General features: G+C 50.5%; 71 protein-coding genes and 3 pseudogenes. 58 read left to right on the top strand and 16 right to left on the bottom strand.

The genetic code is table 11. From position 1 onward, the window contains the following. Positions 1-29: 29 nt before the first annotated feature. The 10 genes from CKK19_RS10755 to CKK19_RS10710 all read right to left on the bottom strand — a co-directional run bounded on the left by CKK19_RS10755 (position 30) and on the right by CKK19_RS10710 (position 5,699). Complete coding sequence (locus CKK19_RS10755; RefSeq protein WP_058662518.1) at positions 30-1,343, bottom strand: tyrosine-type recombinase/integrase; 1,314 nt, start codon at positions 1,341-1,343, stop codon at positions 30-32. 55 nt (positions 1,344-1,398) lie between these two features. Beyond that, a complete protein-coding gene (locus CKK19_RS10750; protein WP_006811088.1) occupies positions 1,399-1,635 on the bottom strand; it encodes an excisionase family protein in 237 nt (78 codons plus the stop codon). 7 nt (positions 1,636-1,642) lie between these two features. Next, positions 1,643-2,221 (bottom strand): hypothetical protein, encoded by a 579-nt coding sequence (locus CKK19_RS10745; protein ID WP_017384400.1) that lies wholly within the window; start codon positions 2,219-2,221, stop codon positions 1,643-1,645. Further along, the gene (locus CKK19_RS10740) at positions 2,221-2,634 is read right to left on the bottom strand and encodes a hypothetical protein (protein WP_032667381.1); all 414 of its coding nucleotides are present in this window, start codon (positions 2,632-2,634) and stop codon (positions 2,221-2,223) included. Before CKK19_RS10740 ends, CKK19_RS10745 begins: the two co-directional genes overlap by 1 nt. Then, entirely contained in the window at positions 2,624-3,217 is a 594-nt protein-coding gene (locus CKK19_RS10735; protein ID WP_071886803.1) for an HNH endonuclease, read from the bottom strand. The genes CKK19_RS10740 and CKK19_RS10735 overlap by 11 nt, the downstream gene beginning before the upstream one ends. Beyond that, entirely contained in the window at positions 3,189-3,596 is a 408-nt protein-coding gene (locus tag CKK19_RS10730; RefSeq protein WP_225455137.1) for a hypothetical protein, read from the bottom strand. Before CKK19_RS10730 ends, CKK19_RS10735 begins: the two co-directional genes overlap by 29 nt. After that, positions 3,589-3,777: a hypothetical protein gene (locus tag CKK19_RS10725; protein ID WP_223259305.1), complete on the bottom strand. Its 189-nt coding sequence runs from the start codon at positions 3,775-3,777 to the stop codon at positions 3,589-3,591. Before CKK19_RS10725 ends, CKK19_RS10730 begins: the two co-directional genes overlap by 8 nt. A gap of 152 nt (positions 3,778-3,929) precedes the next feature. Then, positions 3,930-4,301 (bottom strand): helix-turn-helix transcriptional regulator, encoded by a 372-nt coding sequence (locus CKK19_RS10720; RefSeq protein ID WP_225455136.1) that lies wholly within the window; start codon positions 4,299-4,301, stop codon positions 3,930-3,932. Positions 4,302-4,367: 66 nt separating this feature from the next. Continuing rightward, the gene (locus tag CKK19_RS10715; protein ID WP_006811077.1) at positions 4,368-4,799 is read right to left on the bottom strand and encodes a helix-turn-helix domain-containing protein; all 432 of its coding nucleotides are present in this window, start codon (positions 4,797-4,799) and stop codon (positions 4,368-4,370) included. A gap of 201 nt (positions 4,800-5,000) precedes the next feature. Next, on the bottom strand, positions 5,001-5,699 hold the full coding sequence (locus CKK19_RS10710) for an XRE family transcriptional regulator (RefSeq protein WP_023150198.1): 699 nt from the start codon (positions 5,697-5,699) through the stop codon (positions 5,001-5,003). On the opposite strand from CKK19_RS10710, the gene CKK19_RS10705 reads away from it, so the two are divergent. From CKK19_RS10705 to CKK19_RS10625, 17 genes are all read left to right on the top strand, one after another. Then, the gene (locus CKK19_RS10705) at positions 5,692-6,036 is read left to right on the top strand and encodes a transcriptional regulator (protein ID WP_023150197.1); all 345 of its coding nucleotides are present in this window, start codon (positions 5,692-5,694) and stop codon (positions 6,034-6,036) included. The genes CKK19_RS10710 and CKK19_RS10705 overlap by 8 nt on opposite strands. A gap of 1 nt (position 6,037) precedes the next feature. After that, a complete protein-coding gene (locus CKK19_RS10700) occupies positions 6,038-6,235 on the top strand; it encodes a DUF4222 domain-containing protein (RefSeq protein WP_000019788.1) in 198 nt (65 codons plus the stop codon). After that, positions 6,232-7,164 (top strand): hypothetical protein, encoded by a 933-nt coding sequence (locus CKK19_RS10695; RefSeq protein ID WP_000064516.1) that lies wholly within the window; start codon positions 6,232-6,234, stop codon positions 7,162-7,164. Before CKK19_RS10700 ends, CKK19_RS10695 begins: the two co-directional genes overlap by 4 nt. A gap of 107 nt (positions 7,165-7,271) precedes the next feature. Next, positions 7,272-9,143 carry a toprim domain-containing protein gene (locus CKK19_RS10690; protein WP_047051618.1) on the top strand — a complete coding sequence of 624 codons (1,872 nt, stop codon included), beginning with the start codon at positions 7,272-7,274 and terminating at the stop codon, positions 9,141-9,143. 3 nt (positions 9,144-9,146) lie between these two features. Next, positions 9,147-9,962: an antitermination protein gene (locus CKK19_RS10685; protein ID WP_047051617.1), complete on the top strand. Its 816-nt coding sequence runs from the start codon at positions 9,147-9,149 to the stop codon at positions 9,960-9,962. Between the two features lie 294 nt (positions 9,963-10,256). After that, on the top strand, positions 10,257-10,742 hold the full coding sequence (locus CKK19_RS10680; RefSeq protein WP_213320052.1) for an HNH endonuclease: 486 nt from the start codon (positions 10,257-10,259) through the stop codon (positions 10,740-10,742). 184 nt (positions 10,743-10,926) lie between these two features. Next, positions 10,927-11,352, top strand: a complete 426-nt coding sequence (locus CKK19_RS10675) for a tellurite resistance TerB family protein (RefSeq protein ID WP_015570939.1) — start codon at positions 10,927-10,929, stop codon at positions 11,350-11,352. After that, entirely contained in the window at positions 11,349-11,504 is a 156-nt protein-coding gene (locus tag CKK19_RS10670) for a DUF3927 family protein (protein WP_150320238.1), read from the top strand. The genes CKK19_RS10675 and CKK19_RS10670 overlap by 4 nt, the downstream gene beginning before the upstream one ends. A 110-nt stretch (positions 11,505-11,614) precedes the next feature. Then, entirely contained in the window at positions 11,615-12,001 is a 387-nt protein-coding gene (locus tag CKK19_RS10665) for a phage holin family protein (RefSeq protein WP_150320237.1), read from the top strand. After that, positions 11,988-12,269, top strand: coding sequence for a phage holin family protein (locus CKK19_RS10660; RefSeq protein WP_048240575.1), 282 nt, complete (start codon positions 11,988-11,990; stop codon positions 12,267-12,269). The genes CKK19_RS10665 and CKK19_RS10660 overlap by 14 nt, the downstream gene beginning before the upstream one ends. After that, a complete protein-coding gene (locus CKK19_RS10655) occupies positions 12,269-12,898 on the top strand; it encodes a glycoside hydrolase family 19 protein (RefSeq protein WP_150320236.1) in 630 nt (209 codons plus the stop codon). The genes CKK19_RS10660 and CKK19_RS10655 overlap by 1 nt, the downstream gene beginning before the upstream one ends. Before the next feature lie 7 nt (positions 12,899-12,905). Then, positions 12,906-13,175, top strand: a complete 270-nt coding sequence (locus CKK19_RS10650; protein WP_225455138.1) for a hypothetical protein — start codon at positions 12,906-12,908, stop codon at positions 13,173-13,175. Beyond that, a complete protein-coding gene (locus CKK19_RS10645) occupies positions 13,132-13,326 on the top strand; it encodes a hypothetical protein (RefSeq protein WP_058652403.1) in 195 nt (64 codons plus the stop codon). Before CKK19_RS10650 ends, CKK19_RS10645 begins: the two co-directional genes overlap by 44 nt. Before the next feature lie 137 nt (positions 13,327-13,463). Then, complete coding sequence (locus CKK19_RS10640; protein WP_058652402.1) at positions 13,464-13,646, top strand: hypothetical protein; 183 nt, start codon at positions 13,464-13,466, stop codon at positions 13,644-13,646. A 221-nt stretch (positions 13,647-13,867) separates the two neighbouring features. Continuing rightward, positions 13,868-14,689 carry a DUF1983 domain-containing protein gene (locus CKK19_RS10635; RefSeq protein ID WP_225455135.1) on the top strand — a complete coding sequence of 274 codons (822 nt, stop codon included), beginning with the start codon at positions 13,868-13,870 and terminating at the stop codon, positions 14,687-14,689. Between the two features lie 11 nt (positions 14,690-14,700). Continuing rightward, on the top strand, positions 14,701-16,158 hold the full coding sequence (locus CKK19_RS10630; protein WP_225455134.1) for a glycosyltransferase family 2 protein: 1,458 nt from the start codon (positions 14,701-14,703) through the stop codon (positions 16,156-16,158). Between the two features lie 11 nt (positions 16,159-16,169). After that, positions 16,170-16,505 (top strand): hypothetical protein, encoded by a 336-nt coding sequence (locus CKK19_RS10625; RefSeq protein ID WP_059509684.1) that lies wholly within the window; start codon positions 16,170-16,172, stop codon positions 16,503-16,505. On the opposite strand, the gene CKK19_RS10620 is transcribed toward CKK19_RS10625, so the two are convergent. Beyond that, on the bottom strand, positions 16,459-16,716 hold the full coding sequence (locus tag CKK19_RS10620) for a hypothetical protein (protein WP_040117529.1): 258 nt from the start codon (positions 16,714-16,716) through the stop codon (positions 16,459-16,461). The two genes, CKK19_RS10625 and CKK19_RS10620, sit on opposite strands and share 47 nt — an antisense overlap. A 165-nt stretch (positions 16,717-16,881) precedes the next feature. On the opposite strand from CKK19_RS10620, the gene CKK19_RS25415 reads away from it, so the two are divergent. The 8 genes and pseudogenes from CKK19_RS25415 to CKK19_RS10580 all read left to right on the top strand — a co-directional run bounded on the left by CKK19_RS25415 (position 16,882) and on the right by CKK19_RS10580 (position 22,932). After that, complete coding sequence (locus CKK19_RS25415; RefSeq protein WP_080400674.1) at positions 16,882-17,460, top strand: HNH endonuclease; 579 nt, start codon at positions 16,882-16,884, stop codon at positions 17,458-17,460. Positions 17,461-17,534: 74 nt separating this feature from the next. Next, complete coding sequence (locus CKK19_RS10610) at positions 17,535-18,038, top strand: hypothetical protein (protein WP_225455133.1); 504 nt, start codon at positions 17,535-17,537, stop codon at positions 18,036-18,038. Next, the gene (locus tag CKK19_RS10605) at positions 18,031-18,399 is read left to right on the top strand and encodes an HNH endonuclease (protein WP_225455132.1); all 369 of its coding nucleotides are present in this window, start codon (positions 18,031-18,033) and stop codon (positions 18,397-18,399) included. The genes CKK19_RS10610 and CKK19_RS10605 overlap by 8 nt, the downstream gene beginning before the upstream one ends. 106 nt (positions 18,400-18,505) lie before the next feature. Next, positions 18,506-19,000 carry a terminase small subunit gene (locus tag CKK19_RS10600; RefSeq protein WP_000954404.1) on the top strand — a complete coding sequence of 165 codons (495 nt, stop codon included), beginning with the start codon at positions 18,506-18,508 and terminating at the stop codon, positions 18,998-19,000. Continuing rightward, positions 18,997-20,658 carry a terminase large subunit gene (locus CKK19_RS10595; RefSeq protein WP_087654008.1) on the top strand — a complete coding sequence of 554 codons (1,662 nt, stop codon included), beginning with the start codon at positions 18,997-18,999 and terminating at the stop codon, positions 20,656-20,658. Before CKK19_RS10600 ends, CKK19_RS10595 begins: the two co-directional genes overlap by 4 nt. 58 nt (positions 20,659-20,716) lie before the next feature. Further along, positions 20,717-21,319 (top strand): annotated as a pseudogene (locus tag CKK19_RS10590) (HK97 family phage prohead protease); the annotation flags it as partial. A 160-nt stretch (positions 21,320-21,479) separates the two neighbouring features. Next, the gene (locus CKK19_RS10585) at positions 21,480-22,715 is read left to right on the top strand and encodes a tyrosine-type recombinase/integrase (protein WP_225455131.1); all 1,236 of its coding nucleotides are present in this window, start codon (positions 21,480-21,482) and stop codon (positions 22,713-22,715) included. A 7-nt stretch (positions 22,716-22,722) separates the two neighbouring features. Next, positions 22,723-22,932 (top strand): helix-turn-helix transcriptional regulator, encoded by a 210-nt coding sequence (locus CKK19_RS10580; RefSeq protein WP_225455130.1) that lies wholly within the window; start codon positions 22,723-22,725, stop codon positions 22,930-22,932. 123 nt (positions 22,933-23,055) lie between these two features. Here the strand turns inward: CKK19_RS10580 and CKK19_RS10575 are convergent, their stop codons facing one another. Continuing rightward, complete coding sequence (locus tag CKK19_RS10575; protein WP_225455129.1) at positions 23,056-23,259, bottom strand: YlcI/YnfO family protein; 204 nt, start codon at positions 23,257-23,259, stop codon at positions 23,056-23,058. A gap of 190 nt (positions 23,260-23,449) precedes the next feature. Between CKK19_RS10575 and CKK19_RS10570 the strand changes: the two genes are divergently transcribed. From CKK19_RS10570 to CKK19_RS10435, 28 genes and pseudogenes are all read left to right on the top strand, one after another. Then, complete coding sequence (locus CKK19_RS10570) at positions 23,450-23,635, top strand: host cell division inhibitor Icd-like protein (protein WP_196317701.1); 186 nt, start codon at positions 23,450-23,452, stop codon at positions 23,633-23,635. Continuing rightward, positions 23,628-23,822, top strand: coding sequence for a hypothetical protein (locus CKK19_RS10565; protein ID WP_225455128.1), 195 nt, complete (start codon positions 23,628-23,630; stop codon positions 23,820-23,822). Before CKK19_RS10570 ends, CKK19_RS10565 begins: the two co-directional genes overlap by 8 nt. 62 nt (positions 23,823-23,884) lie before the next feature. Next, a complete protein-coding gene (locus CKK19_RS10560; protein ID WP_225455127.1) occupies positions 23,885-24,031 on the top strand; it encodes a hypothetical protein in 147 nt (48 codons plus the stop codon). Next, positions 24,021-26,369: a toprim domain-containing protein gene (locus tag CKK19_RS10555; protein ID WP_225455126.1), complete on the top strand. Its 2,349-nt coding sequence runs from the start codon at positions 24,021-24,023 to the stop codon at positions 26,367-26,369. Before CKK19_RS10560 ends, CKK19_RS10555 begins: the two co-directional genes overlap by 11 nt. A 467-nt stretch (positions 26,370-26,836) precedes the next feature. Next, the gene (locus CKK19_RS10550) at positions 26,837-27,052 is read left to right on the top strand and encodes a hypothetical protein (RefSeq protein WP_225455125.1); all 216 of its coding nucleotides are present in this window, start codon (positions 26,837-26,839) and stop codon (positions 27,050-27,052) included. A gap of 14 nt (positions 27,053-27,066) precedes the next feature. Further along, complete coding sequence (locus CKK19_RS10545) at positions 27,067-27,240, top strand: hypothetical protein (protein WP_225455124.1); 174 nt, start codon at positions 27,067-27,069, stop codon at positions 27,238-27,240. 239 nt (positions 27,241-27,479) lie between these two features. Next, the gene (locus CKK19_RS10540) at positions 27,480-28,412 is read left to right on the top strand and encodes a phage major capsid protein (RefSeq protein WP_225455123.1); all 933 of its coding nucleotides are present in this window, start codon (positions 27,480-27,482) and stop codon (positions 28,410-28,412) included. Positions 28,413-28,459: 47 nt separating this feature from the next. Further along, a complete protein-coding gene (locus CKK19_RS10535; protein ID WP_225455122.1) occupies positions 28,460-28,612 on the top strand; it encodes a hypothetical protein in 153 nt (50 codons plus the stop codon). Between the two features lie 13 nt (positions 28,613-28,625). Beyond that, the gene (locus CKK19_RS10530; protein ID WP_225455121.1) at positions 28,626-29,240 is read left to right on the top strand and encodes a tail assembly protein; all 615 of its coding nucleotides are present in this window, start codon (positions 28,626-28,628) and stop codon (positions 29,238-29,240) included. Next, positions 29,237-29,587 (top strand): hypothetical protein, encoded by a 351-nt coding sequence (locus CKK19_RS10525; protein ID WP_225455120.1) that lies wholly within the window; start codon positions 29,237-29,239, stop codon positions 29,585-29,587. The genes CKK19_RS10530 and CKK19_RS10525 overlap by 4 nt, the downstream gene beginning before the upstream one ends. 50 nt (positions 29,588-29,637) lie before the next feature. Beyond that, entirely contained in the window at positions 29,638-29,973 is a 336-nt protein-coding gene (locus CKK19_RS10520; protein ID WP_225455119.1) for a lipoprotein, read from the top strand. Positions 29,974-30,158: 185 nt separating this feature from the next. Then, positions 30,159-31,520 (top strand): annotated as a pseudogene (locus tag CKK19_RS10515) (phage major capsid protein); the annotation flags it as partial. A gap of 36 nt (positions 31,521-31,556) precedes the next feature. Beyond that, positions 31,557-31,724: a hypothetical protein gene (locus tag CKK19_RS10510; RefSeq protein ID WP_086623572.1), complete on the top strand. Its 168-nt coding sequence runs from the start codon at positions 31,557-31,559 to the stop codon at positions 31,722-31,724. After that, positions 31,724-33,079 carry a phage portal protein gene (locus CKK19_RS10505; protein ID WP_032668515.1) on the top strand — a complete coding sequence of 452 codons (1,356 nt, stop codon included), beginning with the start codon at positions 31,724-31,726 and terminating at the stop codon, positions 33,077-33,079. Before CKK19_RS10510 ends, CKK19_RS10505 begins: the two co-directional genes overlap by 1 nt. Beyond that, positions 33,076-33,990, top strand: a complete 915-nt coding sequence (locus CKK19_RS10500) for a phage portal protein (RefSeq protein ID WP_032648723.1) — start codon at positions 33,076-33,078, stop codon at positions 33,988-33,990. The genes CKK19_RS10505 and CKK19_RS10500 overlap by 4 nt, the downstream gene beginning before the upstream one ends. Continuing rightward, entirely contained in the window at positions 33,987-34,313 is a 327-nt protein-coding gene (locus CKK19_RS10495) for a head-tail connector protein (RefSeq protein ID WP_032648721.1), read from the top strand. Before CKK19_RS10500 ends, CKK19_RS10495 begins: the two co-directional genes overlap by 4 nt. 8 nt (positions 34,314-34,321) lie before the next feature. Then, on the top strand, positions 34,322-34,672 hold the full coding sequence (locus CKK19_RS10490) for a phage head closure protein (protein ID WP_032648717.1): 351 nt from the start codon (positions 34,322-34,324) through the stop codon (positions 34,670-34,672). After that, on the top strand, positions 34,669-35,118 hold the full coding sequence (locus CKK19_RS10485; protein ID WP_022648887.1) for an HK97-gp10 family putative phage morphogenesis protein: 450 nt from the start codon (positions 34,669-34,671) through the stop codon (positions 35,116-35,118). Before CKK19_RS10490 ends, CKK19_RS10485 begins: the two co-directional genes overlap by 4 nt. Then, a complete protein-coding gene (locus tag CKK19_RS10480; protein ID WP_063922089.1) occupies positions 35,115-35,462 on the top strand; it encodes a DUF3168 domain-containing protein in 348 nt (115 codons plus the stop codon). The genes CKK19_RS10485 and CKK19_RS10480 overlap by 4 nt, the downstream gene beginning before the upstream one ends. A gap of 59 nt (positions 35,463-35,521) precedes the next feature. After that, positions 35,522-35,941: pseudogene (locus CKK19_RS10475) on the top strand (phage tail tube protein); the annotation flags it as partial. 32 nt (positions 35,942-35,973) lie between these two features. Next, positions 35,974-36,357: a phage tail assembly chaperone gene (locus CKK19_RS10470; protein ID WP_001549114.1), complete on the top strand. Its 384-nt coding sequence runs from the start codon at positions 35,974-35,976 to the stop codon at positions 36,355-36,357. A gap of 8 nt (positions 36,358-36,365) precedes the next feature. Beyond that, a complete protein-coding gene (locus CKK19_RS10465; protein ID WP_058691912.1) occupies positions 36,366-36,644 on the top strand; it encodes a DUF4035 domain-containing protein in 279 nt (92 codons plus the stop codon). 121 nt (positions 36,645-36,765) lie between these two features. After that, complete coding sequence (locus CKK19_RS10460) at positions 36,766-37,002, top strand: cor protein (RefSeq protein ID WP_042863304.1); 237 nt, start codon at positions 36,766-36,768, stop codon at positions 37,000-37,002. A gap of 206 nt (positions 37,003-37,208) precedes the next feature. Next, complete coding sequence (locus tag CKK19_RS10455) at positions 37,209-40,673, top strand: phage tail tape measure protein (protein WP_058691911.1); 3,465 nt, start codon at positions 37,209-37,211, stop codon at positions 40,671-40,673. A 2-nt stretch (positions 40,674-40,675) separates the two neighbouring features. Further along, positions 40,676-41,014, top strand: a complete 339-nt coding sequence (locus CKK19_RS10450) for a phage tail protein (RefSeq protein ID WP_022648882.1) — start codon at positions 40,676-40,678, stop codon at positions 41,012-41,014. Continuing rightward, positions 41,011-41,769 (top strand): phage minor tail protein L, encoded by a 759-nt coding sequence (locus tag CKK19_RS10445; protein WP_006809150.1) that lies wholly within the window; start codon positions 41,011-41,013, stop codon positions 41,767-41,769. Before CKK19_RS10450 ends, CKK19_RS10445 begins: the two co-directional genes overlap by 4 nt. A 2-nt stretch (positions 41,770-41,771) precedes the next feature. Further along, positions 41,772-42,482 (top strand): C40 family peptidase, encoded by a 711-nt coding sequence (locus CKK19_RS10440; RefSeq protein ID WP_049019483.1) that lies wholly within the window; start codon positions 41,772-41,774, stop codon positions 42,480-42,482. Further along, a complete protein-coding gene (locus CKK19_RS10435; RefSeq protein WP_045357639.1) occupies positions 42,482-43,066 on the top strand; it encodes a tail assembly protein in 585 nt (194 codons plus the stop codon). Before CKK19_RS10440 ends, CKK19_RS10435 begins: the two co-directional genes overlap by 1 nt. A gap of 46 nt (positions 43,067-43,112) precedes the next feature. Here CKK19_RS10435 and CKK19_RS10430 read toward each other — a convergent pair whose 3' ends face one another. After that, positions 43,113-43,745, bottom strand: coding sequence for a hypothetical protein (locus tag CKK19_RS10430; protein ID WP_044703935.1), 633 nt, complete (start codon positions 43,743-43,745; stop codon positions 43,113-43,115). Between the two features lie 144 nt (positions 43,746-43,889). Here CKK19_RS10430 and CKK19_RS10425 point away from each other — a divergent pair, with 144 nt between their 5' ends. Genes CKK19_RS10425 through CKK19_RS10415 form a run of 3 tightly spaced genes read left to right on the top strand, consistent with a single transcriptional unit; the run spans position 43,890 to position 50,061 of the window. After that, on the top strand, positions 43,890-47,768 hold the full coding sequence (locus tag CKK19_RS10425; protein WP_225455118.1) for a phage tail protein: 3,879 nt from the start codon (positions 43,890-43,892) through the stop codon (positions 47,766-47,768). Beyond that, positions 47,768-48,715, top strand: coding sequence for a DUF6453 family protein (locus CKK19_RS10420; protein WP_054829852.1), 948 nt, complete (start codon positions 47,768-47,770; stop codon positions 48,713-48,715). The genes CKK19_RS10425 and CKK19_RS10420 overlap by 1 nt, the downstream gene beginning before the upstream one ends. A 56-nt stretch (positions 48,716-48,771) precedes the next feature. Continuing rightward, entirely contained in the window at positions 48,772-50,061 is a 1,290-nt protein-coding gene (locus tag CKK19_RS10415; RefSeq protein WP_225455117.1) for a phage tail protein, read from the top strand. Here CKK19_RS10415 and CKK19_RS10410 read toward each other — a convergent pair. Continuing rightward, a complete protein-coding gene (locus tag CKK19_RS10410) occupies positions 50,039-50,770 on the bottom strand; it encodes a hypothetical protein (RefSeq protein ID WP_225455116.1) in 732 nt (243 codons plus the stop codon). The two genes, CKK19_RS10415 and CKK19_RS10410, sit on opposite strands and share 23 nt — an antisense overlap. Before the next feature lie 126 nt (positions 50,771-50,896). Between CKK19_RS10410 and CKK19_RS10405 the strand changes: the two genes are divergently transcribed. Then, the gene (locus tag CKK19_RS10405; RefSeq protein ID WP_213388285.1) at positions 50,897-51,472 is read left to right on the top strand and encodes a recombinase family protein; all 576 of its coding nucleotides are present in this window, start codon (positions 50,897-50,899) and stop codon (positions 51,470-51,472) included. Here CKK19_RS10405 and CKK19_RS25410 read toward each other — a convergent pair. Next, on the bottom strand, positions 51,469-51,576 hold the full coding sequence (locus CKK19_RS25410; RefSeq protein WP_350223618.1) for a YnaM/YnfT family protein: 108 nt from the start codon (positions 51,574-51,576) through the stop codon (positions 51,469-51,471). The genes CKK19_RS10405 and CKK19_RS25410 overlap by 4 nt on opposite strands. A 226-nt stretch (positions 51,577-51,802) precedes the next feature. Between CKK19_RS25410 and CKK19_RS10400 the strand changes: the two genes are divergently transcribed. After that, a complete protein-coding gene (locus CKK19_RS10400) occupies positions 51,803-52,228 on the top strand; it encodes a hypothetical protein (protein WP_123921704.1) in 426 nt (141 codons plus the stop codon). Between the two features lie 86 nt (positions 52,229-52,314). On the opposite strand, the gene CKK19_RS10395 is transcribed toward CKK19_RS10400, so the two are convergent. Then, complete coding sequence (locus tag CKK19_RS10395) at positions 52,315-52,554, bottom strand: DinI family protein (RefSeq protein WP_045338776.1); 240 nt, start codon at positions 52,552-52,554, stop codon at positions 52,315-52,317. Positions 52,555-52,838 lie beyond the last annotated feature (284 nt).

The raw sequence follows: 52,838 nt of genomic DNA, 5'->3' as shown, positions 1-52,838 counted from the left end.
CACGCAGTTAACATGTCGGGCGTTATTAACTAACTTACTGATTTCAATAATGCTCTGGCGCTGCTATGTATGCTTTGGGGCATCTGTGGGGCAAAATCCGCGAGCCTCTGATTCAGCATTGCGATCTGCTCACTACTGCTGTCTGCCATCCACGCACCGTATACGTTGAAGACCATCTGGGCGCTCGCATGGCCCATCTGACTGGCAATGAAGCTGGGGTTAGCGCCAGCTGACAGTGACCAGCACGCATACGTGTGACGCGACTGATATGCTTTCCTGTGCCTTATCCCTGCTCGCTTCATCGCTGCGTCCCATAAATCACCTATCGAGTCGACTTTGTAGATGATCCCCACCTGCTGACATTTTCTGACCAGTTGAGGGTTGAAAACAAATGTACACTCGTGGCTCTCAGTTCTGCCATATTCGCGCAGCTGAACATCGATCTGATGCTTTTTTCCAAGCCTGGTCATTTCCGCCTGATTCCTCAGGACGCTGATCGCAGGCTGAATGAGGTGTATCACTCTGTTGGTACTGGCCTCAGTTTTCGGTAGAGTGAATTCACCCAGTTTTGTATAATTACGCCTGATTGTTATTGTTCCAGCTTCAAGATCGATATCCTCCCAGGCCAGGGAGGTCAGCTCCCCATGACGCACCCCTGTGTATACTGCAAGTGACCACAGGTTTTTCGTCTGCTGATGCCGGCATGCATCAATCAGGCGAATAAATTCGTCACGAGTTAGCGGATCTGGCTCTGCCCTGGCTTTTTTAAGAGGCTTGATCCCGTCGAATGGGTTCGCCTCTAAGTAACCGTGATCTGCGGCAAACTGAAACATTCCGGCAATCGTTGTCATGTAATAATTTACGGTGACAACACTTCGTCCCTTTGCCGGGACCTTCCCCTTCATTGGCATCTGGTGACGGGTCAGTAAATCTTTCCTGATATACAGTAATTCCTCTTTAGTCACCGCCGACACCAGCCGATTACCCCCGATCCTTGGCACCATATTCCTTGCGACTGACTCATAACGGTTGAGTGCGTTCGCGCAGATTTCCATTCTCTTCAGATCCAGCCACTTTTCGGCAAGCTCTGACACTGTAATTTCTTTCTTACCCACCCCAAAAGTCTTGAGGTTAGGGGAGTCCGGAAACTGTGCCGCGTACTCAAATGTGCCTGTTCTGATGGCAAAGCATACCGATGTCCGCAGTTCCCCGGCGATCTTCCTGTTCTTAGCGGTGTCAGGGACACCGAGGCTCTCCCTGACACGCTTACCTTTGAAATTAAACCAGATGCGCAATGTGCCACCGTGGTTTTCGACGCCTGTTGGATATATAACTTTATCCATTGATTCCTCCAGACGCCCAAGAGCGATATGAGATTACCTTTTTCATGGCCTCAGATCACCCAGGCTGTTTGTTTTTCATTGAGGCCACCCACGCATCGACCGCTTTACGGTTATACATGCACTCGCTGGAAGGTTTCGGATTTCCGTCAGGTGAAACATGCACATATTCCCGCCCAACCAGCCAGCATTCTTTTCTGGCCCGGAGGATGGTTCCGGGCTTGAGCCCGGTAACCGCAATCAGAACCTTTTCGCTAACCCAGTCATTCGGTACCAGAAGAACAACGTCGCTCATAATCACCTCAGTGCATAACTGGCATGTCAGGCATGCCTTCTTTCTGAATCTGTTCGATGAAACTGTCGTGCAGCAAATTAAAACCCTCCCGGCCAAATTGTGACAGCTGAAGCCCCTGCACTTCGTCTTCCGCTAACATGCCCTTGTACATGCGCAGAGCCATCTGCTGACCAAGCTCCTGGCCGTATTTCTCAATGGCAATACCTTCCACATGATTAGCAAGTGCGAATCGCTCTGGCGCAGGATAAATACTGATTGAACCGTGCTGGCCGGAGTAGATAACTGCTTTGTCGAAACCTCCTGAATCGTTGGCCACCTCACTGGTCCCGTTCTTTTCCTGCTCTTCCGTAATAAAGACGGCAACCAGCATCCAGCGCCAAAGAATGATTTCTTTCTCGATGCCCGGGTTAAACCAGCCGCTTTCAATCCCTTCCATAATGCAAGCCAACAGTTCAAGTCCATCCGGAATTCGTTTGTCATAATTACCGTTGTCGAGCTGGCGAACCGCAACTGAATAACCAATAACTCGGTTACCAAAACGGATGCCGGATGATGTAGGCTCTGGGGTAAAGCTTGAATCAACCATTAATGCACTCCTTCTGGTTTGATGGCTTGCAATGCATCTACTTCTTTGACGTAACGCTCGTGCATCGCGTCCCATTTTTCACACCATTTTTCCATTTCTCGCTTGCGCGCCAGGATACGACGCAGACGGCGAACACAACGCTGGTGGGCGGCCAGATACTCAGCCTTTGTTTCCCCGTCTCGCCATACCTCCATATCATCGCGATCAATACGCACTCGCGGGTGATGCTGCGGAAAACCTGAACGCTCAAAAGCCTCGGTGGTCATGAAGAAAGCCAGATAGCGGATCGCCGTATCTCGCGTGAAGCATTTTTTGATACGACCGTGACGTACTGCTACGAACAGTGGGCCAACTGGCGTATCGTGTTTCTGTAATGCCAGGTCAATCATGCTTACGGTGCGTTTATCTTTCATTTCCGGTCTCTCCCGTGAATCGTGTTCTGTTTTTTCCGTGGTTATCATGAAATCCATATTTAATTTCTGCGTTTCGTCTTGCCTCGACTGCTTTATTGAAATCCGTGAAAGATCCCAGATATATTTGCTTCGCGTTTATAACAATATTTGCCCACCATTTTTTCTTGTGATGTGACCAGCTCACCCCTGTATGGCCGGATGTGTTGGTTTTAGATAAGCGCGCATTCTTACTATTGTCTTGGTTTGTACATGAACGCAGGTTTTCTATTCTGTTATTAGTGGTGTTCCCATCAATGTGATCGACTACTTCGGGCTCAACACCATTAACCATTTTAAATATCAGGCGATGGGCATAGTAAATGACACCATCTAACCGCACGATACGATATGCTCCTGTTTTTGTTTTAATAAACGCGCCAGCAGGTTTACCTGCAAATCTTGTATTTAATTGTTTTTGTATACTTGATGATGAAAAGTGTTTTAAGGGACGATGTTTCCAGAACAACTCTCCAGTTTTTTGTTCGTAATAAAAGCACTCGTTGAGATAATCTGATTCAGGAATTCGTATCGCTGTAAGTGCCATCAGATCCCCCCATTTCATTACCCTCCGTTTTCGGAGCCTCCACTTTTTGTTTTTTGACGAACTCGACCAGCTCAGAAATGAGCTCGTCGATTAATGCCTTTCCGCTTTCTGTCAGGAACTCACCGCTGCCATTCACATCTACGGCGTTGCTGTAAATTCCTCTGATGGCTTTTACGCCGTCAATATTCCCGTATTCACTGAGAGCCAGCTTTTCGAATCGTCTCAACAGACCATCAAGCAGTATTTCTGTTAATTCGACGTTGTTTATTCCCCCCTTAGGCATATTAATAATGATGCAGGTGCTTCCGGTTTTACGCTGGTGGCGTAATAACGAGGCTTTAAGTATTCGGCGTCGATATGTTTCTATTAATTTATCCATTGCGCTGTTCTTCCTCCAAACTCATAACTATTTCTTCCTCCTTTTCGGTCCATCCGTGAATCTCAGCGGCCAGGTCATAAACCAGAGCACATAGAGTTTTAAGTTGAAATCGGTCGAGCTTGTCGTGATATTCATATAATGTTTGCGACAAACCAGATAACTGTTCTGCTTTGATATTCACACCCTGAATATCCTGCCTTTTAAAATGCTCATAATTACCGTCCATATGCTTTTTTAAGGTAAAGTCGAGCGATTACCTCGTAACCGCAGGCCGCATAAAGGCATGCTGTTCTATATGCCGATTTATCAATGATGAAAGTCATACGAAGCGCCTCACAGCCAAAGAAGCACCACCCGACCGTAAATTTTGATTTCTTTCTGTTCATCGGTATTAAGGGTGAAAGTTTCGTAATGATGGTTATCAGAAATGATTTTTAATGAGCCATCAGCTAATGGCTCAATTCTCTTAATGAAAAGACATGGGCGACCAAAAGCATCCATTGTGTAAACATAAATGCCAGAGGTAAGCGCACGTCCACCGCAATCAACGAAAGCCACAACCTCACATGGTTCGATGGTCGGCTGCATTGAATCACCTTCCATCCGGCAGCTTTGTACGCGGTTGCCAAAGTAATTGATGTTGTCAGATCCGAACAGCATTTGAGGCGTTTTAACTGGCTGATTAACTGCGACGGAATTTTGCATTTTCATTTCCTCAGGGTGAGTTTGGCCCCACCAAGAAAGGTGTTAATTAAATAATGTTAATTAATTTTAAATCTTGTCGGCTTGCTTGCAGATGGTTTCTTGCAAGTCGTCTAATTTTTCATAAACGATAGTTAGCGTACCGATAGCCGACAATTCCGGAGGCATACAATCCATAGCGTTGGATAAAGCCATTCTGCAATTGCCAATATCCGCAGACCATGAATTAAGTTGATTGGAAGTTATAATGCTTGTTGGCTCTGTAAATTCACCACACTGCTCGTTTCCTGAAATGAGCCACAGAACATCAGAATGAAGAATGTTAGCCAATTGGATTAACTGGTCAGCAAACGGAACAGTTTTTTCCGTTTCCCAGTTGTTAATGGTTTCGGTTGTTAAACCAAGATGATCAGCCAAAAAATCCTGAGACAGTCGAAGCGAAGATCTTTGATTTAATATTCTTTTGCCGATGGTTTTGGCTACGGTGATTTGAGTATTCATTTCATTGGCTCCGTTGTTTGCCGATGAATGAACTCTAAGTCATGCAATAACTTATTGCAATAACAAAACTTATTTTTCTTTTGCGATTTAGTTTAATGCATTGATTTTTTTGATTAAATTTTGTTATTAAACTGCATGCTTACAGCTACAGACAAAGAAAAAGCCGCTTAAAAGCGGCTTCAAAAGGTGGGGTGTTGAAGGTTAGAGCCTATTGTAATTGATTGATTCATGCATTATGGCTTTACCCATCACGTAAAGGTCATCTTGGTTTTCTTCCGTGATATACCATTTCTCATATGCCGGATTATCCGATAAGACTGCCAGCCTGTTTCCCTGCATCTGGAGACGTTTTAGGTGAAATGTTTTACCAAAAACAAACACATACACACCATCCGTTAGAAAGTGTCGGACGGAAATGTCTACGAAGACACGATCACCGGAATTGAACGTGCTGGCCATGCTGTCGCCATTGACGGTCATTACTTTTACGACATCTTCACTACGATTCCCGAAGAGGGATTTTGCATGTTGAGTCGTGAACTCAATAGCGTGTAAAACCTCCACATATTCTGAAAGCATGAACGTGCCAGGTCCTGCACTCACTGAAAGGTCAAGAACCTCGACCCTGAATATGCCAGCGTTATCCTTTACCTCCCTTTCGGGCATGGTCTCTATCACATAGCCCTGTCTATGAGGCACATGATTTTTTCCAGTTGATAGCCATTCAGGGCTCACACCCAGCGCATTAGCAATCTCAACCAACTTACGTGTTGTGTTGGTTTTGCCTGCAACAAGACGCCAGATAGCTGGTTGCGAAACCCCAACTTTCATCGCTAATTCTGCCTGTGTAAGGCCTGCGTCAACCATCGCTTTTTGAAGACGATCTGAGAATGTGTTCATACCAATAAGCCTATACAAAAAGTTATTAAGTGGCAAATACGATAAGTTATTGCATAAAGTTATTCAAGGCTATACTCTTTCCCTATGTTCAATAACTTTTGGTATTTTTATGATCAATCAACATGTCAAGAGAGCTATCGATATTCTCGGCGGCCAAGCTGCATTAGCAAGGGCGTGCGGGGTTACTCAACCGGCTGTATTTCGCTGGCTTAATGGTAGCCGGGTTAAGGCTGATCATGTCATGTCCATTGTTAAAGCTACTGGTGGCGAAGTTAAAGCCTACCAGATCCGCCCAGACCTTCCAGATACATTCCCTCACCCGGGCAATGAGGTGTGATATGTCGCACTCGATCACTACCGAAAACCAAGTTAAGCCATTGGATATCGATTATCGCGATCCGCGCGGTGTGATTGTGCATGTCACCGGCTGGAATCGGGATAAACAGCAGGTGTACTTCACCAGGCAGAATTATCCGCATGAATGCATGCAGCCTGTCTGGAAGTTTCAAAATTATTTCAGGAGGGTTGTGGAGTGAGCAATTTCTTACAGCTCGTTGATCGTCCAATAGCCTTTCAACGGTCCTTCGTTCGCCTTGGCGTGGGTATTACAGGTGCATTGCTATTGTCACAGATTGTCTATTGGCAGAACCGCATGGAAGGGAATTGGTTCTACAAAACCCAGACAGATCTCGAAGAAGAGACTGGATTAACGCGTTACGAACAAGAGGGAGCGCGTAAAAAGCTGGTTTCCTGTGGCGTACTGGAAGAAGCAAAACGTGGCATCCCAGCAAAATTATATTTCAGAGTAAACCAGGAGCGCTTGGAAGAACTTCTACTTGGCGAAAACCAGCATGCAGGTATGGGGAAAACCAACAAACAAGGATGCGGAATTTCCGCAAACAGTGATGCGGAAAACCAGCATGCAGGTATGGGGAAAACCAACGAGCAGTCATGTGGAAATTCCGCATCCATTCATACAGTAGATTACCAGGAGACTACACAGAAGATTAATACAGAGAATAAATATCTTGGTGCATCGGCTGAAGCCGACACACCGAAAGTGAAATCTTCAACTGATTATTCTCCTGCATTTGAAGAAGCCTGGCAGGCATACCCAAAACGTAGCGGTGGAAATAACAAGCTAAGCGCATTCAAAGCCTGGAACGCACGTATTAAACAGGGCGTAAAACCAGAGACGATGCTGGAAGGGGTTAAGCGCTACGCAGCTTTCATGGCCTCTGAGGGAAAGATCGGTACTTCGTTCGTCAAGCAGGCGGCGACGTTCTTCGGGCCGGATAAACATTTCGATGAACCGTGGCTGGTAGAGACCCAGGAAAACAAAGTCCCTACCCGACAAGACCAGTCTCGCTACGAGTGGTACGCAAAGTCTGATGACGGCTCTGCCGAGGTGTTTATCAATCAGTCAGCGATCGATCGCATGAACCGTGGCGGGTATCGCCCATGAAAATACTCCTCAAGCGTGTGCTGGTGGCCGGATATAACCACGGCGTTCTGTGCGAGGGATTTGTGAGATGGTTTTTTGTTAAATTCGATTTACGGAGTTTGTGAGTTATGAGCCCAGCTGAACTATCAGAAAAACTATGGGATAACGCTGAACGCGTCGCTAAGTTTCTTCTTCCGAAAGGACATCTGGAGGGGAAGGAGTGGTGTGCTGGCAATACGAACGGTGACTCAGGCAAAAGCCTCAAGGTCAATATCGGCGGTAAAAAATCATGGGCTGACTTTGCCAGCGGTGACAGCGGTGACCTGCTGGATCTCTGGGTGTTGGTTCGTAACTGCCAGCTGCATGATGCAATGCGAGAGGCGAAAGAGTTTCTTGGCCTGAAAGATGACGACCACCACTTCGAAGCGAAGAAAAAACTGTTCTCTCGTCCGACGAAAAAGGGCGTTAAATCGGCCAGCAAATGCTATGACTACCTTGCTTCACGTGGAATTACCCGTGAAACAGCCGATCGCTTTAAGGTAACAGACGCGGTGGTCTGGTATCACGACGAAAGCCGCGAGGTACCAGCAGTGGCATTCCCGTACATCCGGAATGGTGAACTGCTACAGGTAAAACGTATTGGAACCGAAAGGCCAAACGGCAAAAAACTGATTATGGCTGAAGCTGATTGCGAACCATGTCTGTTTGGCTGGCAGGCTCTGGATAAAAACACCCGCCTGGTAGTTCTGTGCGAAGGTGAGATTGATTGCATGACCTTTACGCAGCTTGGCTATGATGCCCTGTCTGTTCCCTTTGGCGGTGGCAAAGGGGCCAAACAGCAGTGGATTGAATATGAATACCATAACCTCGATCGCTTCCAGGAAATTTGGCTGTGCCTGGACAACGACAATGTAGGCCGTGAAGCTGCAAAAGAAATCGCCAGACGTCTTGGGGAACATCGTTGCCGCATGGTTGAACTTCCCCACAAAGATATCAACGATTGCCTGATGAACGGCATGGACAGCGACTCCATTCTGGAATACATGGAGCGCGCCAAATTCTTCGATCCCGATGAGCTTTGCTCAGCAGGGGACTTGCTTCAGGAAACTATCGAGGCATTCGAACATCGGGATACCGGTCTGTTTACAAGCCCATGGGCTTCGCTGAACAACAACTTTAAGTTCCGTGCCGGTGAACTGACCCTCGTTAATGGCGTTAATGGGCATGGAAAAACAGAGCTCGTTGGACATATCGCGATTGATGCGATGAGTCAGGGCGTCAGGACGTGTATTGCTTCTCTGGAGCTTAAACCAGGCAAAATGCTTGCCCGACTCACGCGGCAAACCATCTGCACTTCCTCACCGAAACGTGAAGAAATCATTATGACCAACGAATGGTTTTCTGACCGCCTTTGGGTATTCAAACTTACCGGAACTGCCAAAGCAGACCGGCTTCTTGAGATTTTTGCCTATGCCCGGCGTCGCTATGGCATTGAGCTGTTCGTCATAGATAACCTGGCTAAATGTGGCTTAGACGAAGAAGACTACACAGGTCAGAAGGACTTCATCGATACGCTGTGCGACTTCAAGAACGAGCATAACTGTCACGTCCTGCTGGTTACCCACGCCAGAAAAACAAACGACTCCGCTCCAACAGGAAAGATGGACGTAAAAGGCACTGGCGCCTTAACCGACATGCCCGACAACGTTATGGCCGTCTGGCGCAACATTCCCCGTGAGCTGGCGCAGAGAAAAGCGGATCGTATGGGTTATGAGAGCCTCGACAAAGACGAACAGGCCGCGATCAATCTCCCCGCTTCAATGATTCGTTTGTTGAAGCAACGAGAAGGGGAAGGGTGGATCGGTGACATCGGAGCTAATTTCGACTCTCGCTCTCACCAGTTCCTGGAAGGCGAGAAAAAACCATTTAACTACCTGGTCGGTAAGCCGCAAAGCGAGCTTGATCTCGAGTGGGAAGCCAGCAACGTAACGAGGGTTTGAGATATGGAACTTGAAGCATCACTAAAACACTTTAGCCCTCAGGGAATGCAGATCAGCGACGACGTGAAGGGAACTTCTCCGGACCGCCTTACAGGAACAGACGTAATGGCGGCGATTGGTACCACCAGCAGCCGTGCGCGCTTCGGCCTGGCGGCGTTCTTCGGTAAAGCGGGAATCAGCAAAACGGATGAACAGCTCGCAGTTCAGGCGCTGGCGCGATATGCGATGGATGTCGCACCGAAGAATGTTCGCAAAGCAGCTGGTGGGCAGTTCGGATGGTGCATGCAGATGCTGGCGCAGTTTGCCTTTGCTGATTACTCCCGTTCGGCCGCCACCAGCGCGACGTGTCACAGCTGTTGCGGTACCGGGCGAACAACCCGCGAGCAGATTACCCGCAAAGTTTCTTACCCATGGGGTAAAGCGCCATACTGGGCCTGCCGCTCTCGTGCTGTTCGACCATCTGACTGGGAGCAGTGGACGGAGGTAACAGAGGTTGTACCGGCGGTCTGTGATGTTTGCGAAGGCAAGGGAACGATCAGCGCCCGGTGCAGGTGCGGCGGTAAAGGTGAAGTGCTGGATCGCAAAGCGACCAAAGAACGTGGCGCACCGGTTTTCAAAACGTGTGAACGTTGCTCTGGTAATGGCTTCTCTGCTATCTCCTCGGCGACGGTACACCGTGCCATTCTGAAGCGTCTCCCGGACCTCCATCAGTCCTCATGGTCACGCAACTGGAAACCCTTTTATGAAATGCTGGTGGACACGCTGCGCCAGGGGGAGCGTCACGCGGCAGTAGAATTTGAGAAGGCGACAACTTATTAATATTATCGGAACAAATGGCGACACTTTTTTGCACGTTAGTGTTGACTTTGCATAAAACTGTCCTGTATGCTTTTGATTATGGAGTATAACGCCTGTAGATAATTAACCTCGAAAAGCCCGCCACGTTGCGGGTTTTTTTGTACCCGTATTTCCTGCGCACCGCCCGCGCATTCATCACGTCGAACCAATCCATTTGAAATGAGCCTTTGAGGAAATCAGTTAGCGCTGGCGAGCCTCGACGGGCTGGTTTCCTGTGCGGCAAAGGTTCATTTCAAAGTAAGGCATACGCATATCATGAGCATCACCCAAGAACGGCTGAAAGAGGTTCTGAAGTACGACCCTTTGACTGGTTTATTCGTTTGGATCAAGCGAACAAACTCACGGTCTACGCCTGGCAAAATAGCCGGGAACGCAGATACGTACGGCTATATCCAGATAATGATCGATAAGAAATTAATTTTCGCTCATCGGTTGGCTTTTTTGTATATGGACGGTGCGCTGCCGCCGGCTGATAAGTGTGTCGATCATATCAATGGCAATCCCAAAGATAACCGATGGGACAACTTACGCATCGTTACCCAGTTTGTTAATCAGCAGAACAGACACAAAGTCCGAAAAGGGGCGAAGTCCGAGCTGATTGGAGCAAACTGGTGCAAAGCTCGCGGCGTATGGCGCTCCGCTATTCGCATCAACGGGCAACGTAAAGAGCTTGGTAGTTTCCAAACTGCGGAGTTGGCTCACGAGGCTTACATGAAAGCTAAAGCTGAAATGTGCCGTTAACGCCCACACGACACCAAACCCGCCTCAGTGCGGGTTTTTTTATGTCCGAAATTCTTCGCGCCACGCTCGGCGCAATTCAACCACAGAGCCTTTCAGGGGTGAGCCATAGGGAACGGTCGGTGTGACTGTCTCTGTGGGCTGATCATTCCTGAGCGCTGGCTCACCCGCTAAAAGGAAAGTCACTATGTTCGGTATCTTCAAAAAGAAAGCACGTAAAGCTGTTGTCGAAGTTAAGAAAATGGAAAACCGCGACGCGGTTGAAGCTACGGTGTGGGGTGCTTACTCCATTGCGTATGCCGACGGCACATGCGACGCGAAAGAAATCGCCACTCTGGAAAAAACCATTTCAGCATTGCCTGCTTTCGCACCGTTTGCTGGTGAGATCGCACAGATGAGTAGCAATATCCGTGCTCGCTATGAAGCTTCGCCGCGATCTGCTAATGCTCAGGCGCTGCGCGAACTGGCTGACGTTGCCGGTACAAACGATGCTGTTGATGTTCTTTGTCTGTGCCTTGATGTCGCTGACAACGACGGCATCGGGGAAGAAGAAGAGAAGCAGCTCAAGAAAATTGCTCAGGCGCTGCAACTTCCACTGGACCAGTACCTGTGATCGGGAAATTGCGCTGGGTAGCCGCCGGGGTATTGATGTTCCTGGTGGTTGCCATCGACTTCACCAGCAAAATGATGTCCATCCTTGCTGATGGCGTGCTGGTAGCCGGGGTGATTACTTTACTCTGGCCCGTGTTTAAATCCAGTAAATAACACTGTGCAAAAGGTCATTTCTGATGGCCTTTGACAGAGTGACAAATTATGCCGCATTGCGGTTTTCTTTCCCCTCATTTTGAGAGGATTCACAGCATTGAGGGGGACCGATGTCCGATCCGATTTCCGGCTCTGGGTTAGCCGGTATTGCTTTGACCGGGGCCAGTGTTTACGGGCTTCTAACCGGAACTGATTACGGTGTTGTTTTTGGTGCATTCGCAGGCGCCGTATTCTACATAGCGACCGCGGCTGAACTGAGTGTGTTGCGTCGGCTGGCTTACTTCGTCGTGTCCTATATTGTCGGCATTCTTGGCTCTGGTCTGGTTGGATCTAAGCTCGCATCATGGACGGAATATAGCGATAAACCGCTGGATGCCATCGGTGCCGTGATTGTCTCTGCGCTGGCCGTTCAAATCCTTACGTTCCTGAATAAGCAGGATATCGGCTCGCTGGTGGCGCTGATAACGCGCCGGGGAGGTTCAGGTGGTACTAAATGACCCATCAGCAACGATCAACGCGTTACTCTGCGCTGGAGTTGTGATCACCCTGATGTTTTATCGCCGTGGTGATTCGCGGCATCGGCCATGGATTTCGCGTTTGGCCTGGCTGATTACCGTCACGTATAGCGCTGTGCCGCTGGCGTACCTTTGTGGGATTTACCCGCATTCATCATGGGCCACAATTGCGGCAAACATCATATTCCTTTCCGTGCTGGTGGCCGTCAAAGGCAACGTTGCACGCCTGGTTGATCATCTGAGGCACTAATGAACCAATCACAATTTCAGAAGGCGGCTGGTATCAGCGCCGGGTTAGCTGCGCGCTGGTTTCCGCATATCGACGCCGCCATGAAGGAATACGGCATCACCGCACCGCTTGATCAGGCGATGTTTATTGCCCAGATGGGGCATGAAAGCACCAGATTTACCCGGCTGGTGGAAAACCTGAATTACGCGGCTGAAAACCTGGTGCCGACGTTCGGCAGCCACCGCATCACGCAACAGCAGGCCGCCGCACTTGGCAGGACGGCAACGCAACCGGCAAACCAGAAAGCGATCGCCAATCTGGTATACGGTGGTGAGTGGGGAAAAGAACACCTTGGCAATCAGGTCGCTGGTGATGGCTGGAAATATCGCGGTCGCGGGCTGAAACAAGTTACCGGCCTGAGTAACTATCGCAGTTGTGGCCAGGCGTTGAAACTGGACCTTGTTACCCACCCGGAGCTGCTTGAACAGGATGAATACGCCGCGCGCTCAGCCGCATGGTTCTATGCCTCCCGCGGTTGCCTGCTTCATTCCGGCGACGTGGAGCGCGTGACGCTTCTTATCAATGGTGGCAGAAACGGGCTGGATAAACGCCGCGCGCTGTTTAACCTGGCGAAATCTGTTCTGGTGTGAGGTGAGTGTGGGTATCGAAACGATAATCGGGCTGGCCGCACTGGTGATTTCCGCTATCGCCGGTGCCTTTGGCCTGGGCCATATTCGCGGCACCAGCAAAGCGGAAGCGAAAGCGGACCAGCAGCGCACCGAAGATAACGCAGCTGCAACGGTCGCAGCAGCCGAACGCCGGGTAGATGCAACGAAAGAGGCCAGCGATGTACAGCAGACTGTTAACCATATGCCTGGCGACGATGTTGATCGTGAGCTGCGCGCAAACTGGACCCGCAAGGGTTGAGGTAGTCGATACAGCGTGTGACTGGGTAAATCCAATCTACGCTACAGATCATGACTGGGATGTGCTGGACCGCCAGACGAAGAAAGACATCCTGGCGCATAACAAAGCGTGGCAGGCGAACTGCCAGAAGCCAATCGAGAAAAAAAATTAGCAGCAAGGATATCGAGTTGATAATTTGCGAAAAATAGCTCCGGCGTGTGCCATAAACAGTTCAAGCATGAGCTGCCTTCTTTTTGCCTGTTGATTACCTAAAGGGTATTATCGTGATCCACACAGCAAGGAGGTTACATGACTGAACAGGCTTATGATTTAACTAAAATCAAAGAGATAGAACAGACCGATGATGCCATGAAAGCTAATCGGCTTTTAGCTAGTGGCTGGGTATTATTGAAAGTAACTGAAACCCAATCACACGATGAATACGGTGCCTTGTACTCCACAGTTTGGTTCACAGTTGGAAACCCCCAGTAAGCAGAATAGCCCGCCAAACCGCGGGCATTTTTTTATCCCCACCAGCGGATAAAACAACCATTATCCCCTATACGGTATAAATCGGCCTCGCACCTGCGGGGCTTTTTAATGCGCATCGCACGCGCACATCAAAGAAAGTCTTTCAGCTGTGAGCCTGGGCAAACCGTTAACTTTCGGCGGCTTCGCCGTGCGACAGGCTCACGTCTAAAAGGGTAGTAAACATGAAAAAAACTCTAAGCCTAAAAGATGCAATGCGTAGCCTTCACGTTATCGAAACCGATGAAGGAATCGAACTACAAAGCGCAGCTGGCACGGCAAAATATGATGCATGGGGCGCACGCCGTGAGGTGAATGGTATCCCAGAGTACTTTCCCTCTTCTGTCACGGTAAATAAGCGTCAGCCTGCGCCAGTGGGCGATAAAGCCCCATCTGTAACTGATGAATCATGCGCACCATTAGTACGCACAATGAAGCTTCGTGTTGAGTTGGACACCTCAGACGCACAAAAGGCTATTGATGATCTGGACGACAAAATCCGTAATAGCCATGCATTCAAAGTCCTGAAAGATGGCTTGTCATTCGAAAAGAACGGGGCGCTGGTGATTAATGACGGGCAGGTGTTCATTACCGATGCGAAGATTAGCGATGGCGTATTGTCTACAAACTATAACGTAAAGTTGAACGACTCCGATAAAGGCAAGCCGCACGAAGCTGGCATGACCCTCGGTATTGAAGGTGACCAGAGCAAGGTAGTGTTTAAAGCTGATCGCTTTCATGTGCATGAAGCCGATCCATCCATCATCGGAAACGCCGTTGTATCAGCCACGAAGACGAAGATTGGGTTTGGCGATGAAACGAAGCAGGCCGTCATTGATGCCGTGCGTGAAAGCGATTTGTTCGCAGCCCTCCAGGCAAGTATTAATGCGCAGGCAGCTTCAGTAGCTAGCCTGCAACAGGCGATGCACGATGCGGTGAACGGTGCTATCCGCAATGCGCTCAAGCCTGGCGGTATCCTCTGGAATGCACGGTCGCGTGGATTCTGACGGGAGGTAATATGCAGGTCACTATTGATGGTGTCCCGTTTGTGCCTGCCTGCGCTTCAGCGTCACGGATTGGCATTGCCATTACTACCCACAACCGGCCAGACGTTTTAAACCGCGCCATTGAGCAGCACATTAAACATCTGCCCGCCGGGGCGCTGGTGGTGGTTATCGACGACGGCTCTAAACCTGTCGCAGTAGTGCCTGACGGCGTGCAGCTGCTTCGCCATGAAACATCACTCGGCATTGTTGCTTCGAAGAACGCCAGCCTGTCAGCCCTGATGGATGCCGGGTGCGAGCATCTTTTTCTGTGGGATGATGATGCCTGGCCCATCGCCGATAACTGGCATCTTCCCTACATTGAATCACCCGAGCCACACCTGGCTTACCAGTTTCTCGATCTTGCTGGCACGAACAAGCTGAATGACCTTTCGGTGCTTTACCGTGACGATCAGCATGTGTCGTACACCGGACAGCGCGGCGTAATGCTTTACTACCACCGCAGTGCCATCGAGAAGGTGGGCGGATTCGACCCGGTATACGGTCGCGGTATGTATGAACACAGCGACCTTGCCCTGCGCATCCATAACGCAGGAATGACTACGTGGGCTTACGCTGATGTGGTCGGTTCAGAAAAGCTTATCTATTCACTCGATGAGCATGAGGCCGTAGAGCGTTCAGTGACGAGGCCTGACCGCCAGGCGCTGGTGGAACGTAACGTGAAGATTCACAACGAACGGCGTGATGCCGGGTTTACTGGTTACGTTGAATATCGCCAGCAGCGCGACGTGGTAATCACAACGCTGCTCACAAGTCAGCCTGACCCGCAGCGCGGTACCAAACTGACGGCCTCGCCTGACCTGCTGAGCAAATGGGCGGCCTCGCTTCGCCAGTGTGGGCGTATAGCGCTGGTGGATGAATTACTGACAGCCCCGGCAGATGTTGAGCTGTATCTCGTACCTGACGTGAAGATGAATGTCTACTTCCGTCGCTGGCTGCACATCTGGCAGCACCTGCGAGAACACCCTGAGTACCGGTTCGTCTGGTGTACTGATGGTACCGATGTCGAAATGCTTCGCGCGCCGTGGGAAGAAATGGAAACCGGAAAGGTGTATGTCGGTTCAGAACCAAAGACCTACGCCGATACCTGGGCAAAGCAGAATCATCCGGAGCGCATCTATCAGGAGTTTATCGAAGCGCACCGCAACGATGTGATGCTTAACGCTGGTCTGCTGGGTGGTTCCCGCGCTGATGTAATGGCGTTCGCTCACGGCATCATCCGTCTTTACTACCGGATCGAGAGTTATCGGTTCTGGAAGAAAGAACAGGCTGGCGTCGCTGTGGGCGACATGCTGGCGTTCGGCATTGTTGCGAAGTCATTCGCTGACAGGTTGGTCACCGGCCCTCTGGTACATACCGTTTTCAAAACTGATGGCATCGGCAAAGAAAATGCTTGGTGGCGCCATAAATAACAGGAGTTCTTATGATTTCATATGAGGTTGAGTTTCCGACTCAAAAATCGTTTAGCTTAAAAATAAACGGTTACTCTTCAGCGGAGGGACTGGACTGTACAACGGTTGATGCTATTGGCGGTGACGTCAAAGTACAACTCGATAAGAAGACAATGCTGACTGTACCTTACCGTGAAGATATTTCGTCAGACTTTACTCTTGAAGGTTACAAGCAGCGCGCTGAAACTCACGCGATAACTGTAATCGATCAGATTGTGAATGCGGCTCAGCACCGAGCCGCTGAAGATTTAATTCAGGAAGTTACGAACGCGGTTGCTTCTTCTGAATTATTTTCTCAACTCTCTTAATCGCTTCGTGAGCATCTGGGGCAGATGAAATTTCAGGCGGTGTAACCTCCTTCAGTACATCCATCAGAACGTCCCCAACATTCTGTTTTGGTGACAGCTTGTTAACAGCTTCAATAATCAAAGAAAAAACCAGTTTATTGGTGGCTTTTTCAATCTTTAATTCACGTTGCAAATCTGCAACTGCTTTTTCCAGTTCTGACATGGAACCCATGGGTATTTTCCTTTTCGGAGGTAATCAGCCATCCCCCCGCGACAGAGTGCGCCAGTGTCCCACCACTGACGGGCTGAATGCTTACTTTAACCAGGGCTAAAGCGAAGCAACACCCTGATATTCAGACAGTAGCCGCCATCGTGCGGCTTTTTTATTACCTGTAGTATGGAGATTTCTATGGTTGGAATATGCTCAGTAGCTGAGTGTGATAATCCAGTTAAGTGCAGATCTCTTTGCCAGCGTCACTACGATAGGAAAAGGCGTAGTGGTGAACAGCTCCCCGCAAGAAAAGTATCAATAAACGCTGATGATGCAGTAAGCAATCGAACAATTAACGTTGATGGTTGCATGATCTGGACTGGGCACCTAAATGCAAATGGTTATGGGCACATTAATGTGAACGGTGTGGTTATGCGGGCTCACCGATATGTTTGGGAGAGAGCTTACGGTCTAATTCCTGATGGAATGATTATTGACCATAAGTGTCATAACCGCGCGTGCTTAAATATCGCTCACTTGCGATTGGCGACGAACCATGAAAACCAAAGTAATCGCTCTGGTGCTAACCGAAATAGCAGTACAGGACTGAGAAATATTTACCTCAAAAGGGGAAAGTATCAGGTAAGGGTTCATTATCAAGGCAAAACTCATTACGGCGGAGTTTTTGAGAGTGTCGCAGATGCAACTGTAGCTGCCGAGCGGTTGCGTGCAAAATTATTCGGTGATTTCAGGGGGCTTTCTTGAAAATAATCATCGTATCCCATCATTCTCGGAGAGATTTAGCACAACGCCTTTATTCCTCTATTGACGCCCATCACATGTTAGTTGACGAGGTTGGGGTTGGTGCAAATGCAACCCATCTTCGTGCTCTTCGTTGGGCCGCTGAGCAGTCAGATAGAGTGATTATCATCGAAGAGGATGCATTACCCGTTGATGGTTTTCGTTATAAGGCTCAGGACTGGCTGACCCGTTTCCCTGAGGCTCTCGTAAGCTTTTATCTGGGCACTGGCCGACCACCTCAGTATCAGATGCAGGTAGCCGAACGTCTGATTGTTGCTGACAAGACACGGTCTGACTTCATCACGCTGCCGCGCCTTATACACGGCGTGTGCTACAGCGTACCGCCTCAGCATATTGAACGAGTCCTTTCTCGATGGGACAGCAGTAAGCCAGCCGACTATGCAGTCGGGGATGCCTATGGCGGCGCGGTGGTTTATCCGTGTTACTCGCTGGTGGACCATGCCGATGGTGAGCCGGTTGAGCGTCACCCGGACTCAGCACCACGTATAGAACGCCGCCGGGCGTGGAGGTTGCATGTCTAAGCTAACAACGTTAAAGCCACGCCTGAAAGCCATTGATACGCGACGCATAAAGCCGATCTACGGTGAGCAGCGCCGCATAAGTGGAAGTGCAAGGGTGAGTTTGAAGCGACGTATCTATGCGCGTGACAATGGTCTCTGCTGTATGTGTAATCGGGTTGTTGATTTGACTGACAGTGAACTCGACCACCGTATTGCGCTTCAGTTCGGAGGCGATAACTCGGAGCACAACCTGTGGACGCTCTGCACTGAATGTCACGCAGGTAAGTCTGCACGTGAAGTTGCCACCGGTCAGCCTGATGAGCAGGCCCTGAAGCATGAGGTGCCTGAAGGCGATCAGGCATTAGGATTTGTAGGGCTTTGAGTCCAGCCAACCCCGGGGGGGGTATCATCCAGAGTAAACATCGATCGCCCTGGACACCTCGCCCCCTCTCATTCGCAGAAAAAATCCCCCTCTGGAGGGTGTAAACATGTTAACAGCGCAGAAGCGGAAATATGCTCTCGCGCTGATGTCCGGGATGTCTCAGAAGGATGCGGCAATAAAGGCGGGATATTCTGAAAAATCCGCGCGTTCCAAGGGGTCGCAGCTTGCTAAAGACCCGGAGGTCATCGCGTTTATTGAGCGGAAAAAACGAGAAAAAGTTGAGGTGGATGACGAACCTGCGTATCGCAGGAATGTTTATACCCCAGCAGTAAACACTCCTGAAGAAAAACGACCTCCTGCGGCATCGTCCGCCGGTGAGTATGAAGACCCTCTCGACTTCCTGAAATCGGTTATGAACAACGTTGGTTACGAAATCGAAACCAGGAAAGATGCTGCAAAGGCCATGCTGCCTTATATGCATCAGAAGAAAGGTGAGGGCGGTAAGAAGGATGCAAAAGCTGAGGCTGCCAAAAAAGCGGCCAATAAGTTTGCCATTCAGCAACCGCCGAAACTGGTGGTTAATAATCGCGGGAATACATGATGCCAGAGTGGACAACTGCCTGCCCTGACTGGGCGGAGCGCCTGAAGAAAGGCCAGTCTATTATTCCTGCACCGATTTACCCGGAGCAGGCAGAAATAGCTCTGAACGTTTTCAGGCAACTGAAAATCGTTGATGCTCCAGGATCGCCAACGTTCGGTGAATCCTGCGCGCAGTGGGTTTTCGATCTCGTTGCAGCGCTGTTCGGCTCGTATGATGCCGAAACTGGCCGCAGGCACATTACAGAAGTGTTTGTGCTCATCCCCAAAAAAAACTCCAAGTCTACGCTGGCCGCCGGGATCATGATGACGGCGTTGCTGCTTAACTGGCGTCAGGCTGCCGGGTACACCATCATCGCCCCGACCGTAGAGGTGGCGACAAACGCTTTTAACCCGGCGCGTGACATGGTAAAGCGGGATGATGATCTGGATGACCTCTGCCAGGTGCAGACACACATCAGGACAATCACCCACAGGGGAACGGACACGACGCTGAAAGTGGTGGCTGCCGACCCCAACACCGTTTCGGGGATTAAATCTGTCGGCACGCTCATTGACGAGTTGTGGCTTTTTGGTAAGCAACATAACTCCGAAGATATGCTGCGTGAGGCAGTCGGTGGCATGGCATCACGACCTGAAGGCTTTGTGATGTACACAACCACGCAGTCCAACGAACCGCCGGCTGGCGTGTTTAAGAAAAAGTTACAGTACGCCCGTGATGTTCGCGACGGAAAAATTCACGACCCGCATTTTCTTCCGGTGATATTTGAGCATCCACCGGAAATGGTTGCCAGCGGAGAGCATCTTCTTCTGGATAACCTCGCGATGGTTAACCCCAACCTGGGTTACTCCGTTGACGAGCAGTTTCTTTACCGCGAATACAACAAAGCGAAAGAGGCCGGGGAAGAAGACTTCCGTGGCTTTATGTCCAAGCACGCCAACGTTGAAATCGGTCTCGCCCTGCGCGCTGACAGATGGTCAGGGGCAGATTTCTGGGAGCAACAGGCAAGGCGCGTCACTTTTGACGATATTTTGCGCCGTGCTGAGGTGGTCACCGTTGGTATCGATGGCGGTGGTCTCGATGACCTTCTCGGCCTGGCTGTTATCGGGCGCGATCGCCAGACGCGCGAGTGGTTATGCTGGTGCCATGCATGGGCACATACCATCGCCCTGGAAAGGCGAAAGAGCGAAATTTCAAAATTAAAGGATTTTGAGGGGGCCGGTGACCTGACGATCGTTAAGCGGGTAGGCGAGGATGTTGAGCAAGTTGCAGAGTACGTCAGCCGGATTTATGAAGCCGAACTGCTGGACAAAATCGGGATTGACCCCTCTGAGGTAGGGCAAATTCTTGATGCGCTCAGTGAGGCAGGCATTCCTGATGAGGCTGTAACCGGGGTCAGCCAGGGCTGGAAACTCGGCGGCGCCATTAAGACTACCGAGCGAAAGCTGGCTGAGGGTGTTCTGCTTCATGGTGGTCAGCTTCTGATGGCATGGTGCGTAGGAAACGCCCGTGTGGAGCCGAAAGGCAACGCCATACTCATCACCAAACAGGCCAGCGGGAAGGGGAAAATTGACCCTCTTATGGCCACATTCAACGCCGTTACGTTAATGGCTCTTAACCCCGAACCGGTCAAAAAAGACTACCAGGTATTTTTCGTTTAACACACACGTCAGTTAATTGCCCGCGCATGCGGGTTTTTTCATTTCTGGAGGCCAGCAAATGACGCTTAAACGCGCCTGCACCCTCATGACGGTGAAGTCGGTAAATGAGGATGAGCGGATTATCACCGGCATCGCCTCAACACCGTCTCCCGATCGTGACGGTGACATTATGGAGCCGGAGGGGGCGAAATTCCGCAGCGATACGCCGTTCCTCTGGCAGCACGACCGCTCTCAGCCTATTGGCACCTGCACGCCAAAAATGGTGAAAGAGGGGTTGCAGATCACAGCAAAGCTCGTGAAACCAACCCCTGACATGCCATCCCAGTTAATCGCACGTCTTGATGAAGCGTGGGCTTCGATTAAGGCGGGGCTGGTACGCGGCCTGTCGATTGGGTTCCGCCCAATTGAGTATTCCTTCCTGGATGAAGGCGGTATTCGCTTTTTGTCCTGGGACCTGCTTGAGGTCTCGGCGGTGACCATTCCGGCCAATGCCGAATGCTCCATCCAGACCGTTAAATCTTTCGATCGCCAGTTTCTCGCCGCGTCAGGCAATGAGAAACCGGTAATGAAAACCTCTAAAACCGCTGGCGCTACAGCACCCAAAACCAAAAAAGGAAACATTTCGATGAATATCGCTGAACAGATCAAGTGCTTAAAATCATTTCTCATAAATGCTCTTTATCTATGTTTTATTATCTTTTTCAAGAGCATATGTCGATTGATGATTATGTTTTTTTATGGTGTTTTATCCAGTATAAGGCGAGTTTTCCCGTTGAAGTGGACTAGAACAAGGACCATAAATTGTATTATGTGGGGTTCAAATGCTAATCAAACCGCTATCACATGCAGAGGTTAAAAACGCGAAAGTAACGGGTAAGGATTATTCGTTACATGATGGGTTCGGACTCCTGCTGTTCGTGTCTAAAGCTGGTGGCAAAACGTGGCGTTTTCGTTATCAGCACCCGGACTCTAAAAGGAGGCAAACCCTAACAATAGGCCGATACCCTGAGTTCTCCCTCGCTGAGGCGAGAGAGGAGAGGGATAAAGCTCGCAGACTGGTAGCGAGGGGAATTGATCCAAATGAGGAAAAGAGGGGTAAAAAGGCTGAAAGATTAAAGAGGAGGAATCAGACTTTTAAATATCTGGCAGATTCGTGGTTGAAGGTATACGAAAAAGACAACAAGCGGGAAAGCACTATTTTATACAATAAGCGGGTTGTTAATAATTATGTGGTCCCGGCTATTGGTGAGATATCTGTACATGATATTAGTGCGGAAAATGTTATTAATGCATTCAGGCAATTTTCTGATCGCCCAGCCACCCTTGGTAGGGCCATTGACCTTACCAGAAAGATAATAGACTTTGCGGTAAATACTGGAGTTATTAAAGCCAATCCTGTAACGATGATTCACAAGGCATTCCCTGCTATAAAAAGCAAACCTCAAAAAGCGCTAGAGGTGAATAGGCTACCAGATCTTTTAAATGTATGGGAAAAATCAGGCGTTCATACATCAACAAAGAATTCTCTTATTTTCCTGATTTTGACCATGGTTAGGCCGATAGAAGCGATTAATGCGGAGTGGTCCGAAATAGATTTTGAAAATGCACTGTGGACGATTCCTGGTGAGCGCATGAAATCGGGCAGGGAACACATCGTTCCTCTATCAAGTCATGCTTTAGAAGTGCTTTCTGGCATGAAAAAAATAAAGAAAAGCAATTACATATTCTATGGCGCTCACAATCCGGAAAATCCAATAGTAAGAAGCTCTATTTTTCACGCCTTGAAAAGGCTTGGCTTCAGTCAAGAAATGACGCTGCATGGATTCAGGGCAATGTGGAGTACATTGCTAAATGAAGAAGGGTTTAACCCTGATGTTATTGAAGCTGCTCTGGCGCATAAAAGCGGCAATAAAGTCAGAGATACATATAACAGGAGCACATATCTGGAGCAGAGGGCAGTAATGATGCAATGGGTTGGTGATTTTGTTGATTCTGCCAGAAATGGGATTATCCGCAGAACAAGCGGCATGCGCGGTCTGAAAGTGGTAAATGAATGAGGTATTTATGTCAAATTATATGGTAGAAGATGATATTTTGCTTCGGGATGAAGTAATGAAGAAATTACGATACACAAATGTTTCTGCATTCCACAATTTTTTTAAAGACACGCCAGATTTTCCGAAACCTTTCAAAATAGGGCGGAGAAATGCTTGGTATAAAAATGATGTTCAAAACTGGCTGGACGAGAGACGCAGAAAGGCGCTAGAGCAGTAGGTAAAACAAAGGCGACCGCGCTAGGTCGCCAGTGTGGGCTCTGAATATTGCAGAACAAGGCTGAAATAAATATTACCAAGCTATAAGGTAATGGTCAAATGCGGATAAATAATGACCGCAATATCAGTTTTCTACTTCGGTTTTGCTTTTTTTACGCTGCTCGTTTTTTAGTTTGCGCCCGCAGGCATCCAGAACCCACGCAGAGAAATTAGCACCTGCGTTATCTGCTTTCTCTCGCTCTACGCTGGCGTCAATCTCTTCAATCAGGTCATGCGGAAAGCGGATTTTTTTAGTAGCTGATTTTGCATTAACGGACTTGGTAGCCATAAGTCTTCCTCAAATTAGTGTGGGAACACCATACATTAAAAAAGAATGCAAAAACAGTCTTGACGTGTGGCCGCACTTTAAATTAGATTGGTGTGGCCGCACCTTGTTTTCTCGATGCGGAAATAGCGAAGCCCGGCAGTGCGCTAACACTAACCGGGCCTCTTACCACAACGTAACTGAGGCTTACATCATGGCTTGTATACAGCATACCCAAACTCGCCCCAAATATCAGTATCGTTTTCTCGCGCTGAGCGCCATCGGGCGCAACGTCATTCACATCACCGCTACCACTGAGCGCGAAGCCCGTGAACAATCACCGGCTGGCTGCGTGATGGTATTCGCTGGCCGCCTGCCTGTGGAGGTGCGCCATGCGTGAGCCAATCAGCTTAGACCAGGCCGAATATAAATCAGCGCTGGCTGCTTCACTCTTCGAAACCATTCTGGAAAAAGCCAGTGCTGAGTGTTCTGAAACCCTGCTGAATCATATCTCTCTGGCATGTGACCTTAATCAGGAAATCCACCGGGCATTAATCTCCGAGCTGGGTATGGGAGATGCGAAATGAGACAGGTTCCTTTTGAAGTCCTGATGCACGCTGAAAATGCACTTTCAGAGAGTGAGTGCGCAATGTCTGTACTGAGCATGTGGATTGACAGCATTCCCGACGGTGACGAACACCATGAAGAAGCCTGCCGTGTCGGGGCGATTATGTCTCTGCTGCATAAATCTATCGGCGAGCTGGTGAAAGCGCGGGAGGCTTACAGTGCAAAATGACTTTGTAAGCGATGTACGCAGCAAGGCAAACGGCTACTGGCCGTCAATACTGGAACGCCTGGCGATTCCGACGAATCGCGGTGAGGGGCCGTGTCCGGCGTGCGGCGGCAAAACCCGCTACCGGTTCGACAATAAAGATAACCGGGGAACCTATTTCTGTTCGCACTGTGGTGCGGGTACCGGGCTGGATCTGGTGATGAAGGTCAATCAGTGCGGAGCGAGAGAAGCGGCTGAGCTGGTGGCCGAAGCGATGGCGCTGCCTATGCCGGAACCGAAGCCAGCCAGAGAAAAGCCTCAGACAGATATCGCCGGGAAAGTTGCGGCGCTGGCTGCTAAAGCCTCTCCTGGGCAGTCTTCTTACCTTACATCAAAGGGGCTTCAATGCCACTTCCCGATGCTGTCCGACGGGTCTCTGCTGCTGGTGCTGGAAAACGGTGCTGGCGCGACGACAGGCGCACAGGTGATTAAGCCAGATGGCAGTAAGCGGCTGGTGGCCGGAACGGTGAAGAAAGGCTCTTTTTGCGTGGTTAATACCGGTGAAACGCCGGAAACGGTGATTATCGCCGAAGGGCTGGCAACGGCGCTTTCGGTTCAGCAGTTTCGCCCTGATGCGACAATTATCGCAGCGATTGACGCCGGGAACCTGCTGTCAGTTGCGCAGGTGATGCGACAGCGTTACCCGGATGCGCAGATCATCATCGCCGCAGATAACGATATTAAGCCTGGCGAACCAAACACGGGTAAATCAGCCGCAGAAAAAACCGCTAAAGCTGTCTCTGGCTGGGTAGCTTTACCTCAGTCTGAGGAAAAGGCCGACTGGAATGATTTTCACCAGCAACACGGGCTGGAAGCAGCCGCAGCAGCATTTAATGATTCGATGTACCAGCCGGAGGGCGAGAAGGTGGTGGTAAAACTCAAGGCAATTGACGGCGGAAAAGAGAATCAACACGAAGCTGTTACACCTGCACTTAATCAAATGGGGGCTAGCCAGCGCGGAGAAGTCCTGCTGGCTCACTACGATGGCGACCTTGCGATCCATGCAGATTCCGACACGGTACACCATTACAACGGTGTGGTATGGGTTCCTCTGACAGACAAAGAATTGCAGCGAGAAATGGCGCAGATCTACATCGATGCGGAGGTGGCGTATTCACAGAACGCTATCAAATCAGCAGTCGATACAATGAAGCTGGGACTTCCGGTAATGGGTACAACAGCCCGTAACCTGATTGGTTTCAGCAATGGGGTTTTTGATACCCGCTCAGGACAGTTCCGACCTCACAACCGAAAAGACTGGCTTCTCGTTGCGAGTGATCTGCCGTTCAGCGAACCAGCAGAAGGCGAGACCCTCGCAACCCATGCGCCGAACTTCTGGAAATGGCTCCGCCGCTCTGTAGCGGATAATGACCGAAAAGCAGACCGCGTACTGGCTGCTCTGTTTATGGTGCTGGCGAACCGGTACGACTGGCAGCTGTTTCTTGAGGTAACGGGGCCGGGCGGAAGTGGCAAAAGTGTTATGGCGGAGATCTGCACGATGCTGGCGGGTAAGGCCAATACCGTATCGGCGAGCATGGCGGCGCTGGAGAACCCAAGGGAAAGGGCGCTGGTGGTGGGCTATTCGCTGATTATCATGCCTGACATGACCCGATACGCTGGCGACGGCGCAGGGATTAAAGCTATCACTGGCGGGGATAAGGTGGCTATCGACCCAAAACACAAAGCGCCATATTCAACCCGTATCCCGGCGGTGGTGCTGGCCGTCAATAACAATGCTATGACGTTCAGTGACCGCAGCGGCGGTATTTCACGGCGACGGGTGATTTTCAACTTCACCGAAGTAGTGCCGGAAAACGAACGCGATCCGATGCTGGCCGAGAAGATTGAAGGAGAGCTTGCGGTAATCATCCGGCATCTGCTTGTGCGCTTTTCCAGCCAGAACGAAGCCAAACAGCTTTTGCATGAGCAACAGAAATCAGAAGAAGCGCTGGCCATCAAAAGAGAAGGTGATTCACTGGTGGATTTTTGCGGCTACCTGATGGCGCTTGTTGAGTGCGAGGGAATGATTGTTGGCAATGCTGAGATGGTGCCATTCAGCCCGAGGCGTTACCTGTACCACTCATACCTTGCTTACATGTCAGCGCATGGCCTGGGTAAACCCGTATCATTGACGCGGTTCGGCACTGATATGCCGGGGGCAATGTCTGAGTATGGCAAAGAGTACAAGCGCAAACAGTGCACCCGGGGGCCGGATAAAGGGCGTACGATCTCAAATGTCCTGTTAGGTGAAGATGCTGATGGATGGCTACCAGCAGCAACAGGAAATAATAATGGTGAGTAGGGAAAGAATTTAAAAATTACCGATAAAGTGTCTACCGTGTCTACTGTTATGAATAATATATTAAATAACAATTGGTTAGATAGGTAGACACTTGGTAGACAGTGTTTAGTAAGGTATCTACCGTGTCTACTTTTGGTTTATTTTTTGCACAATGGTAGAGAGTCTGGTAGACAGTAGTAGACAGTTAAGATTGCAACTGTCTACCCTCTAATGTCATGAATATAAAGGTATTTTAAACTCAGGTAGACAGGTAGACAGTTTGCGCAGCAAATTTTAATTTTATAACTGTGCTTAAGGTGGCAGAGAATTGGTTGCAGCATAAAGGCACAAATATGTGGTTATTTCTTACATGGCCGGGATCAGTCCCGGTTTTTTTTACACCATATCGTTGCATATATTGCAATAACATTGATGTTCGTTGCATTTTGATCAACACTAGATATGTATCTACACAGGAGATAAAACAGATGACATCGAAAAGAGAAAAGGGCGTAAGCGTAATGCTCGATGGTGAAATCGTGGTGGCGCTTCAACAGCTGCAAAACAACGTGATCCAGAAGATGAACCAAGGCGGGGTATTCGGCATGGCCGCAACACCAACGCTTGGTTATCTGGCGCGTCAATTGCTGCGAAACCGTCTTGGCCTGCCTGATGACAAGACAGACCGCGCCACAGTGGGCTGATGGAGGGGTAGGAGGTGGCATTGTCAGAACGCGAAATATCAATCATGAAAGCGATGGCCGAGGAGTTCAGGGATGCGCTTGATGAGCGTGACCGCAAGCATGCAGGCGAGATGCAGGACCAGGAACAGCGCATAGCCAAGCTGGAGAACGCGGTTGAAGGGCTGATTTCTCTGCTGGGAGAGGAATGAGCAGGGTAGGGGGGGTATCAATCAAAGTTCCACCCCGATCGTGCTGGACACCGCACCCCCTCTCACGCACAGAAAAAATTCCCCTCTGGAGGGTGTAAACATGTTAACAGGCTATAAAAAGGTTAATAGTTATAACTCTTTGATAAATAAATTTTAGTTGGTGCTTGTTTACCTGCATCAATGCAGAAAACAGGCGACAAAATGTTTACAGGTTAATAGGTAAAAAGATGAAAGGATTGATGTTAGTTAAAGCAGCGCAAGCGCTTGTAAAAACCAATGGGCGATATAGTGAAGCGCGGGAAATTGTGAAGGATGAGAAGGTAGCCGCTTACCTGGGTAAAGCACTGGTATCTGGCTCAACCTCCATGGGTAACCCGTTGGTCACAACGGATATTGTTGCCCGTGAATTCGCAGAGTATGCATTTTCTTTGTCTATTCCTGGCCGGATTATGGCGAATGCCATGCAGTTGCCGTTTAAATCTCAGGTTGGATCTGTCAGCGGCATTGGCGCGGGCTGGGTGAAAGAGGCTCAGGCCGTGCCAGTCACAAAGGGTCAGGTCGTGAAATCTGGCGTTTTATCTCCGTTTAAAGTCGCCTCTTTGGTGGTTCTCAGCGATGAGCTTGTTAGCCTGTCCACCCCGGGAACGGAGAGCGTTATCCGCAATATGATGGTTAGCGAGGCGGTAAGGAAGATTGACCAGAAATTCCTCTCAGCAGACGCCGAGGTTGAAGATCTCTCTCCAGCCGGCGCTTTCCTGAATGCGCCATCTGCAGGTGATTTGTCTGCCGCCATCGATCTGCACATCAGCAATGGTAACAGTGTTTCTGGCTCTGCCCTGGTGATGCCGCTGACCTCTGTGCTTAGTCTCACCATCGATCAGCTGCGCCAGTTTGATTTATTGGGTATCTCTGTGATGCCAAGCCAGTATGCGAAAGGGCTATCTCTGATTGACCCGGCGAATATGATTATTAACGTGGAAGGTGCCGGGCTGATGACCACGAGAGAGGGCACGGTGGAGATGTCGGATGCTCCCGTCAACAACACTTCACAGCCCACTCATAGCGAGCAGGTTAGTCTCTACCAGGCAAACGCGGCCGCTATCATGTCCATCATTTACTGCGCATGGGTCAATGTAGGTAAGCCCGTCACCATCATCGAACAGACTTCATAAATCCTAGGGCGCCAGAAATGGCGCCTTTCCTTTCTGGAGGCTACCTCATGGCCGAAAAATCACTTGTAACACTCATCATGGGTCTTACTGCCGAAACATGGGAATTTATATCTGGCAAGGTCCCGACTGAATTCCAGGATTTTGCTTTCGATATGAGCGACAGCCACAAACAACGGCTGGCGACATTTAACGGTATCTGACAGGAGTAGAACGATGAATACAGCTAACAATGAAACACTTGCTACTATCCGTATGTTTGGCCCGCTCGGCAAGACCTTCGGGAGAACTCACCAGCGCCTGGTGCGGACTACGCATGAGGCTTTTCGGGCACTGGCCGTAACTATCCCTGGATTCGAAAAATACATGAATACAAGCAGGGCTCGCGGTTTAACGTATGCGATTTATGTTGGGAAAAAGAACATTGGAGTAGATGATCTGGAATTTCCGAACAATGGGCGCGAGATTCATATTGTGCCTGTGTTAATCGGCAGCAAAAAAGCAGGGGTGCTACAAACTATTCTCGGCGCGGTGCTGGTAGTGGTAGGCGCAATTGGTGTTACGGTTGGTCAGGCTTGGGGCGGTGGCACGTGGGGGCCGGTTGCATGGAAGCTTGGCGCAGCCATGATTGCTGGCGGAATTGTGCAAATGCTATCCCCACAGCCGACTGGCCTCGCCAGCAAACAGGATGCAGATAACCGGGCCTCTTATGCGTTCGGTGGTGTAACCAATACTGCAGCGCAGGGGTATCCGGTGCCGCTGTTATACGGAAAACGCCGTATCGGCGGCGCGATTATTTCTGCCGGGATTTACGTTGAGGACCAGCAATGACAAATCAGACGCAACTCTGGCCGGAAGGTGAGGTATTTACCCGAGAGGTAATGATACCAACGAAATACGAGCCATTACCGGTGATAGTAACTTACATCGTCCCTCCGTTCGATATCGTTGTTGAGATGTGGCAGAACAGGGACCCAGCAAAGGCTTACTCACTGTTCAGACAGTTTATTGTTGACTGGGATCAACAGGAAAAACTCACCGACGATATTCTTATGTGTTTTCTGGCAGGCTATCCCGGTACAGATGAAGCTATTTTTGGAGGCTGGTGTGAGCACATGAAAGCGCAGCTTGAGAAAAATAAAGCTGCATTTGTCCATTCACCAAGTACTATCAATTAAGCCCGCATAACGGTTATGCGGACGCCTTAAAATATTAAGTAGGGGATGAAGTGAGAAAGATAATTTCCTTATTCGTTGCATCTATTTTGCTGGCTGGTTGTTCAGTTGACACGATTACAAGTAAGCCTCCAATTTTCGCTGGCAAAAGCTCTAAAAAACCAGTTGAGGTGGTTCGCTGTTTGGCTCCTAAGATGTCAGATCTCAATCCCTCAGCTACAACGGTGGAGACAGAAACGGGCTACAGGATAGTGGTATCTGTTTCTGACGTTGGTGCGTCAGTTGTTGCCCTTGTTAATGCTGATGGCGAAGGTTCAGAGGTGAAAATGCACGCTTTCACAGCCGGATTGGGAAATCCATGGGGGAAAATGGCGATGGCTTGCCTGTAGACTTCAACATTGTCGGTGGGCCTTGCTCATGTGGGGCCTTCCAGTGGAACGGCATTAACAAGCTTAACCCTAAAATTCTGCTATCTACTTTCTATTCGTAAGCCCGATGCACAAGGACTAGAACGGGGACCATAAGGCCAAACCGTTACTGCTAAGTCATTGCAAAAGAACATAATAAAATAGATATACAAATACAGATCAAAAGTTTTGAAAATAAGCGTGCGGCGCTGGCAGCTTCACAAAGTGACATCATGAGCAAAGCATTCGATGAAGGCCGTACCCTCGATGCTGAAGAAACTGAAAGCTATGACAACGTTTCTTCTGAGATCAAATCTGTAGACGAACACCTGAAACGTCTTCGTGATATGGAAGCCAGCATTGCAGCCACGGCTAAACCGGTAACAAAAACTGCCAATGGCGAAGTCACCACCGTTAAGGCAAACGCGCCGGGGATCATTCGCGTTGAGCAAAATCTGGAGAAAGGTATCGCCTTTGCCCGTTTTGCCAAGGCACTGGCGGCGGCAAACGGCAGCCGTTCTGAAGCGCTGGAAATTGCACGTAAGCAGTACCCGGATGATGCGAAACTTCACCATGTGCTGAAAGCCGCTGTTGGTGCTGGCACAACGACCGATCCTCAGTGGGCTGGTGCGCTGGTGGAGTATCAGGAATACGCAAATGATTTTGTTGAATTCCTCCGCCCGCAGACCATTATCGGTCGTTTCGGTCAGGGTGGTATTCCTGCCCTGCGTCAGGTCCCGTTCAACATTCGCATTCCGGCACAAACTTCCGGCGGATCTGCAAGCTGGGTAGGTCAGGGTAAGGCCAAGCCGCTGACCAAATTCGACTTTGAGTCCATAACGTTCAGCTTCGCCAAAGTCGCAGCCATTGCGGTGCTGACCGATGAGCTGATCCGATTCTCCAATCCGGCAGCTGATGCACTGGTGCGTAATGCGCTGGCAGAAGCGGTCATTGCCCGTCTTGATACGGACTTCATCAGCCCATCAAAATCTGAGGTTGCCAACGTCTCTCCGGCGTCCATTACCAACGGCATTACCGCCGTCCCGTCTACCGGAAACCCGGATGACGACGCGGCTGCGGCATTTGGCGTGTTTGTTGCGGCCAACCTTCAGCCGAACGGTGCTGTCTGGCTGATGTCCAGCACTACGGCACTGGCACTGTCCATGCGCAAGAATGCGCTGGGCCAGAAGGAGTACCCGGAAATGACCCTACTGGGCGGTACTTTCCAGGGCCTTCCAGTGATTGTCTCTCAGTACGTTGGCAACCAGCTGGTGCTGGTAAACGCACCGGATATCTACCTCGCTGATGATGGTGGCGTGGCGGTCGATATGTCCCGCGAAGCGTCTCTGGAAATGGAAAGCGATCCGGCTGGTGACAGCATTACACCAACTGGTACCGAGCTGGTTTCCATGTTCCAGACGAACAGCGTGGCTATTCGTGCCGAGCGCTGGATCAACTGGAAGCGTCGCCGTACTGCCGCAGTAGCGGTGATTTCCGGCGTCAACTACGGCGCTGGCGCAGGCAGCTAATTACCGAAGGAGGGCGGGGGAATCCCCGCCATTAACATGGCAAAAATCAGATATCTGCAACGCACCCATGACTCAATTGCGGGAGACATAAAGGCCGTGGACGATCGGTGCGCAAGGGTGCTGGTGCTGCTCGGTAAGGCTGAATATTTCACCGAGGTAACTACCGGGGTGAGGAAGAACAAGCGTAAAGCGGAGAACGGTTAATGTGGAATCCTTTCCGAAGAAAAGAGGGGCAAATCAAAAATCTACAGCAGCCTGTCAGCCGTGGCGGCTGGACGCCAATGTTCAGTTATGTCCATGAACCCTTCGCCGGGGCGTGGCAGCAGAACATGGAAATTAGACCCAAAACGGTTCTCTCCTATTATGCTGTGTTTTCCTGCATATCTCTGATCGCAAGTGATATCGCTAAAATGCCTCCGCGCCTGATGAAACAGGATTCAAACGGCGTTCGGAGGGAAATTAAAACCGGGAAGATAGCCGCGCTGTATTCCAGGCCAAATGCCTTTCAGAATCGCATCCAGTTCTTTGAGCACTGGCTGAATTCCAAGCTGTGCGAAGGCAATACCGTTGCGCTCAAGATCCGGAACAATCGCGGTGAAATAACTGAGCTGAGGCTGCTGGACTGGAACAAGGTTACGCCGCTGGTGGCTGATGATGGATCTGTCTTCTACCAGATCAACCCGGATAACATGGCGGGCATTGATTCAACTGTGACAGTACCGGCACGAGAGGTTATTCACGATAGGTTCAACTGTCTGTTCCATCCCCTTATTGGTCTTTCCCCGATTTATGCTGCTGGTCTGGCTGCAATGCAGGGTCACCATATTCAGGAAAGCTCGGCGTACTTTTTCCGCAATGGTGGGAAACCCAGCGGTGTTATCGAGGTTCCGGGCTCGATTACGGAAGAGAACGCCAGGAAGATCAAAGAAAACTGGGATACTGGTTATACCGGGGAAAATGCGGGTAAAACCGCCATTCTGAGCAATGGTGCGAAATATGTTCCCCGTACGGTCTCAGCTGCTGATGCGCAGACTGTCGAACAGCTCCGCATGACCGCGCAGATTGTCTGTTCCGTGTTTCACGTGCCAGCTTATAAGGTTGGCATCGGTGAGCTGCCGACACATGACAATATTGAGGCGCAGGATCAGCAGTATTACTCGCAGTGTCTTCAGTCCCTGATTGAATCCATCGAATTGCTGCTGGATGAAGCGTTTGAGCTTGAAGGCGATACAGGAACTGAGTTTGACGTTAATGCGCTGCTGCGTATGGACAGTGAACGCCGTATCAAATCCCTGGGCGAGGGGGTGAAAAATACCATCCTCACACCAAACGAAGCGCGAAAAAGTGAGAACCTTCCCCCGCTGGCCGGCGGTGATTCTCTTTACCTACAGCAGCAGAATTTTAGCCTTGAGGCGCTGGCGCGCCGTGATGCTTCGGATGATCCCTTCGGTAAAAGCAGTTCGTCACAGTCTTCAACCTCCGGGAATGAAGGAAAGGCTTTAACCGACGCCGAGCAATCGGCGGCCAAAGCCATGATCAGAGGATTTCTTACAAAATGAACGAACGCGAACTATCCCTGATAAAGGTGCTGGGTGAGGAATTTGGTCAGGTTCTCGCTGAAATGCGTGACAGCTTCAGTAAAAACCTTCAGGCGCAGCGAGAGGAATATGAAGAAAAGCTATTGAGGCTCGCAAAGCAGGTTGAAGAAATCAGCAATGCGCCCGATCCCGACATTGAGAGCATGGTAAAGGCGGCCATCGCTCATTTACCTGCGCCGACAGCACCAGGATTGCCGGATATTGCCACTATGGTCAGCGATGCGGTAGCTGCAATCCCGGCACCGCGCGACGGTAAAAGCGTCACGCCTGAAGACGTCCAGCCGATGATTCAGGAGCTGGTCAGGAATGCCGTGGCAGAAATTCCTACGCCGAAGGATGGTAAGGATTTTGACCCTTCCATGCTTAAACAGCTCGTTGAGCAGGCCGTAAGCGATGCGGTATCCACAATGCCAGCCGCTGAACCGGGTAAGGATGGCGCAGATGGTCGGGACGCGCTGGCTCTTGAAATTCTCCCCTTTATTGATGAAGAGAAAAGCTATCCGCGTGGCAGCTATGCAACGCATAACGGCGGCCTGTGGCGCGCTTACGAGAAAACCCATGGCATGCGAGGCTGGGAGTGTCTTGTTGATGGCGTGGCGGGTATTGATATTCAGCAATCAGAGCAGCGTTGCTTCACCCTGAAGGTTAACCGCACCAGTGGCACCAGTGAAACCAAATCCTTTGACGTGCCTGTAATGATTTATCAGGGCGTATTCAAATCCGGTCAGGAATATCTGCCTGGCGACACGGTTACATGGGGCGGCTCCCTGTGGCACTGCGACGAACGGACGCAGGACAAGCCGGGTGAGGCTGGCTCGAAAGGCTGGACGCTGGCAGCTAAGCGTGGCCGCGACGGGAGGGATAAAACGTGATTGAACTTGTGACGCTGGCTGAGATTAAGGATCACCTGCACATTGATCATGATGCTGACGACGGGCCGCTTAAGGAAAAAATTCAGGAAGCCAGTTCTGTGTTACTGGCTTTTATACAGGGAAGCCGTGACAAGGTTGTTGATGAGACAGGAAAGTTAATCGAAGGTGAAGCGTTAAGCCGGATGAAGGCTGCTACGATGCGTCTGGTGGGCATGCTGTACCGAAACCCTGATCTGGCTGACAAGGAAGATTTACTGCATGGGGAGCTTCCATTTTCTGTGTCGTTTTTGATTCATGACCTTCGTCTTCCAACAATTATTTGAGGGCATTCATGGCTATATCCGCTGGTAAGCTCATACAAATTATTGTGATACAAAACCCCGTACATATTCGTGACAAATCAGGCCAGCCTGTTGAAACATGGGTAGATTGTGAAACCATCCGCGCAGATATCAGAGGTCGGAGCGGAAGAGAATTAATGGCGGCCGGTGCCGAAATTGCTCAGGCTGATGTCAGGGTATGGGTTCGCGGAAAATCTGGAGAAACTATAACAGCGGCATCCAGGCTAAAGGTTCAGAGTGGGCCATACCGAGGCAAAACCCTTAACGTTATAGGCCCGCCAATACCCGATGAAAAGGGGGAACGCCTGGAGATATTGTGCAAGCTGGGAGCTGAAAAATGATTGAGACGAGCCTCGATTTTTCCGGCCTGAATGACATCGCAAAGGATCTGGAGGCGCTTAGCCGCGCTGAAAACAATAAGGTTCTTCGTGATGCCACGCGCGCCGGTGCGGAGGTGCTTAAGGACGAAGTGATCGCACGTGCACCGGTACGCACCGGAAAACTGAAAAAAAACGTGGTGGTTGTTACCCAAAAAAGCCGCCGCCGCGGGGAGATTTCTTCCGGCGTCCATATTCGTGGCGTTAACCTGCGCACCGGAAACAGCGATAACACGATGAAGGCGAATAACCCGAGAAACGCCTTTTACTGGCGATTCGTTGAGCTGGGCACCGCGAACATGCCTGCACATCCGTTTGTGCGACCCGCTTACGATACTCGCGAGGAAGAGGCCGCCAGCGTCGCCATTGCCAGGATGAATCAGGCTATTGATGAGGTATTGAGCAAGTGAATGAAGATAATATCTACGCCTTGCTTTCTTCCCTGGCAGAAGGACGGGTATACCCCTATGTTGCGCCATTAGGTAGTGACGGGAAACCGTCTGTCTCTCCACCCTGGATTATCTTTTCCATCGTCGATGATGTTTCCGCTGACGTACTGTGTGGCCAGGCAGAGAGCAGGGTTTCCGTTCAGGTCGATGTGTATTCCACTTCGATCGCTGAATCACGATCCCTGAGAGATTTGGTGCTCGCTTCGCTTGAGCCGTTAACCCCTACAGAGGTGGTAAAAATCCCCGGGTACGAGCCAGATTATCGGCTCTACCGTGTCACCCTGGATTTTAAAGTTACCCCCTGACAATTAATTCACCCAACGAACCCGCCTGATGGCGGGTTTTCTTTTTCCAGGAGACAGCTATGTCTGCACTTTATGAAAAATCGCAGCTGACGAAGATCCTTATTTCCTCCCTGCCAGCCACCAAAGAAACGATGGATTCCGCAACCTTCCTCGATCTGAGTTGCACCATCAAAGAAATTCAGTTCACCGGTGGTCAGAAGCAGGATATCGACGTAACAACACTTTGCTCTACCGAGCAGGAGAACATCAACGGCCTGCCTTCTCCGTCAGAAATCTCTCTGTCCGGCAACTTCTACAAGAATCCGGCGCAGGACGCCTTGCGTGAGGCCTATGACAACGATACGACCTACGCTTTCCAGGTTATCTTCCCGTCCGGCAAGGGCTTTAAGTTCCTGGCTGAAATCCGCCAGCACACCTGGTCTTCAGGTACCAACGGCGTAGTGGCGGCAACGTTCTCCCTGCGCCTGAAAGGTAAGCCTGAAAACATCGAGTCTGGCTCCTGAGAGGTCGCATGAAGAATATTAAAAATCTCGCCCTGGCTAAGATGTCGGGATTTCGTCATAAGACGGTCGCCGTTCCTGAGTGGGAAGGCGTCAAAGTGGTTCTCCGTGAGCCGTCTGGAGAAGCCTGGCTGCGCTGGCAGGAGGTGGTGAAAGCGGGTGCTGATGATGAAAATGTGTCGGTATCGGAAAAGGCACACCGTAATCTTTGCGCTGACGTGGTGCTCTTCATTGACGTCCTGTGCGACACCGATAAGCAACCGGTATTCAGCGTAGACGAAGAAGAGCAGGTGCGTGAAATCTACGGACCCGTACACTCACGCCTGCTCAAACAGGCGCTTGACCTGATTAACAACGCGGACGAAGCGCGGGAAAAGTCTCAACCCCCGGCATAAAGTTTCTGATGTCGCTTGCGCTCCGGATGGGGCGCACGCTATCAGAACTACGGCAGAACATGACGGCAAGCGAGCTTCTGATGTGGATTGAGTTCGACAGGCAAAGTCCGGTTGGCGATATTCGCGGGGACATTCAGGCCGCCCAGCTCGTCTCTGCCATCTACGGATCACAGGGGGCAAAAGTACCGCTGGACGATGCGATCCTGCGCTGGGGTGGTGACGAGCAATCAGCAACAAAAGACCCGTTTGCAGGACTTGAGGCTGCACTTACAGCTGCGACACAGTAAGAACATTCTTTTTACTCTCTGGCTAAAGAAATTTGGTGATTACAATCCCGAGCCTGCTTTAACACGAGTTTAATCCAAAATAAATTGCTGTTAATCTGAGAAAAAACTAAGAGGATGTGCAATGAAACGATTTATTTTGGCCCTGGGTATCTCTAGCGTGCTTTCAGGTTGTGCCGGCCTGCTTGATAAACAGGACCCTATTTGTTCTGGTGTGGCCATGGTTGGCGGACAAGAAACAACGGTGCAAATTTATGGCATTCGTAAGGTGGTTGAACAAACTCAGTATCGAGCTGGTTATCCGTTTAACTGGCAGTGGGTCGCAGCCAATAATTTCAAATCCAATACTTGTTCAAAATGAGTTTGTCAGATACGAACTCCTAAGTTAGCATAATGTTGCTGCTGTGAATCCACCTATGCGGATGGGCGTACAGTCAAATTTCTCTGATGAGAAACGTAAACGAGATCGCGAGTTCTTTGACTGGAGGACTCACCGGGAGGCACCCGGCACAGCAGCAACAAATTAAACCTCGCTCCGGCGGGGTTTTTTTCGCCTGGAGAAATGTGATGGCAACCTTACGCGAATTAATAATCAAAATTTCCGCTAACTCGCAGTCATTCCAGACGGAAATTTCCCGCGCCTCACGTATGGGGCAAGACTATTACCGTACCATGCAAAATGGTGGACGACAGGCCGCCGCCGCCGCCCGTGAGAGCGAAAGGGCTCTATCCGATTTGACTGATGGATTTGCATCAGTAGGGAGAGCAGCAGCCGCTGCTACAGCTGCCTTTGCGACAGGTAAACTTGTTCAGATTGCCGATGAGTGGAATTCAGTAAACGCTCGTCTAAAGCAGGCCTCATCTTCTGCTGATGATTTTGCTGCCTCTCAGCGGCAGTTAATGGAAATAAGCCAAAGAACCGGCACGGCATTTTCAGATAACGCAAACCTTTTTTCTCGCGCAGCTGCCTCAATGCGCGAGTACGGTTATAGCTCTGACGAAGTTCTGAAAATTACAGAAGCTGTCTCTACCGGTCTTAAGCTTTCTGGGGCTAACACTCAGGAGGCGAGTTCTGTTATCACTCAGTTCAGTCAGGCGCTCGCACAAGGCGTTCTTCGTGGTGAAGAATTCAACGCCGTTAACGAAGCAGGTGATCGTGTTATTCGCGCACTTGCCGCCGGAATGGGCGTGGCCAGAAAAGACCTGAAGAGCATGGCTGACCAGGGGCAACTTACGATTGATAAGGTTGTACCTGCATTAATGAGCCAGCTGGGCTCATTACAGGGTGAGTTTGCCAGCATGCCGCAAACAGTTTCCGGATCCCTGCAAAAAGTCACAAACTCGTTCATGGCATGGGTTGGCGGTGTCAACCAGGCTACAGGTGCTACCGATGCGCTATCTGGTGGCCTGGACGGGGTTGCCCAAACGCTTGATTCATTTACATCATCGGCAGTAAGTGGCGCACTGAGTGATGTTGCAGACAATATGTCCACGATCACAACAGTGGCGGGTGCGCTTGTTGGTGTTGGGCTGGCAAGGTATCTCAGTGGAGTAGTAACTAGCGCCACGAGCGCAACCGGCGCGCTAATTTCTGCGGCTAAGTCAGAGGTCGCACTTGCTGTTGCGCAGGATAAAGCGGCTCAGTCTGCTGTTGCAGCTTCAAGGGCTGAAGTTTATCGAGCCCAGCAAGCTGTTCAGCGTTCACGAAGCGCAGATGTCCAAGCTGCTCAGCAAGAGAAAATTGCGGCAGCGGAAGCAAAGGTTACAGCAGCTCAAGCCAGGCTGACTACTGCTCTTGCAACTGGCACCGCTACGGAAAAAGTCAGAGCCAGAACTGCGCTTGAACGTGCACAGGCAGGGCTGGTGGCCGCAAAAAACGCCGATGCCCAGGCTGTTGCAGAAAGGCGTTTGGCCGCGACACAGGCCTCCTTAAGCCGGAACCTTGCAAACCGCGTTTCGACTCAGAGCAATCTCAATAGCGTAACATCTGTCGGTACTCGGCTGATGAGTGGTGCGCTTGGCTTGATTGGTGGCGTGCCTGGGCTGGTGATGCTGGGAGCAGGCGCCTGGTATGCGATGTATCAGAATCAGGAGCAGGCTCGTCGTTCTGCACAGGAGTATGCCAGTCAAATTGACGAGATTAGAGAGAAAACATCTCGCATGTCCTTATCGGAAACGGATGACAACCGTGGTAGGACTGTTGGAGCCCTTGTCGAGCAAAATCGTCTGATTGATGAGCAAGCAAGGAAGGTTGGTGACCTGAAGTCTCAAATTGACGATCTTAATGCCTCCCGTGGTAAGCCGGGCATTACCAGCGAGAACGATGCCAATATTTTAAGCGCTATCGCGATTGTTACTGATCAACTCGCGGTTGAAGAGGGAAAATTGAATGATATGCGAGATAAGTCTCGCGGAATTCAGCAGGCCCTCGAAGAAATAGAGCGGCGTCGTAACGATTTGATACGTGAGCAAGCCTGGCGTCAGAATGCTGTATATCAGTCACTAATTATGATGAATGGGCAGCATACTGAATTTAATAAACTTCTTGGTTTGGGCAATCAACTTCTCATGGCTCGCCAGGGGCTGGCTAACGTCCCGCTCAGACTCCCGCAGGCAGACCTCGACAAAAAGCAAACCGATGCCATCGAAAAGAGCCGCCGGGATCTGGAGTTGTCACGCCTGAAGGGGGAGGCCAAAGAGCGCCTGCGGCTGAGTTATGCAGCCGATGACCTGGGGTTAACCAGTGATCCACAATTCCAGACTGGACGTCAGGAGTTGATTAATAACGGTCTGGCTGAATGGCGGAATAATGAGGCCAACAAACCCAAGGCGAAGGGCGGTAAAACCGAAGGAGAGAAAACAGAGGATGTGTATAAGCGCCTTATCAAGCAGCAAAAAGAGCAGATCGCCCTGCAAGGTCAGAATACTGAACTGGCGAAGGTTAAATATCAGGTCAGCCAGGGCGAACTTGCTTCTCTGACGGAAGCCCAGAAAAAGACGGTATTGCAGAATGCAGCGCTGATTGACCAGGTTAAATTGCGTGAGCAACTGCGAAATTACGAAGCCAACCTTGCCGACAGTAACGCCAGCGCCCGCGCAGCTAATGAAGCGCAACTGCTTGGTTACGGGCAGGGTACCCGGTTCCGGGAAAGACTTCAGGAGCAGTTCAACCTGCGTAAGGAGTTCGAGCAGAAGAATACCGATCTTCTTCGCCAGCGCCAGGCTGGTGAAATCGACGAGACGTTCTATCAGCAGGGGCTGGCACTCAATAAGCGCTATCTCGAAGAGCGCCTGCGCGACCAGGAGGGATATTACGCAGCTTCTGATGCGCAGCGTGACGACTGGATGACGGGACTGTCTGAGGGTTATGCGAACTGGGTGGACGAAGCTACTGATTATTCTTCCATGGCCGCTGACGGCATGAAGCAGGCTATGGGTGGCGCGGTCACCACGATCACCGACATGCTCAATGGCAACGTTGACAGCTGGAAGGACTGGGGCGTGAGCGTACTGAAGATTATTCAGAACGTTCTGGTGAACATGGCTGTTGCTAATGGCGTCAGCTCAATTGGATCACTGTTCAGTTTTGGTGCCTCGTCAGCCGCAACCGCCAGCAGCGGTACCGCTATTCAGAATGCTGGCGCGAACTTCACATTTAATGCGAAGGGTAACGTTTACGACTCTCCGTCCCTGAGCGCTTACAGCAATGGCGTTTTCCAGACGCCTCAGCTGTTTGCTTTTGCCAAAGGCGCAGGGATTTTCGGCGAGGCAGGTCCTGAAGCAATCATGCCCCTCACGCGGGCACCTAATGGTGATCTTGCCGTTCGCGCAGTGGGGATGCCGCAGGTCTCTGGCGGTGTGCCTTCAGTTAACTTCGGCGATATCAATATTCAGGGCGGATCTCCACAGGCATCCAGTCAGGGTACTGCCGGAGCAGCAGGCAGGCAGCTTAAGGATGCCATCACTGGTGTCATTAACGAACAGGCCAGCATGCCGGGCTCGCCTCTGTGGCGATTAATCAAGGGAGTTTAACCATGGCAGTCGAAACCTTCAGCTGGTGCCCAAAGGTTGCCTCTCAGGTTGATACAAGTTTTCGTACCCGAAAGGCGCAGTTTGGCGATGGCTATACACAGGTGGCCGGGGACGGCATCAACCCGGTAACACCTCAGTGGAGCGTGAGCTTTACCGGCGACGAGGCTTACATTCAGGCCATTAAAAACTTTCTGAACAGACATACAGGGTGGAAGTCATTTATCTGGAAGCCGCCGCTTGAGCCTTCAGGTTTATGGCGCGCGGAATCCTTCCAGATATCTACCCACGGCAACAAAAAATACACCCTCAGCAGCACATTCATACAGGCATACCATCCATGAGTATTTCATCTGATGTCCAGAAACTGGAACCGGGTAAGCGCGTCCGCCTGATCGAGGTGGACGGCTCAGCGTTCGGTGCGGGTATTCTTCGCTTTCACAACGAGACAATCCCCCATACCGAGGCGGAAATCATCGCCGCAGGCGGCGACGAGTCAAAACTTGAGCCGAAGTCGGTGTGGTGGCAGGGGCAGGAGTATGGCGCGTGGCCGTATGAACTGACCGGCATATCTGTCAGCAGTGACGGCCAGAGTTCACGGCCGTCTCTCACCGTTGCAAACATCAGCGGCACGATTGGCGCGCTGTGCCGAAGATTTCAGGGGATGGCTAAGGCAAAGGTGATCATCCATGACACCTTCGCCCACTACCTGGACGCAAGAAATTTTCCTGACGGGAACCCAACTGCGAATCCCAACGAGGAGCGCAAACAGGTTTATTACATCGACCGTAAATCAGGATCAGACGATGAAACCGTAGAGTTTGAGCTTTCCAGTCCAGCCGATTTGCGCGGGCAACTCATTCCGACTCGGCAAATTCAGCCAATGTGCACGTGGTGCATGCGGGGCTGGTACAAAACAGGGAACGGCTGCACCTACGCCGGGCAAAACGGCTGGTTCGATAAAGACGGCAACCGGGTGGACGACCCTTCACAGGATGTTTGCTCCGGATTGCTGTCAACGGGCTGTAAACCTCGCTTCGGAGAGAATGAACAGCTGGATTATGGCGGGTTCCCCGGCGCTTCACTTCTGAGAGGATAATCATGCGCGACAAAACAGTTAGCGCCATTCTGGCGCATGCCGCCGCATCCTTCCCCGAGGAGTGCTGTGGCGTGGTTATTCAGAAGGGGCGGGTGGAGAAATACATCCCCTGCAAAAATAATGCTGAGTCGCCGACTGAGCAATTTGAACTTAATCCTGAGGATTATGCGGCCGCCGAAGAGCAAGGCACTGTGGTGGCGATCGTCCACAGCCATCCCGGCGACGGGGCAACAACTCAGCCGAGCGAGCTCGACATGCTGATGTGTGATGCCACGGAACTGCCCTGGATTATTGCATCGTGGCCGGAGGGCGACATTCGCACCGTCATGCCTCGCGGAGACCGTCCCCTCACAGGGCGCCAGTTTGTACTCGGGTATGCAGACTGCTGGTCTCTCATCATGGACTATTTCCGCATCGAGCACGGCATTGAACTGCCAAACTACAGCGTAGATCGCCACTGGTGGGAGCAGGGTGAAAACCTCTATATGGATAACTGGCAGGAATGCGGTTTCCGTGAATACGACGGTCCCGCTCAGCCAGGTGACATGGTTATCATGCAGGTACAGTCCACCGTCCCGAACCATGCGGGTATTCTGCTGGAAGGCAACATGCTGCTGCACCACATGTACGGTCAGCTAAGCCAGCGCATTCCTTACGGCGGCTATTATCGTGACCGTACCATCAAAATTCTGCGTTATAAGGATTTGATGTAATGGAAAGAAAAACCGTTATCAAACTCAGCGGCTCAATGGCTCAGCGATTTGGCAGGACACATCGCCGCGCACTAACGTCTGCCAGCGAAGTGTTCAGGGCGCTTTCTAACACCATTGACGGCTTTGATGCTTATCTGCGTGAAGCTCGGGCAAAGGGACTGGATTTTGTTATTTTCCGGGATCGCCGCAATATCGGACACGAAGAGTTTGAGCTCCTGGGCCCAGGTGATGAACTGAGAATAATCCCTGTAATAAGGGGAAGCAAAAGAGCGGGAGTTTTCCAGGCATTGCTCGGAACGGCTTTGGTGGCTGCGGCCATATGGATGCCAGGAGTTAGTATTGCAGCAAGTAACCTAATGTTTTCCGTAGGTGCCGCGATGGCCGTTGGCGGTGTAGTGCAAATGCTCTCTCCTCAGGTCTCAGGTCTGCGAATGCGGCAAGATCCTGATAACAAACCTTCCTATGCGTTTGGTGGTCCCGTTAATACGACAGCTTCCGGTAATCCCGTTCCTTTGCTTTATGGTCAGCGAGAAATAGGCGGCGCTATTATCTCCGCCGGGATATATGCAGAAGATCAGCAATAAGCCTCATCCCTGAGGCCGGAGAGATGTTATGGATAAACAGCTATTTTTACAGCGGTACAGCCTGGCCACTGATGATTTCAGAGTTCAGCCGTTTTGTGGTTTTCACGAGACTATCAAACATTGTTTCAAGCGAGAGCCAGGCATCTTGGATGCCATTCCCGTAAGCCTGGAAATAGATACAGAATCTGTGCCCGGTCAACTTGTTCCCGTCGGGGGTGATGTAGTCCGTTATGAGGGGGCTGATGCGGAAGGAGCCTTTTCTAAAATCGGACCTTTCTATCTGAAGGTATATCGATAATTTATCGTAAACCCATATGATTGCTTCTTTGTTTGCATTCATTTCTATCTGTCGAAGGAAAAATTCGAAGCGGCCTGTTATTCCATGTGTACACCTGAATAAGGCTGCTGATGGATCATCCTTAGGTTCTCCAGAGAGCATACAGTCAGTGCTTTCCAGGGCACTTCCTGGACCGTTTATCCATCTAATAAAATCGTAAAAATTTTGTACCGATATTTGGTCTGCGTGCTCTACAAAGTCTTCTAAATGTGTAGTGATGAGTTCGGGGTGCTCTCTAAAATTATAGTATTTCCCCGCTTTATACTGATGTCCTTCGGTTGCACCCCATGGTTGGGAACGTCTTCCGGATTCCGTTATTTCAAAGGATGACACGACAATCATTTCACTTTCCTTAACCTATTTGATCCAGACGAAAGTTTTATTTAGTAACTACAGCAAAGTATCAACATACCCAGGGCTGTAAGGAATCAACATCCTGATATTCAAACAGTAGCCACCTTAAGGTGGCTTTTTAATGGGCGAAATATGACAACGACGATCATCAAAGGCCACGGTAAAGGTGGCAGCAATCAGACCCGAACGCCTGTTGAAGCACCGGACAGCATTCAGTCCATTGCCAGGGCAAAGGTACTGATTGCTCTTGGAGAGGGTGAGTTCGCTGGCGGGCTTGATGCTAAAAACATCTTTCTTGGTGACTCATCTTCGTATACGCCCCTTCAGAACGCCGACGGAAGTTATAACTTCAATAATGTAAAATACGAGTTCCGTTCCGGCACTCAGGACCAGGACTATATTCAGGGCTTCCCCGGCATTGAAAACGAACTTCAGGTTTCATATGAGCTGAAACAGGCTGTTCCATACGTGCGAGCGGTATCCAACACGCAGCTCTCTGCGCTGCGAATTCGCCTGGGTTGGCCAACTCTTTTGCTCCAGAAAAACAACGGCGACAAAGTCGGCACCCGCGTCGAGTATGCTATCGATCTTTCGGTCGATGGCGGGCCGTATGAAACGGTGGTTAACGGTGCTGTCGATGACAAAACTACGTCGCTTTATGAGCGTAGTCACCGCGTTAATCTTCCAAAAGCCTCGACTGGCTGGCAGTTACGGGTTCGCAGAATCACGCCGGATTCCACGAGCGTGAATATAGTTGACTCCATGCGCGTTGTAGCTGTAACTGAAATTATTGACGCCAAACTTCGCTACGTTAACACAGCGCTGCTGTATGTAGAGTTTGACGCAAAGCAGTTCCCTAATGGTATTCCTCAGGTTGTGTGCAATCCGAAGGGGAGAATCATCCGTGTACCTGATACCTACGATCCTGAAACCCGCACTTACTCTGGTACATGGGAAGGTGTTTTTAAATGGGCATGGACGGATAACCCCGCCTGGATTTATTACGACATCATTCTGAACGAGCGTTTCGGGCTGGGTCAAAGAATCGACGCGACACAGATAGACAAATGGGAGCTTTATCGCATCGCCCAGTATTGCGATCAGCTGGTACCAGACGGAAAGGGCGGCAGCGGGACGGAGCCGCGTTTTCGTTGCAACGTCTATATCCAGGACCGTAATGACGCCTGGACCGTACTCCGTGATTTGGCAGGTATTTTTCGCGGTATGACGTACTGGGGCGACAATAAGATGTATGTCCTCGCCGATATGCCCCGTGATGTGTGGCATATCTATAACCACGCCAGCGTGGTTGAGGGTAAATTTACCTTTGCGGACCCGAGTGAAACCACCCGAAACACCGCCGCACTGGTGAACTGGTCAGACCCGGCCAACCACTATAAAGATACGCCTGAGCCTGTTTACGATAACGATCTGGCCATGCGCTTCGATTATCGTCAGCTCGAAATGACCGCAATCGGCTGCACCAGGCAGTCAGAGGCAAACCGTCGGGGGCGCTGGGCGCTGCTTACTAACGGTATTGGCGAGGTGGTGACTTTCAGCACAGGCATGGACGTTCCCCCTGTCGGGGAAGTGATCGGCGTGGCCGCTAATGAGCTTGCCGGAAGAACTATCGGCGGCAGGGTGAGTACGGTTAACGGCCGCAACATAACCCTCGATCGCGCCGCTGATGTGAAAGCCGGTAACCGGTTGTTTTTGAACCTGCCATCAGGAATAGCTCAGGCCAGAACCGTCCAGGCCGTTAAGGGAAACACAGTCACTGTCACCACACCCTACAGCGAAACGCCGGAGGCTGAATGTAACTGGGGTGTGGATTCTGACGATCTGTATATAGCGCTTTTCCGTGTTACGGGAACGCGGGACAACAACGACGGCACTTTCGAGGTCACCGGGACGACTTACAACCCTGATATCTATTCCGCTGTTGATACCGGCGCAAGACTGGACGAGCGGCCAGTCAGTGTCATTCCACCGGGGGTTCAGGCTCCCCCAGGAAATATTGTCGTAGACAGTTACTCTACGGTTAACCAGAACATTGCGATTACCACTATGCGCGTTGCCTGGGATTCTGTTCAGGGTGCAGTTGCGTACGAGGCGGAATGGCGGCGTGACAGCGGCAACTGGATTAGTGTGCCCCGAACGTCTTCTCTCGGCTTTGAAGTGCAGGGTATCTACTCGGGTCGCTATCTGGTCCGTGTCAGGGCGGTGAACGCCAGCGACGTTTCATCAGTATGGGTGACATCATCAGAAGTAAATCTTACGGGTAAAGTGGGCAATCCGCCGAAACCGGTCGGCTTCATCGCTTCTGATAATGTGGTTTTCGGTATCGAGCTTAGCTGGGGATTCCCGGCGAACACCGACGACACGCTGAAGACGGAAATTCAGTACAGCCTGACCGGGACGGAAGACGATGCGATGCTGCTGGCAGACGTACCCTATCCGCAGCGCAAGTATCAGCAGATGGGCCTTAAGGCTGGGCAAATTTTCTGGTACCGCGCGCAGCTGGTGGACCGCAGCGGAAACGAATCAGGGTATACAGACTTTGTGCGCGGACAGGCCAGCATCGATGTATCCGATATCACCGATGCAATCCTGGAGGACATGAAAGGCTCCGATACGTTCAAAGACCTGATCGAGAACGCGGTGGAGAGCAGTGAAAAGTTCGCAGAACTGGCTGATGCAATCAAAGAGAATGCAAACGGTCTTGCAGCGGCGGTTGGATCGAATAAGCAGACAGCAGAAGCAATCATCGGCAACGCGCTTGCTATTGCTGATGTTGTCGTGCGGCAGACAGCCCAGCAGGGCGCTAACTCTGCGACCTTCGAACAGCTCCGGGAGGTGATCGCCACTGAGACTGAGGCTCGCGTCACGGATGTTACTCGTCTTGAGGCAAAAACTGAGCAGAACGAGGCGGGAATTACCGAGGTAAGGCAGGCTCTGTCAGATGAAACGCAGGCGAGGGCGACAGCTGTCGACCAGCTTACTGCGAGTACTCAGGTCATTTCTGATAAAGCAGAGTCGGCTTCGGGTAAAGCTGATGCCGCCTCGGGCAAGGCAGATGCGGCCGAACAAGCCAGCTCGCAAAATACCGCTGATATCACCACGTTGCGACAGGTTGTCACCGACACGACTTCATCAATGGCATCTCGTCTGGAGGAACTGGGAGCAAGGACAGATACTGCCAGCGGCGGCATTCAGAGTAACTCCATCGCGCTAATAACGAGTACGCTGGCGCAGGTTGATCAGCAGGTGAGACTCAGCGCGCAGTACGGTGACAGCAAGGCCAGCATCGATCGAATTGATAATGTTATGGCAAGCGACAGGGAGGCAACAGCGCGTTCACTGCTGAGTGTGCAGGCGGAAGTCAACGGCAACAAGGCATCCATCAACAGCCTGAACCAGACGTTCTCCGATTACCAGCAGGCCACGGCCACGCAGATAAACGGAATCACGGCGACCATCAACGGGCATACGTCAGCCATTACCACTAACGCTCAGGCTATCGCGAACGTTAACGGGGACCTAAAGGCGATGTACAGTATCAAGGTCGGGTTATCCAGCAATGGTCAGTATTACGCGGCAGGGATGGGGATCGGTGTGGAGAATACGCCGTCCGGCATGCAGTCGCAGGTTATCTTCCTGGCTGACCGCTTCGCCGTTACTCACCAGGCCGGAGCGACCGTTACGCTTCCGTTCGTTATACAGAATGGGCAGACCATTATCAGGGATACCGTTATCGGCGACGGAACCATCAGTAATGGCAAAATTGGCAACTACATCCAGTCCGCGACATGGGACGGAACCGGAAACGTCGGCTGGCACATCAACAAATCGGGTTATGCCGTTTTCAATAACGTTACTGTGCGTGGAGCGGTTTACGCCCAAAATGGTCAGTTCGGATTCACCAACTCAACAGGAGGAGTCACGATCAATAACAACGGTGTCACTGTCAATTTGTCGAATGGTGGGCGCATTGTTCTGGGAGAATTTTGATGGCCAGGGGACTCTATATCGATTTGAATGACGGGCGTCCGGCAATGACCATCACTGCCGGAATGAAATGTCCGTCGTATGGTGGGGAGGCTGTGGAGGCATGGGGCCAGCAGACCATGACTGTTCAGGGCTATGTTGCCGGAGCGACCCCTTTTTTCATTCCATCAAACTCGGTTGTGAATGTGACTCGCTCGCCGAATCTGATAACAACGATTATGGTTCTCGATGGGATAACCAATAACGGAAACGGAACCCTGACCCAGAGTGTCTGGTCATCAGATGGCTGGGGGAAAGATAAAACATTTCCCGGCACAGTCTGGCAGATTTTACCCGCAGGGCAGAGTGGAAACCGTGGTTTGCTTATTGAGGATTCGACAGACTTTATTGCGATCACTGATGTCAGCCGTGTTGCTTCCTGTGTTTTCAGTGGAACGGTCAATGTAAATGGTACTTACACGCTTCCGGCCAAAGGGCTCGTTTTTGCCCGCTGGAATGACAGCGCAGCTACGCTTGAATGTGATGGTAATAATATTTACTCCCGTCAGGATTACACGGGCTATGACGATATTGCCCGTTCTGTGAATGTCGATATTGCGATTTTTGCGGTTCAGGCCCCTGTACCCGGAAGAGGATTAAATTTCATCAACGCTGCTGGCCAGTGCACTTTCTCTACCACCCGCCGTCCATTTATATTCCGAAATCAGTTTTATTCACCGGGCAATAGCTGGGTCGATATTGGCAACAGCATGATTGCGCTTGGCTGCTATGGTTTCAACTCTTCAACAGCCAGCGGGTGGTGCAACATGCGATCCAAGGGACTGGTGATGAGCGGGAACTCGGTAAAATGTGGGAATGGCCGTGTCCGTTCCCGATGGACCGACAAGTATTCTGTGACCGGTGAGAGATATACCGGAATGAGTATTCCCATCATCCCCGCAATGTATTGACACAACCCCACTAACGAGCCCCGCTATGGCGGGGTTTTTTATTACCTGGAGAAAATATGATTTATACCACTGGCACTATTGCCATCAGCGGAAATACCCTAACAGGTACGGGAACAAACTTTACTGCAGCTGGCTCGTTAATTCGTAACGGTTGTACCGTCATCGCACTGACCAGCCCGCCGCAGGTATTCCAGATCACCTCCATCGGCGGGGCAACCAGTCTCTCCGTGACACCAGCAGCAAATCCTGCAATCCCTGCGGGAACAAAGTATTCGATTTTGCTGAGCGACAGCCTGAGCGTGGATGGACTGGCGCAGGACATTGCTGAAACGTTCACGATGTACCAGCGTTATATGAGCGGTTTTGCTGATGTGATGAACGGCACCACAGACGTCACCATCACGATTAACGGCGTGGCTGTCACGGTGCCGGGTCAGAAGTCACTAGCCAAGAAAGGGGCAAACAGCGACATTACCAGCCTTTCAGGACTGACTACAGCGCTAAGTATTTCACAGGGGGGGACTGGTGATAAGACTGCTGCTGGGGCGCGTACAAACCTCGGTTTGGGAAATGTGGCAACTAAAAACACTGGTGAAGGGGATAATGATGTACTGGCCCCAGGGGCATTTGGTGTGGGGTCTAAAAACCTTCCGGTAATTTCTGACCTCTGGGACAAGAGTAAGGGGACTCGCTTCTGTAACGTTACCCCTACAACATCGGGAGGGCCTGGAATGTATGGCTCAGGCATCCGACTGTCAGATCGGAACATCGGGAGTGGCGCGACCTCTGCCGCGCAACAGTCCTTCTCTTCGCTGATCCTTAGCGGGAAGATTATTCAGTTCATGAGTATGGCTGATGGTGTCGACAGTGGCTGGATGCAGATTTACCACACCGGGAACACGACTCGGGCATCTGATGGCACGTTGAAGGCCGCCTCCCCGATTGTACAATTATTCGGGGATGGTTCATGCCAGCTTAACGATGAATCTCAAGGATGCACTGTAACCCGCCAGGCTATCGGTGAGTATCTGATTGAAGGGTGTGTGGGTCTGAACTCTGATGCCGCTTGGGGTGGTATTGATGGCGGTTTCGACATCCCAACTGACCGCAATAAACAACCGCTTATCTGGCTGGATTATGAGGTAAATGCAGACGGATCGGTGCTGGTAAAAACATTCCACCGGGAATACTCTACAGCGCCGTCATTTGCGAGGAACGTATTAAATGGTGTGGCGGATGGCGACCCGGTCGATATTCCGGCCGATCAGTTTGTCAGTGTCCGTGTAGAGATGCCGCAAAACAGTATCTGGAATCAGCGTGCAGCTATGGCTGAAGTTTCTGATTGATCATCTGATTAAAGGCAGAATCATCAGGCATATCCAAGCGAACATCGATCCAGCTGTTCACCGGCACGTCCATCGGTTCCCCTTTTGTTTTGACGATCTCCCCTTCATCGCTCAGCATGTATTTTCGCTTAAACAGGCGGATAGTCAGCCCACCGCTTTCTGCCTGCTCTGCTTCAACAATCCCAAGCTCTCCCATGCCGCCTGGGTCCATTGGCGGCAGTAACTGCCAGCCTTCTGATGCCAGGCCTGCCGAGCCGATAAGAACATACACCCCAACATCCAGCCGCGAGATTTTTATCCCTTCAGCCTCGGCGTTCGCCGTACCGCAGCCACACCAGGCAAAACCAGCCTCGTCGATGTCTGCACGTTGACACTCTTCCTGACTTTTCACTATACGGGCAACTGGAGACGCTGCTTTGAGTGTGCCATCGCTGGCCTTTGTAGTATTACCCGTGGTGTAAAATTCATAATATGGGTAATAGGTAGAGTTCACCTTTGTTGATACAAAAATCCTGGGAACAGGTAGCTCATAGGAAGTGGCAATTCTTGTGAATGCATTAGCGCCGTAAACCTGATAATTGAGAATAACGCCTGAGTTATTTAAAGGATTTCCACTTGCACCAGCTATTGCTCTGTAAAATCCGCATGCCTGTTCATTTCCAGTCGGCAATGCTGCGCCGCCTAACCCAAAATCTCCTTCGGATAACATTTTTCCAGACGAGCTATACGCATCTCTGGTAGCACTACTTCCCAAAGCGACGTTTTATAGATTGCCCTGCGGCATCCATGCCGATAACTTCACCTGATTTTTTGCAGAAAATATTGGGTGAAAAACATGCAAATTGGCTACGTAAGGGTGTCAACAAATGACCAAAATACGGATCTCCAGCGACAAGCTCTCGAACGCGCAGGATGTGAACAGGTTTTTGAGGAAAAAATGAGCGGGACGGTAGCGAACCGGCCAGCGCTTAAAATGCTTCTTCGAACGCTGAATGAGGGCGATACGCTGGTAGTGTGGAAGCTGGATCGCCTCGGGCGAAGCATGCGGAACCTGGTACTGCTGGTCGACGAACTCCGGCAGCGCGGCATCCACTTCAAAAGCCTTACGGACAGCATCGACACTTCCAGCCCAATGGGGCGTTTTATATTCCACATCATGTCGGCCCTGGCCGAAATGGAGAGGGAGTTAATCGTGGAGCGTACCAGGGCGGGATTAGCGGCAGCGCGTGAGAAGGGGCGCATAGGAGGCAGACGACCAAAGCTAACACCTGAGCAATGGGCTCAGGCTGGCAGGTTGATCGCAAACGGAGTGGATCGGAAGCAGGTGGCGATCATTTACGATGTGGCCGTTTGTACTCTATATAAAAAATTCCCAGTAAATAAAGACGTTACACGAACTTCAACACATTAAAATTCATCCGGGTTATTCGATGTGCTTATGCCAATTTTGATCAGGCTCAATACTATCAAGCCAAGAGCAACAACTACGGTACTTGCGATTATAAACGTTGCCATGTTGAACCTTTTTTATGAACTTTTCATTTAGACAATACGGAACTGCAAACGTTCAGAACAAAAAATTCTTAGTATGAGAGCAGGATGTTTGATGTTTCGGACAGCCATATGTAAAAATGAGCTACGGTTGCTGGGCACTGTTCGGTAATTCGAATATTGAATGTTACAACCATGAAGATTCTGTTTGTACATAAGCTTCATGTAACAAGAGGATCTACTGAAAGGAATGATGAGAGATATGTGGGGGCTTACCGTAGTTGAATTTATTGCTATCAAGCGGAATCTTGAGAATATTTCTGATACATGGTCAGATCTCTGGGCAATGTTGTATCTGAGTCAGGCTAAGCCCGGACAGCTTCTCGGGGCAAAGTTTGATGATGTGAGCCATGATATTCTTGTTCTTTCAGCCACAAAAGGACTGAGGGAAAGATGCATTGCTCTTAAGCCAGGAGTTAAAAGAATTCTCCACTCCCGCAGGGAGAAGTATCCTGAAGATGTGTTTTTGTTTCAGAGCCATTCACATCGTACCAAGACAACTCCAAGACCGGTAACGTTAGTTGCATTTAATGCGGCACTGAAAAGGGCATCTATTGGAGTGACCGCAAAAACAGTGAGTAGTAAAAGTGCTTATTATTTAACGCCACTAAGATGAAGTGCCGTTCAATATCGGAAAAGTACGATGGGTAGTGGTGCATGTCTGCGTAGTTGAAGGTATGCACGAAGCGAACACGGGCTTTGCTAATCATTCACCAGCCACATATTTGCGTCTTCAAACATTTCCTCCAGCATGCGGTTCAGCTTTTCCCGATCGCTTTTGCTGGCATCGCTATTCAAGCCGTTCGCCTGCATCGGCTTCACCCTCACTTCGGCATCAGGGAAGATCTGGTGCACTCGCTTCGTCAGCTCTGCCAGGATAATCTCTCTGCCGCCAACCAAACCATCAACATTACGCTTGTCATAGACCAGCTCAACGAACATAAAGACCTCCGGAAATGCACTGTATTTTTAAAGAGAATTTATACTGGTTATTTGTACAGTGTCAACGGTTAGGTATATAGCATTTCAGAAGAGAGCTATGGGGCATGGATGGGGCAAAAAAATTGTTTTTGAGACGGTTTGGGGCATGAGTGGGACATTTTTACTCATATGAACTTTGGTGATTTTCATATGAAGTTAATTTTATGTCATTGATAATCATAAAGAATACACATGCTCTTGGGCGTTCTTTAGTGATTTTTAAAATTGCCGCGTCACGCAGTTAA

It is taken from the genome of Enterobacter sp. CCUG 70166, assembly GCF_020224095.1.
GTDB lineage: Bacteria > Pseudomonadota > Gammaproteobacteria > Enterobacterales > Enterobacteriaceae > Enterobacter > Enterobacter intestinihominis.
Note: the sequence above shows the minus strand (reverse complement) of the source record. Positions and strands in the feature narration are given on the sequence as shown.

What these genes read in the sequence shown, in the direction of transcription:
- CKK19_RS10755 (WP_058662518.1), bottom strand. Translation starts at nt 1,343, where the DNA reads ATGGATAAAGTTATATATCCAACAGGCGTCGAAAACCACGGTGGCACA.
- CKK19_RS10750 (WP_006811088.1), bottom strand. Translation starts at nt 1,635, where the DNA reads ATGAGCGACGTTGTTCTTCTGGTACCGAATGACTGGGTTAGCGAAAAG.
- CKK19_RS10745 (WP_017384400.1), bottom strand. Translation starts at nt 2,221, where the DNA reads ATGGTTGATTCAAGCTTTACCCCAGAGCCTACATCATCCGGCATCCGT.
- CKK19_RS10740 (WP_032667381.1), bottom strand. Translation starts at nt 2,634, where the DNA reads ATGAAAGATAAACGCACCGTAAGCATGATTGACCTGGCATTACAGAAA.
- CKK19_RS10735 (WP_071886803.1), bottom strand. Translation starts at nt 3,217, where the DNA reads ATGGCACTTACAGCGATACGAATTCCTGAATCAGATTATCTCAACGAG.
- CKK19_RS10730 (WP_225455137.1), bottom strand. Translation starts at nt 3,596, where the DNA reads ATGGATAAATTAATAGAAACATATCGACGCCGAATACTTAAAGCCTCG.
- CKK19_RS10720 (WP_225455136.1), bottom strand. Translation starts at nt 4,301, where the DNA reads ATGCAAAATTCCGTCGCAGTTAATCAGCCAGTTAAAACGCCTCAAATG.
- CKK19_RS10715 (WP_006811077.1), bottom strand. Translation starts at nt 4,799, where the DNA reads ATGAATACTCAAATCACCGTAGCCAAAACCATCGGCAAAAGAATATTA.
- CKK19_RS10710 (WP_023150198.1), bottom strand. Translation starts at nt 5,699, where the DNA reads ATGAACACATTCTCAGATCGTCTTCAAAAAGCGATGGTTGACGCAGGC.
- CKK19_RS10700 (WP_000019788.1), top strand. Translation starts at nt 6,038, where the DNA reads ATGTCGCACTCGATCACTACCGAAAACCAAGTTAAGCCATTGGATATC.
- CKK19_RS10690 (WP_047051618.1), top strand. Translation starts at nt 7,272, where the DNA reads ATGAGCCCAGCTGAACTATCAGAAAAACTATGGGATAACGCTGAACGC.
- CKK19_RS10685 (WP_047051617.1), top strand. Translation starts at nt 9,147, where the DNA reads ATGGAACTTGAAGCATCACTAAAACACTTTAGCCCTCAGGGAATGCAG.
- CKK19_RS10680 (WP_213320052.1), top strand. Translation starts at nt 10,257, where the DNA reads ATGAGCATCACCCAAGAACGGCTGAAAGAGGTTCTGAAGTACGACCCT.
- CKK19_RS10675 (WP_015570939.1), top strand. Translation starts at nt 10,927, where the DNA reads ATGTTCGGTATCTTCAAAAAGAAAGCACGTAAAGCTGTTGTCGAAGTT.
- CKK19_RS10665 (WP_150320237.1), top strand. Translation starts at nt 11,615, where the DNA reads ATGTCCGATCCGATTTCCGGCTCTGGGTTAGCCGGTATTGCTTTGACC.
- CKK19_RS10655 (WP_150320236.1), top strand. Translation starts at nt 12,269, where the DNA reads ATGAACCAATCACAATTTCAGAAGGCGGCTGGTATCAGCGCCGGGTTA.
- CKK19_RS10645 (WP_058652403.1), top strand. Translation starts at nt 13,132, where the DNA reads ATGTTGATCGTGAGCTGCGCGCAAACTGGACCCGCAAGGGTTGAGGTA.
- CKK19_RS10640 (WP_058652402.1), top strand. Translation starts at nt 13,464, where the DNA reads ATGACTGAACAGGCTTATGATTTAACTAAAATCAAAGAGATAGAACAG.
- CKK19_RS10635 (WP_225455135.1), top strand. Translation starts at nt 13,868, where the DNA reads ATGAAAAAAACTCTAAGCCTAAAAGATGCAATGCGTAGCCTTCACGTT.
- CKK19_RS10630 (WP_225455134.1), top strand. Translation starts at nt 14,701, where the DNA reads ATGCAGGTCACTATTGATGGTGTCCCGTTTGTGCCTGCCTGCGCTTCA.
- CKK19_RS10625 (WP_059509684.1), top strand. Translation starts at nt 16,170, where the DNA reads ATGATTTCATATGAGGTTGAGTTTCCGACTCAAAAATCGTTTAGCTTA.
- CKK19_RS10620 (WP_040117529.1), bottom strand. Translation starts at nt 16,716, where the DNA reads ATGGGTTCCATGTCAGAACTGGAAAAAGCAGTTGCAGATTTGCAACGT.
- CKK19_RS25415 (WP_080400674.1), top strand. Translation starts at nt 16,882, where the DNA reads ATGGAGATTTCTATGGTTGGAATATGCTCAGTAGCTGAGTGTGATAAT.
- CKK19_RS10610 (WP_225455133.1), top strand. Translation starts at nt 17,535, where the DNA reads ATGTTAGTTGACGAGGTTGGGGTTGGTGCAAATGCAACCCATCTTCGT.
- CKK19_RS10605 (WP_225455132.1), top strand. Translation starts at nt 18,031, where the DNA reads ATGTCTAAGCTAACAACGTTAAAGCCACGCCTGAAAGCCATTGATACG.
- CKK19_RS10600 (WP_000954404.1), top strand. Translation starts at nt 18,506, where the DNA reads ATGTTAACAGCGCAGAAGCGGAAATATGCTCTCGCGCTGATGTCCGGG.
- CKK19_RS10595 (WP_087654008.1), top strand. Translation starts at nt 18,997, where the DNA reads ATGATGCCAGAGTGGACAACTGCCTGCCCTGACTGGGCGGAGCGCCTG.
- CKK19_RS10585 (WP_225455131.1), top strand. Translation starts at nt 21,480, where the DNA reads ATGCTAATCAAACCGCTATCACATGCAGAGGTTAAAAACGCGAAAGTA.
- CKK19_RS10580 (WP_225455130.1), top strand. Translation starts at nt 22,723, where the DNA reads ATGTCAAATTATATGGTAGAAGATGATATTTTGCTTCGGGATGAAGTA.
- CKK19_RS10575 (WP_225455129.1), bottom strand. Translation starts at nt 23,259, where the DNA reads ATGGCTACCAAGTCCGTTAATGCAAAATCAGCTACTAAAAAAATCCGC.
- CKK19_RS10570 (WP_196317701.1), top strand. Translation starts at nt 23,450, where the DNA reads ATGGCTTGTATACAGCATACCCAAACTCGCCCCAAATATCAGTATCGT.
- CKK19_RS10565 (WP_225455128.1), top strand. Translation starts at nt 23,628, where the DNA reads ATGCGTGAGCCAATCAGCTTAGACCAGGCCGAATATAAATCAGCGCTG.
- CKK19_RS10560 (WP_225455127.1), top strand. Translation starts at nt 23,885, where the DNA reads ATGTCTGTACTGAGCATGTGGATTGACAGCATTCCCGACGGTGACGAA.
- CKK19_RS10550 (WP_225455125.1), top strand. Translation starts at nt 26,837, where the DNA reads ATGACATCGAAAAGAGAAAAGGGCGTAAGCGTAATGCTCGATGGTGAA.
- CKK19_RS10540 (WP_225455123.1), top strand. Translation starts at nt 27,480, where the DNA reads ATGTTAGTTAAAGCAGCGCAAGCGCTTGTAAAAACCAATGGGCGATAT.
- CKK19_RS10535 (WP_225455122.1), top strand. Translation starts at nt 28,460, where the DNA reads ATGGCCGAAAAATCACTTGTAACACTCATCATGGGTCTTACTGCCGAA.
- CKK19_RS10530 (WP_225455121.1), top strand. Translation starts at nt 28,626, where the DNA reads ATGAATACAGCTAACAATGAAACACTTGCTACTATCCGTATGTTTGGC.
- CKK19_RS10525 (WP_225455120.1), top strand. Translation starts at nt 29,237, where the DNA reads ATGACAAATCAGACGCAACTCTGGCCGGAAGGTGAGGTATTTACCCGA.
- CKK19_RS10510 (WP_086623572.1), top strand. Translation starts at nt 31,557, where the DNA reads ATGGCAAAAATCAGATATCTGCAACGCACCCATGACTCAATTGCGGGA.
- CKK19_RS10505 (WP_032668515.1), top strand. Translation starts at nt 31,724, where the DNA reads ATGTGGAATCCTTTCCGAAGAAAAGAGGGGCAAATCAAAAATCTACAG.
- CKK19_RS10500 (WP_032648723.1), top strand. Translation starts at nt 33,076, where the DNA reads ATGAACGAACGCGAACTATCCCTGATAAAGGTGCTGGGTGAGGAATTT.
- CKK19_RS10490 (WP_032648717.1), top strand. Translation starts at nt 34,322, where the DNA reads ATGGCTATATCCGCTGGTAAGCTCATACAAATTATTGTGATACAAAAC.
- CKK19_RS10485 (WP_022648887.1), top strand. Translation starts at nt 34,669, where the DNA reads ATGATTGAGACGAGCCTCGATTTTTCCGGCCTGAATGACATCGCAAAG.
- CKK19_RS10470 (WP_001549114.1), top strand. Translation starts at nt 35,974, where the DNA reads ATGAAGAATATTAAAAATCTCGCCCTGGCTAAGATGTCGGGATTTCGT.
- CKK19_RS10465 (WP_058691912.1), top strand. Translation starts at nt 36,366, where the DNA reads ATGTCGCTTGCGCTCCGGATGGGGCGCACGCTATCAGAACTACGGCAG.
- CKK19_RS10460 (WP_042863304.1), top strand. Translation starts at nt 36,766, where the DNA reads ATGAAACGATTTATTTTGGCCCTGGGTATCTCTAGCGTGCTTTCAGGT.
- CKK19_RS10455 (WP_058691911.1), top strand. Translation starts at nt 37,209, where the DNA reads ATGGCAACCTTACGCGAATTAATAATCAAAATTTCCGCTAACTCGCAG.
- CKK19_RS10450 (WP_022648882.1), top strand. Translation starts at nt 40,676, where the DNA reads ATGGCAGTCGAAACCTTCAGCTGGTGCCCAAAGGTTGCCTCTCAGGTT.
- CKK19_RS10445 (WP_006809150.1), top strand. Translation starts at nt 41,011, where the DNA reads ATGAGTATTTCATCTGATGTCCAGAAACTGGAACCGGGTAAGCGCGTC.
- CKK19_RS10440 (WP_049019483.1), top strand. Translation starts at nt 41,772, where the DNA reads ATGCGCGACAAAACAGTTAGCGCCATTCTGGCGCATGCCGCCGCATCC.
- CKK19_RS10435 (WP_045357639.1), top strand. Translation starts at nt 42,482, where the DNA reads ATGGAAAGAAAAACCGTTATCAAACTCAGCGGCTCAATGGCTCAGCGA.
- CKK19_RS10430 (WP_044703935.1), bottom strand. Translation starts at nt 43,745, where the DNA reads ATGATTGTCGTGTCATCCTTTGAAATAACGGAATCCGGAAGACGTTCC.
- CKK19_RS10425 (WP_225455118.1), top strand. Translation starts at nt 43,890, where the DNA reads ATGACAACGACGATCATCAAAGGCCACGGTAAAGGTGGCAGCAATCAG.
- CKK19_RS10420 (WP_054829852.1), top strand. Translation starts at nt 47,768, where the DNA reads ATGGCCAGGGGACTCTATATCGATTTGAATGACGGGCGTCCGGCAATG.
- CKK19_RS10415 (WP_225455117.1), top strand. Translation starts at nt 48,772, where the DNA reads ATGATTTATACCACTGGCACTATTGCCATCAGCGGAAATACCCTAACA.
- CKK19_RS10410 (WP_225455116.1), bottom strand. Translation starts at nt 50,770, where the DNA reads ATGTTATCCGAAGGAGATTTTGGGTTAGGCGGCGCAGCATTGCCGACT.
- CKK19_RS10405 (WP_213388285.1), top strand. Translation starts at nt 50,897, where the DNA reads ATGCAAATTGGCTACGTAAGGGTGTCAACAAATGACCAAAATACGGAT.
- CKK19_RS25410 (WP_350223618.1), bottom strand. Translation starts at nt 51,576, where the DNA reads ATGGCAACGTTTATAATCGCAAGTACCGTAGTTGTTGCTCTTGGCTTG.
- CKK19_RS10400 (WP_123921704.1), top strand. Translation starts at nt 51,803, where the DNA reads ATGATGAGAGATATGTGGGGGCTTACCGTAGTTGAATTTATTGCTATC.
- CKK19_RS10395 (WP_045338776.1), bottom strand. Translation starts at nt 52,554, where the DNA reads ATGTTCGTTGAGCTGGTCTATGACAAGCGTAATGTTGATGGTTTGGTT.